Source organism: Undibacterium sp. Ji83W (genome assembly GCF_049340385.1).
GTDB lineage: Bacteria > Pseudomonadota > Gammaproteobacteria > Burkholderiales > Burkholderiaceae_D > Undibacterium.
In genome coordinates this window covers 57,672-115,342 of record NZ_JBMPOZ010000015.1, presented here as the reverse complement: position 1 = coordinate 115,342, position 57,671 = coordinate 57,672, and the positions used below count along the sequence as shown (strand labels likewise).

The following is a 57,671-nucleotide window of genomic DNA, read 5'->3' as shown; positions in this document are numbered from 1 at the left end:
TCGGCAACTGCAAATTGAGAAACTGACACCGACAACAAAGCAAGCACACAGAATTTTCGTATCGTAAGCATTTTTAATGAGTCAGGAAAAATAATGTCAGGATTTTAGCACTTGAAACTTAGCTAAATCGCAAACAAGAAAAGAGCTACAAAGAATTTGATCAGGACTGATTTATGAAAAAATCATACGGGAACTTACCCAGCATCGCAGACATGAATTGCAGATGTCCATTGCAGACATACTACACGCCTGCAATTATTTGATGAATCCGCTGACAGCGCATGAATAAAGCACCAAAGCACCAACTTATTTAGTTGAGGAAGTTTTGACTTTCTTTGCTTTGGAAGGCAGCAGCAATTCCAGCACAAACTCTTTGCTGACTTTACCGTCGTCCGATTGCCAGACGCCGCGTATGACATTGTCCTTGAGTTCGCCATCCCATTGGCCGGACACATCTACACCGTCTTCGGATTCTTCCATGCTGAGCTTGTTTTTGCTGACTTCACCAGCCAGTAAAATTTTCTTGCCCTGATTGCGCTTGCCACCCGCCACGATATAAGAACCTTCGACACTGTCGCGGTCTTCAGTTTTGGGCTGTATGTGCATGCGGATTTTGTCACTCCCCATCGTGCCACGCAATTCAATTGCACCGGCAAAAAAGGGATTAGACATGGGCGCAAAACCTGGTTTCACTGCAGGAGCTGGCTCAGTTATATCCTGAGCCTGAGCTAGAACTGCAAACCCTGAAAGCAGAGTCAATGGCAATAAAATTAAACGTAAAAATCTCATCAGACTGCTTCGCCCCACAGATCATGGGCATCAGCTGCAGTGATTTTTACGTCGACGAACTCACCAACCTGGAGTTTGCGATGTGGCTCAAAGGGTGGCTTGACGTAGACGACGCCATCAATCTCCGGCGCGTCGGCAGAACTACGGCCTACGCCACCGCTACGATCGAGAGAGTCGATCAGTACGCGCATGGTTTTACCTATCTTGGCTTGCAGGCGTTTTTTGGATATACCTTCCTGCAATTCCATGACGCGACGGCGGCGGTCTTCACGCACCTCATCTGGCAATTGGTTGGCGATTTCATTGGCGGTTGCGCCTTCAACCGGCGAATAGGCAAAGCAACCCAGGCGGTCAATTTCCGCTTCCTTCAGGAAGTCGAGCAGGTATTCAAACTCTTCTTCTGTCTCACCGGGAAAGCCAGCGATGAAGGTAGAGCGTATCGTGATCTCCGGACACATTTCACGCCATGCCTTGATGCGCTCTATATTTTTCTCGCCGCTGGCTGGACGCTTCATGCGTTTCAACACATCAGGGTGAGCATGTTGCAAAGGCACATCCAGGTAAGGCAGGACATGACCATTGTTCATGAAAGGAATGATCTGGTCGACATGCGGATATGGGTAGACATAATGCAGGCGTACCCAGGCATCATGCTGCTTGGCCAGCTCGCCCAAGGCCTCTACCAGTTGCGTCATGTGGGTTTTGACTGGTTTGCCATTCCAGAAGCCCATACGGAATTTAATATCCACACCATAGGCACTGGTGTCCTGCGAAATCACCAGCAATTCCTTGACGCCAGCCTTGAACAGGTTTTCTGCTTCCATCATGACATCGGCAATCGGGCGCGATACCAGGTCGCCACGCATGGATGGGATAATGCAGAAGCTGCATCGATGGTTGCAGCCTTCAGATATTTTGAGGTAGGCAAAATGCTTGGGCGTCAGTTTCACGCCTTGTGGCGGCACCAGATCCATGAAGGGTTCATGTGGCTTGGGCAAATGCTTGTGCACAGCAGCCATGACTTCACTCACTGCATGCGGGCCGGTCACTTCAAGTACCTTGGGATGGATGGACTGTATCATGTCCTTGCCATCAGCACCTTTTTTAGCGCCCAGGCAACCAGTCACGATGACCCTGCCGTTTTCAGCCAGCGCCTCGCCTATTGCATCCAAAGATTCCTGCACGGCGGCGTCAATGAAGCCGCAGGTGTTGACGATGACCAGGTCTGCACCATCATAGGATTTGGCGGTGTCGTAACCTTCGGCACGCAATTGAGTCAGGATTTGTTCGGAATCGACAAGCGCCTTTGGACAACCCAGGGACACAAATCCCACCTTGTGGGTAGCAGGCATTTCTTGACGACGAATTTCTGAGATAGACATAGAGGGCAATTAATAGCAAATAAGAGCAAAAAGGGTACAAAAGCGAATCCGCTATTGTACCCTTTTTGCCAGCCCAACTTGCCGCATCTGCGATTAATTTCCTGAAGAATCAGAGGCTTAAGTCAGAATGAGAACCTGTTCAAGCTGTATTTTATATATTTTTTATTTACTTTTTATTCACATCTTCAGGATTGAACGGGAAGACATTGAACATATTTTTTGCCTGACTTTGCATTTGTTCTTGCATTTGAACAAACAAATTCTTGCTCTGTTCTATGTAGTTGCCCATCATGCCCTGCATCATCGGGCCCTGCACATTCATGAACTGTGTCCACATTTCAGGGCTGAAGGGCTTGCCTTCATAGATGCCCTTGGAATTCTCGGCCAGCTTGTTCTGGATATCGATAAAGGCCTGGACGTTTTTCTCCAGATAATTACCCATCATGCCTTGCATGGCATGGCCATAGTAACGAATGATTTGCGACAAAACGACGCTGGAGAACATGGGTGAACCACCCGCCTCTTCCTCCAGAATGATTTGCAACAGTATGCTGCGTGTCAAATCTTCGCCAGTTTTTGCATCGACTACCGCGAAATCATCGTTTTCCAGTACAAACTGTTTGACGTCTACCAGCGTGATATAGCTGCTGGTTTGCGTGTCATACAGACGACGGTTAGGATATTTCTTGATCAGATGCTGTGTTGATTTTTTTGCGCTATTCATTGAGATCTCAGTTAACACTTCGATATCCTGCCACTTTATGAGGATCACTCTTCAAAGTAGCACAGACTATTCACGCAAACATGATTTCTTGTTCCGGCCTGGCCAAAACAGCTTTCATGTTTGTCCCCTTTTTTATGCATCTTGTATTTTGCAGCCTGCAAAAGATATGCCCATCGAAATCTTGCGACTCTGATGGGCATATTTTACCGCACTGCAGAAGAAAGACAGCAATCAGGGAGGCTAAAAAGCCAATTTAAAAAATTTATTCTAATTTCTGGCCATTCCTGAGTTCTCGCGGCGATTAACCCATGTGCAAACCACCATTGATGGAAAAGTCTGAACCAGTAGCATAGCCGCCTTCATCAGATGCAATCCAGGCAACAATAGAAGCAATCTCTTCAGGCTCGGCCAGACGTTTGACGGGGATGCCGGCAACAATCTTTTCCAACACGTCAGGGCGTATGGCCTTGACCATGTCTGTACCGACATAGCCTGGGGAAACCGTATTCACGGTCACGCCCTTGGTTGCCACTTCCTGTGCCAAAGCCATGGAGAAACCATGAATACCCGCTTTTGCAGTCGAATAGTTAGTCTGACCAAACTGGCCTTTTTGACCATTCACAGAAGAAATATTGATGATACGACCCCAACCGCGGTCAACCATGCTGTCAATAACTTGCTTGGTGACGTTGAACAGGGAATTCAAATTGGTGTCCATGACGGCATCCCAATCTGCCTTGCTCATCTTGCGGAACTGGCCATCACGGGTGATACCGGCATTATTCACCAGCACATCCACTTCACCAATTTCTGCCCTGACCTTCTCAAAGGCTGTCTTGGTTGATTCCCAATCAGACACATTACCTTCAGAAGCATGGATATCCAGGCCTTCTGCGCGCATATCGGCCAGCCATTTATCCTTGCGGGCTGAATTTGGACCACAGCCAGCGACAACAATATAACCATCTCTGCACAAGCGACGGCAAATTGGAGTTCCAATACCACCCATACCACCAGTAACATAAGCAACACGTTTTGACATATTTGTTCTCCTCATTGAATTTTAATTACTTAACAACAAACCCTCAATCTGCCCTTACCTTCACGTAACGTCCCGGTGCGGCTTCAATTGCAGGAAATTCTGTATTTCCAGGTGTGGCCGGCACTTTCACCATCTTGCCGCCATGCTCACCTAAAAAGGCTGACCATTCTGGCCACCAGCTACCAGGATGCTCAGTTGCACCAGCGAGCCAGCTTTCTGTATCCAGGCCAACCTGTTCATTCGTCCAATAACTTCTTTTCTTCTTGGCGGGGGGATTAACCACGCCCGCAATATGACCGGAAGCACCCAGCACAAAACGGTTACGGTTTTTATGACGTGGATTGAGCAAAGCCGTAGAGGCGAAAGCCGCCTGCCAGGGAACAATATGATCTTCGCGCGAACCATAGATAAAGCATGGTGCATCAATTTTACCCAGATCAACCTTGCTGCCTGCAACCGTCAGCGCACCTGGCTGCTTGAGTTTGTTTTCCAGGTAGGTGTTACGCAGATACCAGCAAAACATCGGGCCAGGCAAGTTGGTGCTATCGGCATTCCAGTACAAGAGATCAAATGGCGGCGGCGCTTCACCTTTAAGGTAATTTGACTGTACATAATTCCAGACCAGGTCATTCGCCCTCAGGCTGGAGAAGGTACTGGCAAGGTCTTTGCCAGGCAAGATACCTCGCTGGCCTATCGTTTGCTCGCGCATCTTGACTTGCATTTCGTCGACAAATACGTCCAGCACACCGGTCTGCGTAAAGTCGAGCAAGGTAGTCAGCAAAGTCAGGCTGCTGGCCGGATGCTCGCCACGTGCCGCCAAAACTGACAAGGCAGTAGAGACGATGGTGCCACCTACGCAAAAGCCAAATGCATTGATCTTGTCTTGCTTGCTGATCTTTTGTGCGACTTTGATGGCTTGTATGGCACCGTCTTCGATATAGTCATTCCAACTGATTTCGGCCATGCTTTCATCGGGATTTGCCCAGGACACCAGGAACACTGTGTGCCCCTGGTCGACGGCATAACGCACGACCGAGTTCTCTGGCTGCAAATCCAGGATATAGAACTTGTTGATACAAGGCGGTACCATCAACAAGGGACGCTGATGCACGGTCTTCGTGGTTGGCTGATATTGAATCAGCTGGAACAAATGGTTTTCATAGACCACAGTACCGGCTGAAGTGGCGACGTTTTTGCCAACTTCGAAGGCGGATTCATCTGTTTGAGAGATGCGGCCTTTTTGCATGTCGGCCAGCATTTGGGTAATGCCCTTGGCCAGGCTCTCACCTTTCGTCTCTATCAGCTTGCTTTGCGCTTCAGGATTGGTGACCAGGAAATTGGCCGGAGACATGGCGTCAATCATTTGCTGCACTGCAAAACCGATTTTCTGTTTTGTCTTGATTGGGGCCTGCACAGACTCTGCCATGGCCATCAAAAATCGTGCATTCAGCAGATAAGATGCCGCACTATAAGAGTGCATGGCATGGTTATGCCAGTCCGGAGCAGAAAAACGCCTGTCATTCAAATCAGGAATTTTGGATACGGCAAAGTCTTGCCATAACTTGCCAAACTCTTGCATATACTCCGTTTGCAAGCGCGTCATTGTGGCGGGGTCTATCTGTGCCCCCAAATCCTTCAGCATGTCCGCTGCTGGCATGGGGTTCATTGTTGCGGCAGGTTTCATCCACTCCTGCCATTTGTCTTGATTCACTAGCTGTGACATCCACTCGGAGTACATAGCTTGAGGATCGAAAGTCTTCATGCGTGCCTCCTGATTTTCGCGTATCGTTTCGAAATAATTTTAAGCTTTCTTTCCCTGATTAAATAAGCCGCAATACTAAGCTGCAATACAGTTCTCACTATTGCATGCCCGTAAATACCCACATCAAGCATTCACAATAATAAGTAACAAGGTTTCTATGCATATCGTTGCAATCGCCTGGATTTATGTCGTACTGATGATGTCGATCACAGAGCACTCCGTCATCGCAGGCATCATGACTTTCCTCATGTATTGCGTTTTTCCTTTAACAATAGTTTTATACCTGATGCGCACACCACAGCGCAAGCGCGAACGACTGGAAAAACAAGCTGCACTGCAAAAACAATCTGAAACTCCAACAGTTTCAGAAGATCATCAACCAGCCGAAAAGAAAGCGGATTAAGCTGAAAACCTTCAATCTGGTGCTATCCAGATAAGGCTGGCCATTCTTCCGCTGACTCCGTCACGTCGATAAGAATAAAACTGTCCCACTTCGGTTACCGTACAGCGCTCACCACCAGCAACCTGACTAACGCCGATGTCATTTAGCAATTTTCTTGCCAGCCCGTACAAATCAGCCAGATATTTTTCCGAACCATCCTGGCTGGCTTTCGCCTTGAAATAAGTCTGCATACCAGGAACCTGCGCAGCAAAAGCATCCAGTACATCGCGCCCTACTTCAAATTCTTGCGGCCCTATTGCCGGGCCAAGCCAGGCAATAATTTCTTGCACCCCCTTGTTACGCATAGCTGATACGGTATTTTGCAATACCCCGCCAGCCAGTCCACGCCAGCCCGCATGCGCTGCAGCGACAACCGTACCGGCCACATCAGTAAATAAAACCGGCAGACAATCCGCAGTCAGCACGGCGCAGACTTGCCCTGCTTGCGTACTGAGGACAGCATCACCAATATTGGTATTGCCAACAACGAGGTCAGCCGCATTCAGTATTATATTGCCATGCACTTGTGATAAGAATATGACATCCGAAGGCAATTGGCGATTTAATTTATCCCGATTCTGTTTTACTGCGGCCAGATTGTCGTTGACATGGTCGCCAAGATTGAGACCAGCGCTGCCAGTCGCATCTCCATAAGGGCCAAGGCTGACCCCGCCGTGACGGGTAGTGGTGAACGCCCGCACGGTGGCAGGCGCGTGCTGCCAACTGGGCAGCACTACCGGGAAAGGAGCAAGAGCAGTTAAGTCCTTGCTGTCTGGTTTCATACTGCCTGTATGCCGGCCTGCAGCAGCAATGCTGCAAAATCATCAGCCAGCGGGATTTCCCACTCCACATGCTCGCCTGTGGTCGGATGCGTGAGACCCAGCTTACGCGCTTGCAGCGCCTGGCGATTAAAGAAGCGTGCCAGATGCTGTTTGCCATATAAAGGATCACCAACCAGAGGAAAACCCAGTGACAGCATGTGCACGCGTATCTGATGGGTGCGGCCAGTTTCCAGTTGGCAGGCAACCAGGCTGACAGGGAATTTTTCCAGCATACCAGCACCCACGCGCTGGAAATGCGTGACTGCAGGTTTGGCGAGCATGCTTTGCGAAACTGCCATCTTGATGCGGTCACGCGGATGTCTGGCCATAGGCGCGTCGACCGTGCCTGACAAATTAGGCGTACCCCACACCAGCGCATTATATTCACGCTTGACTGTCCGGTCCTGCAACTGGCGCACCAGTTCAGTATGGGCAATCAGGGTTTTGGCGACCACCATCAGGCCGGAAGTATCCTTATCCAGCCTGTGTACGATGCCAGCGCGCGGCACACCCAGCAAAGCAGGCCAGCGATACAGCAAGCCATTCAGCAAAGTACCTGACCAGTTACCCGCTGCCGGGTGTACTACCATATCAGCCGGTTTGTTGATGACCAGGATGTCGTCATCTTCAAATACTACGTTCAAAGGGATGTCTTCGGGCGCATAAGCACCTTCGTCAGGCGCTGCCTGCGGCTCTATGATGATCTTTTCATCACCCAGCATGGTCATCTTGCCACGACCTGGCTTGCCGTCAACGCTGACAAACCCGCCTTCTATCCATTGCTGGATGCGGCTTCTTGAATATTGTGGAACCAGTTTGGACAAAGTCTTGTCCAAACGCTCACCACAGGCTTCTGAAGTGAGCTTTAATTCTATATTTTCTACTACAAGGGCAAAATCTTCGTCCACTTCGGTGGTATCGTTCAGCCCTTCTAATTCAGTGTCCAGGTCGGAATCTGACAAAATCACTGTAGTAGTTTGTTTCACATTTTTTGCCATCGGCTATAATCCGTAAATTGTTTTCATGCTCACGCACAAATTTATGCACATTAAATCTTTGAAATTGCTGGTTCTGGCTGTTGCCGCGTCCTTAAGTTTAAGCGGCTGCGGGGTGTTTGGTGAAAAAGGCGATGAGACCAAAACCTGGTCAGCATCAAAATTATACGCTGAAGCAAAAGACGAAATGTCCAGTGGGGGTTATGAAAAGGCAATTCAGTACTTTGAAAAACTGGAATCACGCTTCCCTTTCGGTACTTACGCTCAACAAGCGCAGATGGAAACTGCCTACGCTTATTTCAAACAAGGTGATCAGGCCCAGGCACTGGCCGCTGTTGAACGCTTTATCAAGCTGCATCCAAATCATAGCCATGTAGACTACATGTATTATTTGCGTGGCGTGATCAACTTCAATGATCAGGTAGGTTTGTTCAACTTCCTGGCAAATCAGGACATTACTGAACGCGACCCTAAAGCTTCCCGCGATTCTTTTGACGCTTTCAAACAACTGGCAATCCAGTTCCCAGACAGTAAGTATACGCCAGACGCGATCTTGCGCATGAAATATCTGGTAAATGCCCTTGCACAGTATGACGTACACGTGGCACGCTACTATCTGCGTCGTGGTGCTTACCTGGCTGCGGCCAACCGTTCACAGTCAGCCATCAAGGAATATCCAGATGCGCCAGCCATTGAAGAAGCGATGTTTATTTTGATACGCTCTTACGATGCCATGGGTATGACAGAGCTGCGTGATGATGCGAACCGCGTCTTCTTGCAAAACTTTCCAAAAAGCGACTACCTGAGCGGCAAAGCCGGTTCGCGTAATGCATGGTGGAAATTCTGGTAAAATCTGATGTCACGTCAGGACATGCTTATGTCCTGACGAATTAGCATTAAATTAGAAAATCAGATGGGATTGAATAATCACATCTACTCTTCGATCTTTCGTCGAAATACCCAGTTAGTCTTGGTAGACTCCTCTTCGCAATAGGTATACCCCTCTTCAGCAAAGGCTTTCAAGTCATTTGCCTTGCGTATGCCATGCTGTGCGTTGTATCTGGCCATCAAGCCCCTGGCGCGTTTGGCATAAAAAGAAATAATCTTGTATTTACCATTCTTCCAGTCCTGAAAGACAGGAGAAATCACAGGCACTCCCACAACCGTGGTCCGGACCGCCTTAAAGTACTCATCTGATGCCAAATTCACCAGTATCTGCGATTTGTGTTGCTGAATAGCATCACTTAACTGTAAACTTATTTTATCGCCCCAGTAGGCATACAGATTTTTACCACGAGGATTGGCGAGTGTCGTCCCCATTTCCAGTCGATATGCCTGCAAGGCGTCAAGAGGACGCAGCAAACCATACAAGCCAGACAAGATGCGTACGTGACTTTGCAGGTATTTCAGTTGCGGAGAAGTCAGGCTACTGACATTGAGTCCCTCGTAGACATCGCCATTAAATGCGAATACTGCCTGTTTCCTGTTGCGTGGCCTGGCCTCCAGCTCCCAGTCCGCAAAGCGCTGCACATTCAATTGCGCCAGTGCAGGAGAGATATCCATGAGCTCGGCCAGTTGCTCAGAAGTATATGTTCTGGCGATTTCTACCAATTCCTCAGCCTCTGCGAGAAAATGTGGAGCAGTCATTGTTTTAATCTTTACGGGTGTTTCAAAGTCCAGACTCTTGGCTGGAGATAATACAATGAGCATAAAATGAATTTAAAAGACCAAAATGACCGACATCATACCTAAGCGCGTGATTCTTGACACCAATGTGTGCCTGGATTTATTTGTATTCAAAGACCCCAGGTGGTCAGTTTTGCTTGATGAACTCGGCAATGGACAACTACAGGCTCTGACCCGCGCAGATTGCCGCGATGAATGGCTGGCAGTACTGAGCTACCCTCACCTGGCAGCAAGGCATGAAAGCGCCGAAGCGGTAACCGCCCTGTTTGACGCACACATCAATTGCCTGACTCCCGTTGTTAATGGATACAAACTCCCGGTCTGCAGTGACAAGGACGATCAAAAATTTTTAGAAATTGCACGTGATACTCAGGCCGAGGTTCTTATCACCAAAGACAAAGCCTTACTCAAGCTCGCCAGGAAAATGAAGCAGGCTGGCATGTTCAGGATAGAGACGCCTGAACAATTTTTGCGAACTTACGTAAAAGAATGTGACAAAACTGCATCGGGAGTAACAAAAGAATGACAAATTTTATTACTCTGAGTTATTCTTCGGTAATGTCCTGCTACTATGAACAAGAGCAAAAAGCAGTCTTGTTCATGGATAAAAATTACACCTTGATTTAAGTAAAATAAATCAGGAAAAAAAACCGGAGTCCATGCGGAAACGTGGTATCTGAATGGCAGCAACACTCAGAACATTTCTGCATACTCTCGCTGACACACCGTGACATTTGTGAAGTTTTACACAATGATCAATGCGATTATGGAGAACCAAGGACTATGACCGATTCAGCAGATGATCTGGACGCATTGTTTGAAGAAATGGCCAATCAGCGCCTGGAAACCAATGTAGAGTCCCCCTCTTCCCCACCTGTGAGTAGCGAACCCGTGCTGCCAGAGCCTGTTCCTGCCAAATTCAATTTTCACAGTGATGATGCGGATGCCACCAAGCCAATTTTTGACCGCTTGGGTGGCATCGTCAGAATGCTGCACGACTCCATGCGCGAGTTGGGCTATGACCGTTCATTATCAGATGTTGCAGTGCAGATTGCAGATGCCCAGGGCAGGCTTGAATATGTCGCCACCCTGACCGAGCAGGCCGCCAACAAGGTATTGAACGCCACGGATCTGGGCATGCCAGAACAAGATGAACTGGCCAAGAAAGCCAAGGCCATGGATGCGCGCTGGACAGACCTGTTTGATGGCAAACTCAGCGTTGATGAATTCAAGTCCCTGGCGACTGACTCCAAGACTTTTGCCAATAATGTGCTGACTGCCACGGATGCTGAAAAAGCGCGTTTGCTGGACATCATGATGGCGCAAGACTTCCAGGATCTGACTGGTCAGTTGATCAAAAAAGTGGTTGCCATCAACAAACGTGTGGAACATGAACTGACGCAAATTCTCCTGGACAATGCACCTGTAGAATTGAAAGAAAAAGCAGTAGAATTGATGGAAGGCCCTTCCGTCCCGAACGCAGCGTTGGAACAGGATGATGTAGATAACCTACTTGATAGTCTGGGTTTCTAATGGATGACATGCTCAAAGAATTTGTCGTCGAAGCGCTCGATCTGGCGACCAATGTAGAAGAACACTTACTCTCACTCGAGCGCAATCCGGGCGACATGAATACGCTAAATGCCGTATTCCGGTCCTTCCATACGATCAAGGGTGGCGCAGGCTTCATGAATTTGAGCGCCATGGTGTCGGCCTGCCATTTAACAGAGAATCTTTTCGATGCCTTGCGTACAGGACAGGTCCCTGTCACGCCTGAAGCCATAGAAGCAGCGCTTGAAGCCAGTGGTTTTGTCGCCGATCAGCTTACTGCCCTGAATAATGGCACTGAGCCAGACAAGCTTTCGACTATGCCCAAGTCACTGGAAAAAATGCTGACTGATGCCATAGAAATGAAAGGCGTCAGCAAAAAACCGGCGGCGACTAAAGCGAAGGCAGTTGAAGCGCCCAAGCCTGCAGAAAAAACGCCAGAGCCTGCAGCGAAAAAAGAGAATACCGGTGAACTTGACTGGGAAGCCTATTTCCGTGCAGTGACGCCAGCAGGCACATTACCAGAAGCAGTAGCAGAAACTGCAGAGCTTGCTGAAGAAGAAACCGAAGCTCCGGCACAAAGAGAAGAGACTGAAGCTGTCAAATCCTCATTGTCTGGTGGCGAAGTCAAACAGAGTGCCCCGGCAAAAGAAGAAAGCATACGTATAGATGCAGTCAAGCTGAATGTCTTGCTGGAAGTTGCCGGTGAATCAGTGCAGGCAGCCAATCAGGCAGCCGTACTGCTGGAAAAATTGTCACAATTCAAGTTTGATGGTCAGGCTGCACCACTGATGTCTGCCCTGACTGAAACCCTGACACGTGCATCCCGCTATTCGACCGAGCTGCAACGCGCCACACTGGCAACCCGCATGCAGCCTGTAGGACGCTTGTTCCAGAAATTCCCAAGGCTGATCAGGGAATTGGCACGTGACCTTGGCAAAGAAGTTGACTTGAACATTGCCGGCGCAGAGACAGAAGTGGATCGCGTCGTCGTTGACAGCCTGTATGATCCATTGGTGCACATGTTGCGCAATGCGCTTGATCACGGCATAGAAACCGCCGAAGAACGCATTAATGCCAACAAGTCACCACGTGCCACGATTTCATTGAAAGCCTGGCAGGAAGCCAGCAGCGTCATGATAGAAGTGACGGATGACGGCAAAGGCATGGATGCACAAAGACTGCGCGATAAAGCTGTCTCCAAGGGCTTGATCAACATTCATGATGCCCGTACCGATGACGAAGCTTTCCAGCTGGTGTTTTTGCCAGGTTTTTCTACCAAAGAAGTCGCTTCAAGCGTGTCTGGCCGCGGCGTAGGCATGGACGTGGTAAAAACCGCTGTGGAACGCCATCGCGGTGCGATACGCATAGCCTCTCAATTGGGAACAGGTACTACCTTCCTGATTCGTTTGCCAATCGAGCTGTCTATCGTACCAACCATGCTGGTCCGTACTGATGGTGCGTCGCTGGCATTGCCAATGGCAACCGTACAGCGGGTGGTTGAATTACCAGAAACCTTTGAAAGCGTTGGTGGACAACCTGTTTTGCGCGATCTTGGCCGGCCTTTGCCAGTCAAATCATTGGGCAAGATACTGGGTTATACGCCAGCGTCTGAAAGAGTTGGTATCGTCATTGCCGCCCCTAGCCCTTACATCTTGTCTGTCGATGCGGTTGATGGCACAGCCGATCTGGTCATCAAACCGCTGACCTGTATCAGCACACCAGGCATTACCGGCACTGCCCGCTCTGCTGAAGGTGAGCTGGTCCTGGTAATCAGTCTGTCCTTCCTGATTGATGGCTGCAAGACACGGGAACGCATTACGGCCTGAGTTCCACTGCCAATATTTTAGCAAATCACCTGATAAACGCATTTTGACCAAATCTGTCAAAATGCGTTTATTCTTTTTACAGCTCCATGGCGCGTCATGACCACTTCCCCACTCTCTCTGCAGGAATTCATGCTGGAGAATAAGTTTGCAGATCTTCCCCCGCATTTTTTTACCCATCTTTCTGCCAGCCCCATAGATAAACCTTATCTGGTAGCGGCCAGCAATGAAGTTGCGGCGCAATTGAACCTGGATCAGGCTAGTTTGGATACTCCTGAATTCCTCAATTATTTTTCAGGTAACCAGCTCATCCCCGGCAGCAAACCTTTGGCTGCTGTTTATTCAGGACATCAGTTTGGTGTCTGGGCCGGTCAATTGGGTGATGGTCGCGCATTACTGCTAGGCGGCAGGTCTCACAATGGACAACATCTGGAAATACAGTTGAAAGGCGCAGGTATGACGCCCTATTCGCGCATGGGCGATGGCCGGGCAGTATTGCGCTCATCCATACGCGAATTTTTATGTTCGGAAGCGATGGCGGCGTTGAACATACCGACATCACGCGCACTCTGCGTTATCGGTTCAGACCAGATGGTTTTTCGCGAAACGCCGGAGACCAGCGCAGTCGTCGCCCGCATAGCACCCAGTTTTGTACGCTTTGGCTCTTTTGAGCACTGGTATTACAACGACCGCATGGATGATCTGCGTCAGCTTGCCGATTATGTCATCGCGCATTCTTACCCAGAACTGCAGACAGGAAATAATCCATACCAGGCATTGCTCGCCGCCGTCACCACGCGCACTGCCGAACTGATGGCGCATTGGCAGGCTGTCGGCTTTATGCATGGCGTCATGAATACCGACAATATGTCTATCATCGGCCAGACTCTGGACTATGGCCCTTTTGGCTTCATGGAGGCTTATGACGAAAAACATATTTGCAACCATACCGACCAGCAAGGACGCTATTCCTACCGCATGCAGCCAGCCATAGGCAACTGGAATTGCCAGGCTCTGGCGCAAGCTTTGTCGCCGCTCATAGGCAGTGTCGATGAAACCAATGCCGCATTAAGCCATTATCCAGCCATTTATCGCCAGAAATGGGCAGCACTTATGCATCAAAAGTTTGGCTTGACGACAGATCACGAAGCTGATCTGGACTTATTTGCTGGCTTTTTCACTTTGTTACAAAGTAATCATGCTGACTTCACCCTGAGTTTTCGCCATTTGAGTAAGCTTTCGAATCAGAAATCGACCAAGGATGAGCTACTGCGTGATTTATTCCTGGACAGGGATAGTCTGGATGCATGGTTGGTCAATTACCGGGCGCGCCTGAGCATGGAACAAAGTGATGAACAGGCACGTCAAACCAGCATGTTGTCAGTCAATCCCAAGTATATTTTAAGAAATTATCTTGCGCAGGTCGCTATAGAAAAAGCGCAAAAGAAGGACTTTTCAGAAGTCAGGAAATTATTGCACATTCTGGAAAATCCCTATGACGAACAAGAAGAACACGAAGACTATGCAGAATTGCCGCCAGACTGGGCCAGGCATCTGGAAGTCAGCTGTTCATCCTGAGATGAATAAGAAATGAAGAGGAAATCATGAGTAAAATCGTAAAATCAGACGCAGAATGGAAAGCACAGCTCAGCTCCATGGAATATGAAGTTACCAGGCATGCAGCTACCGAGCGCGCCTTCACCGGCAAGTTCTGGGATCACCATGAGGCAGGCATCTATACTTGCGTCTGCTGTAACACGCCTTTGTTTACGTCTGATGCCAAGTTTGACTCCGGCTGCGGTTGGCCCAGTTACTTCAAGGCAATCAATCCGGCCAATGTCCGTGAAATAGTTGATACATCTCATGGCATGACGCGCACCGAGATATTGTGTAATATCTGCGACGCCCATCTGGGACATGTATTTCCAGACGGGCCACCACCCACAAGGTTGCGTTATTGCATTAATTCCGCCTCCTTGAAATTTGACCCTGCAACCTGAGTTGTCTGTAAATGAAATTTCTTTTTGACATGTTTCCGGTAGTTTTGTTTTTTATCACCTTCAAATGGGGTGAGAAAAATCCAACTGTCGCGCAATCGCTGGTGTCCGATTATTTTTCCGGCATCGTCTCTGGTGGCGTAACAACTGCTGAACTGGCCCCCATATTATTTGCTACAGCACTTACTCTGGTTGCGTCTGTATGCCAAATCGGTTACTTGCTTATACGCCGTAAAAAAGTCGATGCCATGCTGTGGATTTCCTTCATCATTATCATGGTGTTTGGTGGTGCCACTCTGTATTTCCAGAGCGAATCCTTTATCAAATGGAAACCCACTGTGTTGTACTGGTGCTACTTTGGCGCTTTTGCTTTGGCTCAACTTGTTTTCAGGAAAAATCTGATTCAAATGGCAATGGGGGAGCAAATCAAACTGCCTGAGCAAATCTGGACCCGTCTTAGTTATGCCTGGATGCTTTATTTCTTGCTCATGGGCTTCGTTAATCTGTATGTGGCATTTAATTTCTCCACAGACACATGGGCAAACTTCAAATTGATAGCTGTGGTTGCCATCATGCCGGCGTTTATCATTATCCAAAGCCTGTTTTTGGCTAAATATATGGAAGAACCGGCCCAATGACACGCCAGGAAAAAATATTAGCGCGCTGGATGGAAACCTTACAGCCAGTTGAATGTCAATTAACAGATGACTCCGAAGCACATCGCGGCCATGCGGGCGCTGCTGGCGGCGCTGGTCATTACAGTGTAAGAATAGTTTGTCAGCAATTTGAGGGATTAAACCGTATTTCCCGCCATCGACTAGTGTATGATGCCGTTGGCGATATGATGCAAACGGAAATTCATGCCTTGAATATTGTGGCATTAAGTCCGTCAGAGATAGCGACCTAAGCAGTTTATTTATAATCCGTTTTTTTTATTTTGTTATTTAGGAACAGACAATGACTTTTAAACCTGCTCATTTGCTGGTAGTACTTCTTGCAGCTGCCCTGCCCGCAATGGCTCAAAATCTGGCTACGGTTAACGGCAAGGCTATTCCAGCCAGCCAACTCGAATTATTAGTAAAACAAGCAGTAGCGCAAGGCCAGCAGCAGGATACGCCTCAGTTACGTGCACAGATCAAGCAAAGCCTGATCGCCAATGAAGTATTGATACAAGAGGCAGAAAAATCTGGCTTGGCAAAAAATTCTGAAGTAAAACAAGCCATAGAACAGGCTCGCCAAACCATTCTGGTTCGCGCGATGATGATCGACTACCTGAAAAAGAACCCTGTGACGGATGCAGAAGTTCAAGCTGAATACGATAAATTGAAGGCTCAGGCAGGTGACAAAGAATATCACCTGTATCACATCATGCTCGATACCGAGGATGAAGCAAAAGCCATGATTTCCAAATTGAAGGGTGGCGCTAAGTTTGAAGAGCTGGCCAAGCAATCCAAAGATCCTGGCACTGCATCCAAAGGCGGCGATCTGGAATGGTCCACACCAAATAACTGGCCACCAGCATTTACTCAGGCATTTACCAAACTGCAAAAAGGTCAATTTACAGAAACTCCTGTAAAACTGACTGATGGCCAAGGCAAAGACAAGTTCCACATCATCAAACTGGATGACACGCGTACAGCGAAATTCCCTACAGTTGAAGAAGTAAGGCGTGAATTTGTTGATGGTATTTCTCAGCAACGTATCCAGGCTTATCAACAGTCCTTGATCAAAAAAGCTAAAGTTCAACCGTAATCAAGTCATACGGTACAAAAACAAATGAGGCGCATTGCGCCTCATTTGCATTTCTGAAAGCTACTTAGAGAGTTCTACTGATATTTATTGATAATGCTGCTTAATTTGCCACTACGCTGCAATTCTGCCAAACCCTTATCCACTTGCTCTATGATTTGCGCAGCTTGAGGATGGTCCTTGCTGATTCCAAAATGCAGTGGATATTTTTCAGTCTGTGGCAGGTTCAATATTTTGTAAGTACTCATGTCCAGCGGCAAAAGACTCAAGCGGGCAAAGCCCCATAGTACTTCCTGCATATCCACCACGATATCACAGTGACCTCGCTCTATTTTACGCATGAGGCTGGTATAACTCGTTGCGCCACTTTCAATGGCAGATGCAGGCAAACGGGTATAAAAAGTCGATGAACCATGCAAGGAGCAAACCTTGTATTTCTCCAGGTCACTGAGGACTTGCAGTGGTGGCTGCGAGAAACGTTTAGCCGAATACAGATAGGAAGGTGTAAGGCTATGATAATTGCGGGAAAACAGGTAAATCTTTTCGCGCTCAGGGTTCTTGAATACCGACATCACGATATCGAAGCCCTCACGCGCCTGCACTTCAGCCAGGCAACGCGCCCAGGGCCTGAGTTCTATTTTGGGATCAGCAAAGATATTTCGCAAAATATCTGCTGACAAACCCTCAACTGGCGTTCCTGCAGCCTTGATATACGACATGGGCGGCCAATTGCTATCTCCGCCGCAGGCACGCAAACGCTCCGCTGCACCAGCATTGTGCAAAACAAATAACACGGCAAAGAATAGCAAATATCGCATTTATCTAGAGAAAGTTTCCCTGGCGATTCATTATAAGGAAAGCTGCATACCTCAAACGCTTTATTCTGGATTCAAAATGTAAATCATCTTCATAAAGAGCAGGTCAAATAAAACGGGCGAAATCATTTCCATGATTTCGCCCGTCAGAACAATTCTGCAAATGCTAACCAGCTACCGTTTAGCCAAGCAAAAGATCAGCCAACAAAAACGCGCGCATTGCGGAACATGCGCATCCATGGAGAATCTTCGCCCCAACCATCTGGATGCCATGAATGCAGGACTGAGCGGAATACACGCTCCGCATGTGGCATCAATACCGTAAAGCGACCATCTTCATTGGTGACCGAGGTAATACCTTGCGGCGAACCATTCGGATTGTAAGGATAAGCTTCCGTCGCCAGGCCAGCGTTGTTGATGAAACGCATGGCAACCTGCGCCCTGGCTATATCACCAGTTGTTGAGAAGTCAGCAAAGCCTTCGCCATGCGCAATAGCGATAGGTGTTTGTGTGCCAGCCATGCCCTGGAAGAAGATGGACGCAGACTCAGCCACTTCCACCATGGCAAAACGGCCCTCGAATTGCTCAGATTTGTTCTTCGTAAATTTAGGCCATGCCTGCGCACCAGGGATGATGGATTTCAAATTACTCATCATCTGGCAACCATTACAGATACCCAGGCCAAAGGTGTCATCGCGATGGAAGAATTGCGAGAATTGATCAGACATCATGGCATTGAACAAAATAGTTTTTGCCCAGCCCTCACCTGCCCCCAGCACGTCACCATAAGAGAAGCCACCAACGGCGATCAAGCCCTTGAAGTCAGACAGCTTTGCGCGACCGGCAATCAAGTCGCTCATGTGGACGTCTACCGCTTCAAAGCCTGACTTGTGCATGACATAAGCAGTTTCTACATGCGAGTTCACGCCCTGCTCACGCAGTATGGCGACCTTGGGACGCACGCCAGTTGCAATGAATGGCGCTGCCACGTCTTGCTGCGGATCAAAACTCAGTTTAGGCTGCATGCCTGGATCATTGGCATCCACGATGCGTGCATATTCTGCATCAGCACCTGCAGGGTTGTCGCGCAGGCGAGCGATTTGCCAGCTGGTTTTGCTCCACAACTGGTGCAATACAGTTCTAGGCTGCGTATAAATTTGCTTGGCATCGCGGGTAAATTCGATGATGCCGCTATTGTTTGGCTTGCCGATGATATGGCTGCAGGCGCCCAGATTAAAGCTGCGCAAGACATCCATGACTTCCGAGCGCTGTTCAGTACGCACCTGTATCACCGCACCCAGTTCTTCATTGAACAAGGCGCGCAAGGTCATGTCATTACGACGTTCAGATACCTGACTGGCCCAGTTCTTGGCATCACCCTGGTCTGCTGCATGCTCGCTATCCATGGTCAGGATATCGAGATTGACGGACAAACCAGCGCGACCAGCAAAAGCCATTTCACACAGGCTGGCGTACAGGCCACCATCAGAGCGGTCATGGTAAGCCAGCAATTTGTCTTCACTATTCAACTGCTGGATAGCAGCGAAGAAAGCTTTCAGGTCTTCTGCACTATCGACGTCAGGCGCATCATTGCCGAGTTGCTGCATGACTTGCGCGAAACAGGACGCACCCAGGCGATTCTTGCCACGACCCAGGTCGATCAGGATCAGGCTGGTATCGCCCTGGTCCAGACGTATTTGCGGTGTCAATGACTTGCGCACATCATAAACAGGCGAGAAGGCAGAGATGATCAGCGATACTGGTGAAGTCACCGCCTTGCTTTGACCTTCATCCTTCCAGGTTGTACGCATGGACAGAGAATCTTTACCCACCGGGATACTGATACCCAGCGCCGGGCACAATTCCATGCCAACCGCTTTGACCGTATCAAACAGAGCCGCATCCTGGCCAGGCTGGCCACAGGCGGCCATCCAGTTGGCAGACAGTTTGATATCCGAAATATCCCTGATCGGTGCAGCAGCGATATTGGTGATGGCTTCACCGACAGCCATACGACCCGATGCAGCAGCATCAATCACGGCCAGCGGTGTACGCTCACCCATGGACATTGCCTCGCCGAGATAGCCTTCCAGGCTCATGGTGGTCACGGCACAATCAGCCACTGGCACTTGCCATGGACCGACCATCTGGTCACGTACAGAAGTAGCGCCAACTGTGCGGTCACCAATGGTGATCAGGAATGATTTATCAGCAACCGTAGGCAAGCTCAGAACGCGCTCGGCAGCAACTTGCAGGTCGATGCCCGTCAAATCAATTTTTGGGAAATCATTGCTGACGTGGGCAACATCCCTGTGCATTTTTGGCGGCTTGCCTAGCAAGACATTCATGGGCATATCCACTGGCGAAGTGTCGTTCAGCGGATCGATGACGCGCAATTGACGTTCTTCCGTCGCGGTACCTACCACGGCAAACGGACAACGCTCACGTTCGCAGAAATGGCGGAACAGCTCCAGGCTTTCTGGTGCGATACCCAGGACGTAACGCTCCTGCGACTCATTACTCCAAATTTCTTTCGGTGCCATGCCGCTTTCTTCCAGCGGCACTTTACGCAAATCAAACAGCGCACCCCGTTTGGCATCATTGGTGATTTCCGGGAAGGCGTTCGACAAACCACCGGCACCTACGTCATGGATGGACAGGACAGGATTATCATCACCCAACTGCCAGCAGGAATTGATGACCTCTTGTGCACGACGTTCCATTTCAGGGTTGCCACGCTGCACAGAATCAAAATCCAGATCTGCCGTATTGGTGCCAGTCGCCATGGAAGAAGCGGCACTGCCGCCCATACCTATGCGCATGCCTGGGCCACCCAGTTGTATCAACAGCGTGCCTACCGGCAGATCATTTTTCTTGGTGTGCTTGTCCGAGATATTACCTATACCACCAGCAATCATGATTGGCTTGTGATAGCCGTAGACCGTGCCACCGACGTTTTGTTCGAAGGTACGGAAATAACCACCCAGAACCGGACGACCAAATTCATTATTGAAAGCGGCACCGCCCAAAGGCCCCTCTATCATGATCTGCAGTGGTGAAGCAATGCGGTCTGGTTTGCCATAGGCATCGTCACTGACTTTTGCAGTCAGGCTGTCGCCAGCATTTTCCCAGGCCTGACGTGCGCCTGGCAACATCAGATTGGACACGGTAAAGCCCGTCAGGCCCGCTTTTGGACGGGCACCGCGGCCTGTCGCGCCCTCATCACGGATTTCACCACCAGCACCAGTAGAAGCACCAGGGAATGGGGAAATGGCGGTTGGGTGGTTATGTGTTTCCACCTTCATCAGGGTATGGGTCAGCTCTTCTGTTACCTGATATACCCGGTCTTTACCGGAGGGGAAGAAACGATTGACGACCGCACCTTCCATGATGGAAGAATTATCGCTATAGGCAACGATGGTGCCTTTGGGTTGCAACTCATGGGTATTCTTGATCATCTGGAACAGGGATTTATCCTGTTTCTGACCATCGATAGTCCAGTCTGCATTGAAAATCTTGTGGCGGCAATGTTCGCTGTTCGCTTGCGCAAACATCATCAGTTCAACGTCAGTCGGATTACGCTTGGCAGCGGTAAAGGCATCGACCAGGTAATCGATCTCGTCATCGGACAAAGCCAGACCGAGTTCGGTATTTGCGTGCAACAGGGCGGCCTTGCCACCTTGCAGTACATCGACATGTTCCAGTTCTTTAGCAAGCAGTTCAGAGAACAGTGCTTGCGCTTGCTGCGCATCGGCCAGCACCATTTCTGTCATGCGGTCGTGTAAAAGAGCTGCGACTTGCTCACGGCTGCCATCAGCAAGCTTTTTGGCGCCGCCCAGCAAACCAGTCTTGACCTGCACGTAGTAAATAATGCCGCGTTCCAGGCGATGGATATGCGTCATGCCGCAATTGTGAACGATATCCGTGGCCTTGCTGGCCCAAGGAGAAATCGTGCCAAAGCGCGGGATCACGACAAATACATCGCCATCGCTACTGGCAGCAAATGCATCGCCATACACCAGCAAGGCATTCAGGCGATCAGCATCTTCCTTGAGCAGTTCAGATGTCGTATCGACAAAATGAACATAGCGCCCGCTGACGCCGACAATATTGGCATCAACAGCTTGCAAACGGGAGAGAAGACCGGAAGTACGAAAAGCAGACAGGGCGTTGGAGCCTGGCAATATCAACATGGTGAGCGAGGTAGTTGAGGCAATGTACACAAAACCTGCCGTGCACATATGCTGGTTGGATCAGAAAGCGTGATTATACCTTGATGCCCAACCCGACTCCAGACGCAGGCAGGAAGAAATTGACTTGGCTGCCAAACTCAGTTCATAAACAGGGTGCTACGGCCAATTTTTTTACTGTTTTTGAATTTATGTGCATATCTTTTATCATTAAAGCCTGCCAGATCCTCATCCAGCACAACCAAACTGACCAGTTGCTCATTAGTAATTTTATCAAAAGCAGTATCTGAAACGACAATATCGTTCTTATGCAGTTTAATTCCCCAAAACAAATCACTGCTACGGCTCTCGACTACCCGTACTGGCCGCTTTAAATAAAATGGCAATGAAGATTGATGTTCAAACACCTTGAATAAAAATACTTCCCGCTTGTTGAGCGCGGCATTTAATTCAGTCACCAATGGTTGAGTAGAAGTCCACTGGGCTGAAGCTTGCAAAACACCGATAAATGCCAGCAACATCAGTGCCGGCAAAGCGACGAATGGAAATATCCCGGCATCAGGTTTGCGCCAGACAATAACAGCGACGCATACACTCAGTATGCAGGCTGATGCCATAAAGGCTTGCAAAAATTGTTTCCCATCTAAACCATAAATCATCAGGGAAGATATCTGATGATTCACCTGCTTACCCACCCACCAGGCGGCAACGCCAAACAAAACTGCCAAAGCCACACCCACCAGCGCCCTGCCCCAGGCTGCGCCAAAGCTTCTGTCCTCTAAAGCGATGGCTAATTGCAGCGCAGCCAATGGCATGACAACCACCAGATAGTAATTTGCCTTGGCGCTGGATAAAGAAAAGAACAAGACTGGCATGATCCAGGCGCAAGCCAGGAAGAAATGCAGCGTTCGCTGCGTTTGCTGGCGTGACTTGACAAACAAAAGCACAGGCAAAAAGAAAGACCAGGGGAAGAGATAGATCACCATCCTTGGCAAGTAATACCACCAGGCACCGGCATAGTAGTCATGTGGCTCGCGCTTGCCCAAAAAACGCAGCACATGCTCATTGATAAAATAAAACCAGGCAAATATAGGCTCAGCCAGGATGGCGGCAATATGCCATGGCAAGGCAATCAACAAAAAAATACCAATTGCCCTGGCATTAAACCAGGCCAGTATTCTCTTGAAAAAATCACCTGTCGAGCTGGAAAACAGGATGGTGAAAACGAATGTCACGGCCACAAACAAAATGATCGCTACAAAGCCCTTGGCCAGCAAGGCAAATGCAAGAAATCCCAAGGACCAGTTAAGCTTCTTCTTTTCACCAGAAATGCTGTACAGGTAGCCGAACATCAGGGCCCCTGTCAGAAATACCGTGAGCAGCATATCAAACATCAGGGTGCGCGACATTGCCATGACACCCAAGCCACTGATAAACATCAAGGCAGCCAGCCGCGAGGCAGCAACACGCGCTATCTGGCGTCCGAACCACAAAATCAAAGCTACGCATGAGAGTGCAGACATGGCCGGCACCAACCGGGCTGCCCATTCATTCTCACCAAAGATAGCAAAAGAAATCGCCGTCAGCCAATACAGCAAGGGCGGTTTTTCCATATAGGCCAGACCATTCAGATGTGGAATGATCCAGTGATGCCAGTCGCCGGAGGCCAGCATCTCCCTGGGAATTTCTGCATACAGGCCTTCATTATTGTCCAATATCGGATAGCAACCGAGGCCATAAGCCAAAAAGAAGATGGTAAGTAACCATACCAACCAGGCAGGTATGGTGGGTTGACGCACTTCAGTATTGACTTGCACAACATTCATAGATGGAACGATTTATTTCCCACAAAAAATGGGACTTGTCTCAATTTAATTTTCAAGTAGCGAACTTTATCTACTCTTGGTAAATAAAGCAAAAAAAAGACAAGCAGAACTGCTTGTCTTTTTGATTAAAGTACAACTTGATCAGGCTACAGAAGCAACATTTTTTGCCCAAACCAGAGCGGCCATATGTGCGGCATTCAAATCTGGAGGGGTAATCTTCAAAGATTCTGCCAGGGAACCGACCAGCATACTATTCAATTCGCATGCTTCAGCCAGCGCCAGGAATGGCCCATAAGTGCCGCCACGGGAGATCAATGCCTCCGTGACTACTTCAGGCAATTGTATTGATGACAGTACTTCTTCCATGGGAATACCCAAGAGTCTGTCCAGCAAAGAGAACATGCCTGCCACGAACAGATTTTCAGCTTCACTCTTGGACATTTTGCCTTGTCCCAAAATTTCAGCGAGGCGACCGCGGATGATGGCAGTTTCCAGCAATACCGGAGAATAACCACTGGTGCTGGCCGTTGCCAATAACAGTGTGAGCCATCGATATAAAGGGCTGTAACCCAGCATCTGTACTGCATGCTTCAAAGATTGCACTTCAGAGCGCAAACCGAACCCGGCAGAGTTAATGTAGCGTAAAAGCTTATAAGCCAGAGTCGCATCGCGCTTGACCACGGCTTCCAGCTGCTGGATATCGGCATTTTTCCTGACCATTTCCATCAACTGCAAAATAGTCGTTTGTGAGGTATTTAAAGTCTTGGGAGCAGTGCTTGGCCTTGGTGTCAAATGCAATTTTCCGACAAAACTGTCCAGACCCAATGCTGAACATGCATCGAAATCCTGCCAGGCAGTGACATTGCGTGCCACCATGCGCACAGTCGATTGCTTCAATGTCGCATACACCTTGGCTTGCGATGCAAAATTGGCTGCATTCAATTTCACTTCAAGATGGGTGATTTGCGCAAAATAAGCGCGCTCCAGCGTTGTTACTTCGGCGCCACGCAGGCATATGCCATAACCTAGTTGACGCAATTCTGTCACCGCAGCAAGCGTATCTGGATCAGCAAAGTATTTTTTATGGAGTATCAGTACGGTATTCTTGGCAGGTAGAAGCTTCAAACCTTCTGCATGCAATAACTCGGGTACTGCTTCGAGGAACAGCAGGCTATCGCCAAGCAAGAAACCCTTGTCGTCGTCATGCAATTGCACGGCAACGAATTCAAGCAAGGCACTCAGGCTTTCCGTGCTTGCCTCTGCATTCTGATCCGGCTGTTGCCATGAAAATTGAAAACCAATGACTCGTTGCTTAGGATCGAGTAAGGGTTCCCTTACGATGAAGCTTTCTTCTATCATCTTAGTATTATTTATGTTGGATTAATATGATTGAAAAATTCAGAACTCAAGGCTGCTAGCAAATCATCAAACTGATTCTGATTTGAACAAACCCGGCATTGCCTTGTATATAGATTTGAGCACTCGTCAAAATAGCACTCTCAATCTACCGTCGACTACCATCAGCCGACTAATCAATCGTTCATTAAATTGCGCGAACCACCTAGCCACAAGAGTGGATATCTGCTCTGCATCTTCTGAAATTGTGGCAGCAACGCCAAGGCAATAAGGCTGATTTTGCGCATCCTCGCCCCCATACTTTGAGTGCTTGCATAAAACCAGACTGTGCACGTTATTCTGCAACAGCCTGTCCATGTGCCGAGCGCTACCCAGGAGATTTTCTGCTTGAGTATCTGGATTGACGCATAGACTCATTTTCCTCTCCCGGGAAAGCCGATTGCCCTGCTATTTTCCTAATTTTTCGAAAATCTTTGTCAGTTTTTCATCCAGCGTGGCCGCAGTAAATGGTTTTACTACATAGCCATTTGCCCCCGCTTGCGCTGCGGCAATGATGTTTTCTTTTTTTGCTTCGGCAGTCACCATGAGTACCGGCATTTTTGACAAAGCTGGGTCAGCACGGATGTGCTGCAACATCGTCAATCCGTCCATGTTAGGCATGTTCCAGTCTGAGATGACGAAATCGAAATCACCATTCTTCAGTTTTGCCAGTCCCATTGCACCGTCTTCTGCTTCATCGACATTGGAATATCCCAATTCTTTCAGCAAATTCCGCACTATGCGACGCATAGTAGAAAAGTCGTCGACTACTAAAAATTTGAGATTTTGATCGGCCATGAATTACTCCACTATTTCTTTAAGGACAGTTATTAGCATTATCGGACAAATTGAGATAAAACGGTGGTGAAATTGCTGTAACACATTAAATTCTATCAAAACGTCACACCCTGAGGGCTCTGCTGCCATGCGTAGCAAGGTAATGCAGAACCTTGGTGGGCAATTCATTCAAAGGGCCAACCTCATGTGTCGCGCCAATTGCAATTGCTTCACGCGGCATACCAAATACTACACAACTTGCTTCATCTTGGGCAAAATTGTATGCACCGGCATTTTTCATCTCCAGCATACCAGCCGCACCATCCTTGCCCATACCCGTCAAAATCACGCCGACGGCATTTTTGCCCGCATAGATAGCTGCAGACCTGAACAGGACATCTACTGAAGGCCTGTGGCGATTCACTGGCTCACCCTGGTCCAATTGAGTCACATAGTTTGCACCACTGCGTCCCAGCAACAGATGTGAATGACCAGGAGCAATGTAGGCATGGCCAGGCAAGACACGCTCGCCACCGGCAGCCTCAGATACCGAAATTTTGCACAAGCCATCCAGACGCTTGGCAAAAGAACGGGTAAATCCTTCTGGCATATGCTGGGTAATTAATATCCCCGGACAATCCGAGGGCATTTGCACTAAAAAATTCTTGATCGCTTCAGTACCACCCGTAGAGGCGCCGATAATAATCAGTTTTTCACTACTGGTCAGGGGATTGCGCACTTGTGGCAATACACCAACATTCGCTTGTCCGGCAGCTGCTACTGGCGCACTTCTGGGTCTGATTCTGGCTTTGGAAGCGATCCTGATCTTGTCCGTGATCAGTTCCATGTACTCAAGCATGCCACTTTGTATCGATAACTTGGGTTTGGTGACAAAATCAACCGCGCCCAACTCCAGAGCACGCATGGTAATTTCAGACCCGCGCTCAGTCAGCGAAGACACCATAATGACGGGCATGGGGCGCAAGCGCATCAAGCGCTCAAGAAAATCCAGGCCATCCATCTTTGGCATTTCCACATCCAGTGTCAGCACATCTGGATTGGTCTGCTTGATCAATTCGCGCGCAACCAGAGGATCAGGAGCCACGCCGACCACTTCCATATCGGGTTGGCTGCTGATGATCTCGCTCATGACGCTCCGGATCAGCGCAGAATCGTCAACAATTAATACTTTTATCTTCATTCGCAAATACTCCGCGCTCAGTCTCGACTACCGACGTCACACAATCAAAATAACTAGAACAAATCGACTTCGCCACCAACTGAAGTCGTCTTGAGCCTGCTGGCATAATCCTGTTCACGCCTTCTCAGGGTATCGTTATGTTCCACTTTGAGTTTCTTGACCAGTACCTTGCCCGTTCTTGGAAAGAAATACACTTTGCGCGGGTAAATATCATTCAGATCTTCAGCGATTACGCGCATTCTTTCAGCCCGCAAATAGTCCAGTACAAATCTGGCGTTGCGCTCACCGACATTGATGGCGGTAAAGCCGCGCAAGACATTGCCACCACCAAATACCTTGGCTTCCATGTTTTCGCGTTTGGCACCGGCTTTTAACAATTCATTGATCAGCACTTCCATCGCATACGTGCCATAACGCATCGAAGCAGATACCGGGTTGTCTGCATCACCACCACTATCTGGCAGCATAAAATGATTCATCCCGCCGACACCAGAAACGCGGTCACGTATGCACGCAGAAACGCAAGAACCCAGCACCGTAACGATCAACATGTCCTTGTTGGTGAAATAAAATTCACCAGGTAATATTTTGGCGGCATCACAATCGAAAGTTCTGTCGTAATAGACATTCGTTGCAAAATGCTCTTCACTTAGCTGGCTCATGGATTACCCTTTTTGCAAATTGCGCAATGTCGCTCTGCTGCCTGACGCATGGGATTTACCCAGTTCATAAACAGTTTTCCCTCTCAGCTTGAAGTCATCTGAGACATACAAGAAATTTTCTGAGTGACCGGCAAACAACAGACCATCTGACTTCATCAAGGGAACAAACTTCTTCAAGATTTTGCCCTGCGTAGGCTTGTCAAAATAAATCATGACATTCCGGCAAAAAATTGCATCGAATTCGCCACTCAAAGGCCAGCTATCTTCCAATAAATTCAACTGTTTAAATGTGATCAAGTCGCGCAATTCTGGCCTGACACGCACCAGTCCCTCCTGAGCGCCCTTGCCTTTCAAGAAAAATTTTCGTGTTCTTTCTGCCGATAATTTTTCGATGCGGTCAAGATTGTAGACGCCACGGGATGCCGTTTCCAGGACATTGGTATCGATGTCTGTGGCAATAATGTGTGCAGGGGGGCGCAGGGTTCCAAATGCTTCGCACAATGTGATGGCAATGGAATAAGGTTCTTCACCAGTTGAACTGGCAGAGCACCAGATATTGACTGTCTCTTTTTTCTGGGCGATGTGCTCAGCAAGAATGGGGAAATGATGTTCTTCCCTGAAAAATGAAGTCAGGTTGGTGGTGAGCGCATTGGTGAAGGCTTCCCACTCAGACTCAATCTGATGACTTTCCAGACCATCCAGATATTCAGAAAACGAGTTGATACCAGTCGCCCGTAAACGACGCGCAAGCCGGCTATAAACCATTTCCTGCTTACTATCTGCCAGTGAAATGCCAGCTCGTTTGTAAATCAGATCCCTGACACGATCAAAATCCTTGGAGTTAAATGTAAACTCCTTTGAAGTGTCTGATCTGGCTTTATCGATGGATTTCGTCATTCAATGCTTTCCTAAACTTTCCCCATCTTGTTTTAGAGACGAAAGCTGATTTCAAATAAAAATCCAGATAATCAAGATTACAAAGACATTTTGCCAGACTGAAAAATATTTACTGTTAATTAAGTTAAATTACAAGCGTCTTTCATAAGAGGCCAGGACGCTTGTTACATGTCAATCGCTTTGATATCCAGGTATCCAAGCTTTAAGCCAGAAATCATCGCTTCCTGGCTATACCTTACAGGCCTAGCCTTAAAATTCTTCCCAGTCGTCGTCTGCACGCTTGCCTGGTTCAGCAACTGGCTTGCTGGCACGTGCACCAGCTCCAGTAGATGAAGGACTTGCACGGGTCGCTCTGGGCAATGCCTTCACTTCTGACCTGGCACTTGCAGCAGGCTTATTATTACTCACTGCTTTGTTGACAACTGGTTTAGTTTGCTGACTTACTTGCGCCGCATTTCCATTCAGTTTGAATACACTGACTGCCTGTGCCAATGCAACGGCTTGCTCTTCCATGCTTTCTGCCGCTGCTGCTGCCTGCTCAACGAGCGCCGCATTCTGTTGCGTCATTTCATCCATTTGCGTAATCGCCAGGTTCACTTGTTCTATGCCTGAACTTTGTTCCTGGCTGGCTGCGGTGATCTCGCTCATGATGTCGGCCACATGCTGTACGCTGGTGACAATCTCGTCCATGGTCTTGCCTGCCTCATCCACCAGCTTACTACCCTGATCGACTTTGTCCACCGAATCGCTGATGAGGGACTTGATTTCTTTGGCGGCACTGGCACTGCGCTGTGCCAGGTTGCGTACTTCTGCAGCGACCACGGCAAAGCCACGGCCCTGCTCACCTGCACGGGCAGCCTCTACCGCTGCATTCAAAGCCAGAATATTGGTCTGGAAGGCGATGCCGTCAATGACGCCGATGATGTCAACAATCTTGCGTGAGCTTTCCTTGATCGAGCCCATGGTACTGACTACTTGGCCAACCACAGCACCACCTTTGACGGCGACACCGGATGCAGACACCACCAGTTGATTGGCCTGGCGTGCATTGTCGGCATTTTGCCTGACGGTACTAGTCAGTTCTTCCATGGAACTGGCTGTTTCTTCCAGGGAGCTGGCTTGCGATTCTGTACGACTGGACAAATCGGCGTTGCCAGAGGCTATTTCCCGGGATGCGACAGTGATGGTTTCTGTACCTGTCCTGACCTGTCCAACAGTCGAGGCCAGATTATCGTTCATGTTCTTTAAGGCTTGAAACAGAGAGGTTACTTCGTCATGACCAGATACTGTCACCTGACTACGCAAATCACCTTCTGCCACAGTTTCTGCAAGACTCAGTGCCTCTTGCAAGGGTTGTGTAATACTGCGAGTGATGGTCCAGGCGAACAGAGCACCGACAATAACGGCTGACAAGAGAATGACATACAGCCAGATTGTCAGTTTTGCGCCTGCGGCTGCAAAATTTTCAAAAACCAGTTTGGATGCAACATCCTGCAAATCAACCAGTTTATTCATTTCCAGTATGGACTTTGAACTTAATGGGTCAATGACTGTGGCAATAATTTTTGCGGCACCTTCTGCATTAAATGCCAAAGCCTGACCTACTGCATCCTTTAATGGCTTTTCTATTTCCTTGTCAACCTTGGCAATGTCGCCAAGGATTTTCTTTTCTTCCTCACTCAAGCCAAGGGAAGCAATTTTTTCTTTTGCCTCTTCATATTTTTTTCTTTGAGTCTTGACCTTGGTTTCTTCCTTTTGCATTTCACCGACATCAGACTGTATGCCGATATTGCGCATGGCTATACCGCCTTCAAACAGTGCACTTTTCATGGCATTGGCCAGAACCTGTTTTTGAGCAGCCATATTCAAGCCATCTATCATGGCCTTGCGGTTGTTGCCGCTCAAGGCGTTGACAAACAAAATTACGGAGATCAGGCCTACCAGAATCAGTGCGAAGCCGACCCCTAAACGGGTACCAATTTTAAAATTTCTCAGATTCATAGTGTCTCCTAATTATTTTTTTGTTAGCGTCTATGTCTACATTTTTTATCAGTAGCCACTTAGAGAAACCAGAACATCATGCAGCTGTATCGACCAGACCCATTTCTGGGCTGGACATCAATTTATCGATGTCCACCAGTATCAACATGCGGTCATCAAGTGTACCCAATCCAATCAGGAAATCAGTGCTGAAGGTAGTTCCCATTTCAGGAGCAGGCCTGACTTGCTCAGGCAACAAAGTCGTCACGTCAGAGACGCTATCAACTACCATGCCAACAATACGCCCTTCAATATTTAAAATAATGACGACCGTGAACTGATCATAAGTAGGTGTTCCCAAGTTGAACTTGATACGCATATCAACCACGGGAACAATGATGCCGCGCAAATTGATAACACCCTTCAAAAAATCCGGTGCGTTGGCGATTCGCGTAACGGCTTCATAGCCGCGTATTTCCTGGACCTTGAGTATGTCGATACCATATTCTTCATTACCCAAAGTAAAAGCAAGGAATTCATGCCCGGCAATATCAGATTTAGCCCCGTCATTCGAAGCATGATCACTACCCTGTGAAATTTGCGCCATTTCTTTTTCCTCGTCTTAAATTTCTGATTCAATCTTCATCGCGCAGTACGCAAAACGGCAGCGACATCTAAAATAAGTGCAACGCCACCATCACCCAGGATAGTTGCGCCAGAGATCCCGGGGACCTTCTTGTAATTTGATTCTATATTTTTCACGACAACTTGCTGCTGCCCAACCAGATCATCAACAAACAAAGCAGCTTTCTTACCATCTACTTCAACGATCACAACGATGCCATCAGATGGGTTCGTATACTTAGGTTCAATATCAAAGTACTCGTACAAAGGTACCAGTGGCAGATACTCGCCACGCACTTTAACCACTTTACCCTTGCCACTGATTTCTTTAATATCTGCCTGGGCTGGCTGCAGCGATTCCATCACAAAGCCCAGAGGCAAAATATAAATTTCGTTGCCAAATTTAATCGACATACCGTCAAGAATGGCCAGCGTCAATGGCAGGGAAATGGTAATCGTCGTGCCATATCCCATTGCTGAGCGTATGTCGACCACACCACCCATGGCCGCGATATTACGCTTGACCACATCCATACCGACTCCGCGACCAGAAACATCGGTTACTGTCTCTGCTGTAGAAAAGCCTGGCGCGAAAATCAACAACCAGACTTCACTGTCGCTCATGGAATCGGAAACCGTCAACCCATTTTGTCTGGCTTTGGCAAGAATTTTCTCTCTATGCAATCCACCGCCATCATCACTGACCTCGATCACAATATTGCCACCCTGGTGTACTGCCGACAGGGATAATTTACCAGTCTCACTTTTACCGGCCTGCGCTCTGGCCGCCGGCATTTCTATACCATGATCAATACTGTTTCTGACCAGATGCGTAAGGGGATCAACAATACGTTCTATCAAGCCCTTATCAAGTTCGGTTGAAGCACCATAGGTAATGAATTCGACTTTCTTTCCCAGCTTGCTGGCCAGATCCCTGACCATGCGCGGAAAACGCGAAAAGACATAATCCATGGGCATCATGCGTATGGACATAACGGCTTCTTGCAGGTCGCGGGTATTCCTCGTCAAATGAGCGACGCTGCTTAACAGACGTTCATTGGCAATCGGATCAAGGTCCTGCGTACGCTGCTCCAGCATGGCCTGGGTAATGACCAGTTCACCGATCAGGTTAATCAGTTGATCAACTTTTTCTATACCAACCCTGATGGTTGAAGACTCTTGGGAAGTGGCAGCCTTTTCCACTTTTTTCTCAGCTTGTTGCACCTGCTTTTCAGCGACAACAACATCCACAACTTTTTCAGCGACAGGCTCGGCCTTATTTTCTTCTGGTGGAAACATGGAGTCCAGAGGTTCAAAGAACCCATACCCAAGCTCATCCTCTGTCGGTTCAGCTTTACTTGCAGGTAAACTGGTGATCTGTTCTTCTGTAATTTTCAGCGTATCAGGATTCAGAATGAAAGAGCAAATCGATATGATATCGTCCTTGCTTTCATTGGTGCGCAAGGCCAGGACCACATTCTTGCCATTATTATCCAACCGTGAAATCGCACCTAAAAGCCCAAGTTCAGACATGATGGCAGCAGCATCAGTTTCTGATACGTCTGGCATTTCAATTTTGTATGCCGTTTTAAATACGACATCAGCGTGATCCATGCTGGATTGATGACTGATAAAACTTGCAGCAGGCGCAGCAACAGGAACCGCATCCTGTGACAAGGATTGCAGCAACATTCTTACATCGGCGACAGCGTCCTGGTCAACCGGCGTGCCCAATCTATGGCCATCCAGCTGCATCTTTAAAATATCTTTGGCGATAAGAAAAGCGTCTACGTGCTCGCCAGTCAGCGCCATTTCTCCCTTGCGTATTTTATCAAGCAGTGACTCGAGTATATGGGTCACTTCTGTCATATCTGTCAGGCCAAAGGTCGAAGCACCGCCCTTAATGGAATGAGCTGCCCTGAATATGGCATTCAAATCCTCTGGATCTGGCGAAGAGATATCGACGGCAAGTAACAGTTTTTCCTTCTCGGCAAGAAGCTCTTCCGCCTCGTCGAAAAACACTTGGAAAAACTGACTCATGTCAATCGTCATTATTAAGCTCCGTGATTTACATTTGTTTGCCCAGACACCAGGCCATTAATTCAGCCAATCACTTTTTTAACTACTTCAGTCAACTTCTGTGGATCAAAAGGTTTTACCAGCCAGCCATTTGCACCGGCTGCACGGCCTTTTGCCTTCATATCGTCACTTGATTCTGTTGTCAGCATCAGGATGGGTACACGTGCGTACGAAGGCAGACCACGCAAAGACTTGATCAGGGTAAGACCATCCATACGTGGCATGTTTTGATCTGTCAGCACCAGGTCCACAACCTGATTACGTGCCTTTTCCAGACCGTCCTGGCCATCCACTGCTTCTATTACCTGATATCCAGCTGCTTTTAAACTGAACGCTACCATCTGCCTCAGAGAGCCAGAATCATCCACAGCTAAAATTGTCTTGGCCATATTTACTCCGTTATACGAATTGTAGGCAGCTTCTGCTCGCTACCACTTGATTTAAAATAACTCAATGTCACCGCTATCCATATGCTTTTGATGCACTGCTTTACGTAACAAATTCTTCAGATCCGCGCTTTGCTTTTCCAGGCGCACGGTAGTCTCGCGCAACAACGCCGTCAATTCGTCTGATTCGCCATCATGTTCAATATCATTACCTAATACACCCAAAGTCCCCAACACTTCGCGCAAACCTTCACATCTTTGCAGAGTTCGTGAAATTAATTGACTGGTCAAATCCTGAAATTGCAAGCTGGTCACAGCCGAACTGATATGTTTGGCGATATCTTCCTGTATAGCCTTGAGTCGCAACACACTGTCATCTGAAACATTGCCAGAACTGACAATCAAATTAATTTCTTCCTGCTCACTCGATATTGCTGCATGCAGCGCCATGAAGCTGACGCCCAACTTCTCTATCGCCTCACCCAAGAGTATGGTTGTTTGCGCAAGGTCAGTCTCAACCTCCAGCAAATGTGCATTTCCGTGATCAGACACACCTGATAAAAGTTGCTTAACCTGAGAACCCAACAGTTTCTTTTTGGACATCTTAAGCATCCTATCTATGCATATTGACTTAATGATGCTGCGTCTTGCTTGTATTTTTGCTTGTATTTTTTCTTGTCTTTTGCTGATATCTTGCTTCTATCAAGGTTTGACTGAAATTTCGGCACTTGAGTCAGACTGATTTGCGACCTCGATGGAGCCGCCGTCCTGTGAAGCAGACTCTTCTGCTTTTTTGTTCATGACGATGATGCTGATTCTGCGATTAATCGGATTCAAAGGATCCTGCTTATCAAACAGCACTGAAGAGGAAAGCCCAACCACTCTTAACATCTTGGACTCATCCATACCGCCATAAATCAGCTCTCGCCTGGATGCATTGGCGCGGTCAGCCGATAATTCCCAATTGCTGTAACCGCGCTCACCACTACCATAAGGCGCAGCATCGGTATGACCAGACAAACTGATGCGGTTAGGCACATCATTGAGCGCTTTACCGATCTCGTGCAAAATTTCTCGGGTGTAGGGCTGCAAATCTGCCTTGGCCGAAGCAAACATAGGGCGGTTTTGCTCGTCCACCATCTGGATGCGCAAGCCGTCAGTCGTGATATCAAGCAAAAGCTGTTTCTTGTATTGCTTCAGTGTAGGGTTGGATTCGATGGCGGCTTCAATTTTAGACTTCAGGCCTTTCAGCCTTTCTGCTTCTACTTTTGCCAGAGCAGCCTCTGCAGCCTGCAAGTTGTAGGTTTTCTTTTGCGTTTCTATCTCGCCCTTACGGCTTTGACCTTCACGCGCACTCAGATCCTTACCACCACCCTTGATCACGCTGGAACTATCACCGCTGCCATCACCACCAGCCATCGCCACCTTTAAAGGCGTCTGAAAATACTCGGCGATGCCGTTCAAATTACCTTTGGCAGTAGAGCCTAGCAACCACATCAACAGAAAAAATGCCATCATCGCCGTCACAAAATCAGCGTAGGCAATTTTCCAGGCACCTCCATGGTGGCCACCGGCCACCTTCTTGATGCGCTTGACTATAATTGGTCGTAATTCTTCGCTTGCCATCATCAATCCAGTTTTTATTATTTAGATTTCGATTGCTTAATGTGATCTTCCAATTCAGTGAAAGTTGGCCTTTCAGTTGAATACAATACCTTCCTGCCAAACTCCACCGCCAAAGCTGGTGCATAACCGTTCAAGCTGGCCAGCAAAGTCACTTTGATGCACTGAAAAGTCTTGGATGACTCATCCAGTTGCTGCTCCATCAAACCAGCCAGTGGCCCGACAAAACCATAGGCCAGCAAAATACCCAGGAAAGTACCGACCAGGGCATGAGCAATCAAGATACCGAGCTCAGATGGAGGAATACCGACAGACTCCATCGTGTGCACCACCCCCATCACCGCAGCCACAATACCAAAAGCGGGCAAACCATCACCTAACTTGGCAATGAAATGCGCAGGAACCGCACCTTCGTGATGATGCGTTTCCAACTCATTGTCCATCAGATTTTCAATTTGAAAGGCATCCATATTCCCTGAAACCATCAGGCGCAAATAATCCCCTATAAACTCCATCATATGATGATCGTGGACAATTGCAGGATATTTACTGAAAAGCGGGCTTTCTTCCGGGCGTTCAATATCACCCTCGATAGACATCAGGCCTTCTTTGCGCACCTTGGTCAGGACATCGAACAGCATCGTCATCAGCTCCATATACAAAGCTTTTGTATATTTTGAGCCTTTCAGGACACCTGGAAGTGCCTTCATGGTGGCCTTCAGGGTTTTCGCATTATTACCAACCAGAGAAGCGCCAACTGCAGCGCCGCCTATCATCAGCAACTCCAGTGGCTGAAACAATACCGCGATATGCCCACCGGACAAAACAAAGCCACCAAAGACTGAGCCCAATACGATGATATAGCCGACGATAACTAACACGAGCTTTTACTCCTTAGAGAGGATTTTTTTATAATATCGACTACACTACCTCAGACCTGAAGCATTCACCAGAAATGGAAGGTTAAATATTGCTTCAGGAATACATTTCACTATATGCATTATATGCGCCAGACATAAAGAACGGGGTCATTCGCATTGCTTTTTATAGTTAAATCCGCCTCAATGCCAGGCACTTTGAACTCATAACTCATGAATTGCGTACCTGGTCGCATCTCATTACTGATTTTTTCCCACAAGTCAGGCATAGCCGCTGGTGAAAGATAAGCAAAGACCACATCAAACTCAGCAAAATCCAGTTGCAGATAATCTTTTAAATAGAAGCGAACCCTGGGGCCCACCCATTTAGCTCTGAACCAACTGACCAGCCACGGAAAAGGTGCCACCTCGACCCCAAAAAAAGATTGTTGAGGCCGTAGCCTGGCAAGGCTGACAGACACACCGCCAAAGCCACTACCAATATCAATAAAGGACAAATCATCATGCGCAGGTAGTTGCTCAAGAATACACGGCAACAAACTGGATTTGGAAGGAAAATATGGAACTTGTGTGCGGTAAGTTGACCAAAACAACAATACCATCAACACAAAGATCGCCAGACTCACGCCCGGATGCAATTGAAAAACCAGAGATGCTACAACTGCAAAGGGAAAAATGAATTGTATGAGCCACCACCACCAACTCATGCGCAGCAAGAAACTGAGAACGGCAGCCAGGCTGGCGTGAACGATGAGTAGTAAATAAGGGGAAAGTATGCCGCCAAACTGCCACCGGTCGGTCGCATACAGCACATAAGACAGGCCAAATGCAAGCAGTTGTATGAGCAAGGCCAAAAAGACAGGCGAAGAGAAGACTCCGTCATCCGGTAGGAGTTTGCCTTTGCGGGTTTTTGATGATGCTACCTCCAAGGCTCCTCCTGAATTTTATGCCACCAATTCCAGCGCGGCCTCCGCATCTTTTGCTTTTTTTGTTTTACCTGCCCGTGACGGGACGTGGCATAAACCACAAGCATAATCATCATGCAAATCCAGACTATGCGCAACAAAATGCCCTCCGCATTTGCAACATTTTGCAAAACTCAGCATTTTTCCTTCAAAGAAGCGCACCAGGGTCCAGGCACGGGTCAGTGACAAGACCGGCTCCTCACCCGCAGGAACAGGCATTTGCTCCAGATACAGGCGGTACGCCTTGATGACAGCTTCAATACCATCAACGCCTGCATGTTCACGCAGATATTTATGGATATTCATGAACAGCGAAGAATGAATATTTGGCTGCCATGTAATAAACCAGTCAGCAGAAAAAGGCAGCATGCCTTTGGGTGGAGATACACCCTTCAATTCCTTGTATATCTTCAGCAGACGCTCACGCGACAAGGAAGTCTCTGATTCCAGCAATTGCAATCTGGCGCCCAGATTGACCAACTCAATTGCCAATTGAATTTCGTGAGCTTCATTTACTACACTTTTGCTTGCCATGATTTTTCTCCATCCGCCTTGATTTTAATGCCCGACAAATTAATGGATTTCTTCTACTGGTTGACCAGCCATCAAAATCGCAGCATGGGAATGTGCAAGCGCACGTTCCTTGTTGTAATTTGTCAACATACACAAAATGGAGCTATCTTCGAAGCGGAAGCGCGCCAACATCATATTGGAGCCAGCCAATTTCAAAATCTGGGCATTATTCAAACCTTCGATCAGGTCTGCAATTTCTTTGCCTATGCCTAAACGGAAAATAGCGGTCGCCTTATCAGCGCGAATCATTTGTTGTGCCAACATCAAATAACTCAAATTGGCATCCCGAATCTCGGCCATCATATCGTTCTGCGTCATTTTCCCACCCTCCAGTTTTGTTATCAGCGGCATGTTTGCGTTGCCAGTGAGATACATTGTGCAGGCTGCTGAAAAGCGGCTGTATAAGCAGGATTCCGTATTTAAACCAAGAAAAAAACGAGGACATGCCGTAGGAAAATATCCTACAGGCAAATTTAGGCATCTACAAAATGAAATTTCGTAGAAAACAGATTTTTATTTTTCTCAATCAGCAAAATTAGCCAATTCAAAAAACATTAATGAAAACAAGGGCTTATGGAAAAATCGATCTTTTACCACATCGTCTTACAATCATTAACGGCAGTACTTTAGAAAACTTTAGGGAAAAATTAAAAATATTTTCGATTTATTTTCTTATCCCTGTAACGGCAACAAATTGTGAAATCTTTAGGGTTAAGCGCAAAAAAAACCAAAAAAAAATCACCTGTTTGCAACAGGTGATCCTTTTAGTACCGTTTAAATGGCTATTTAAGCTATTACTCCATGCATTTGTTGCACTTAATGCACTTCAAATTAAAGGGGCTTCAGCTTATTTCTTACAAAGTCGTATGCCAGATGCATTTATCTTTGATTTGCTTATCCAACCCTGCCAGCAATGTTTCATGCTCGCTCATTTCTTCTTTTGTTGCCATTAATACCGCAATCTCACCAACGGGCATATCAAAGGCCACGACTTCCTGCACTTTTGGTGCGTCGTCTTCTTCAATGTCGATTTCAAAACTGTTCTGCCCGCGTGACATTGCCAGAAAAACATCTGCCAACAATTCAGCATCCAGCAAAGCGCCATGCAATTTGCGGTGCGAGTTTGAAATCTCATAGCGGGTACAGAGCGCATCAAGAGAATTACGTTTCCCAGGATGCAATTCTTTTGCCTGAACCAGGGTATCTATGACGCTGGGACAGTACTCAGTCAATGCGGGTAAATTCAGACGCGCAAACTCGGCATTCAGGAAGCCCACGTCAAAAGGTGCATTATGAATAATGATTTCTGCATCTTTGATATATTCGCAAAATTCTTCGGCTATCTGGGCAAACTTGGGCTTATCACTTAAAAATTCGGTGGTTAAGCCATGAACTGCCAAAGCGCCTTCTTCAGAATCACGCTCTGGATTGATATAGCGATGGAAGTTATTACCGGTCAGCTTGCGGTTAATTAATTCTACACAACCAATTTCTATGACGCGGTCGCCATTACGCGCGTTCAAACCTGTGGTTTCGGTATCGAGGACTAGCTGCCTACGCATATTCAATATTCCTATAAGACGACAACAAATACTTATTCAAAATTAATCACTGTTGATCACTGTTGATCAAACACCCAGCGCAAAGAAATGCACGTTCCCGGCTCAGCCTGGCAAAACCGGCTCTGCATACCGACGCCTGCAGCAAACAATAAATCCTTGCCAATAGAGACATATGGTAAGCGCTCCCGTTGCCAGAAAGGTATCTGCAAAGACTGATAATGGCTCTTCATATCGCGGGTAGAGCGGTTTTCTGCCAGCTTCAGTCTCTCCCCTCCTCTGCGCAGATGCAAGGAAAGCGTTTGCGACTTTAGCCAGGATGCACCCAGTCCACGCTCAGCCTGGTCAAAATACAGGCTACCAGCAAATTCAGGAAAGTGGATATGCGCCTGTCCTTGCCAGACAAATTCACGTTCGTTGTCTTCCTCAGCCATCTCAGCTTTTTGTGCAGACAAATAGACGATGTCTTTATAGCGATGTATCGCAATGGTATCGTGACGGATAGTAATACGCGCATCTTCACGCCCGTCAAATAGCTGGTATTGCATTTCCTTCAGCCGCGAGGTCGTGGGCATACGTACACCCGCCTTTGAAAACCAGTAACGGAACAAGTTATCTCTACGTGCAGGACTCAGTGCACGCATGGCAGCAATACCCAACCCCGTTTCAAAGGAACAATTGGCTAAATCCTGCTCTGCAACTTCCAGCAGTAAATCTTGCGCCGCTTGAAAATGGGTGGCGGAACGGGCTATACGTTCTGAGTAGCCGGGCGATAAGCCTTCAAGCACCGGCATTACACTGTAGCGTATGGCATTGCGCAGATAACGCTGGTCAGTATTTGACTCATCTTCGATATAGCTTAAACCCCGTTGGCTCGCATAAGCTTCCAGCGTAGTTCGCTTTTCGGTCAGCAGTGGCCGCCCCAGCATGACTTCATCATGGCCAAACAAATTAGGTGCACGGTGACAGACATCCATGCCTGACATGCCAGCCACACCACTACCTCGCAATAACTGCAACAACAAGGTTTCCGCCTGATCGTCCTGATGATGAGCTGTCAGAATCAAGGAGGTGCCGGTATTTTTCGACATCATTCCCAAAGCCTGGTAACGCCCCTTGCGAGCAGAAGCTTCTACCCCGTCGCCGCTGTCTCGGGCAACCTGGATACGCTCAGCATGAAAGGCAATATCATCAGCAATGCACGCAGCCTGGCAATGAGCTAGCCAAGCATCAGCATTCGGACTTAAACCGTGATGTACGTGAAAAGCATGCAATGAAATTTTGGCGCGGCGGCAATAATTGATTGCCAGGTCGAGTAAAACCGTGGAATCCAGACCGCCGCTATAGCCTACTGCGAGGCCATTTTGCAGATTTCCTTCACAGAAATCAGCAATAATGGCATCGAGTTTTTTTGAGAATGCTTGCTCAAGACTGGAGCAATGTTGATCTGGCCTCATTCAGCGAGTTTCGTTTCCTTAAACTTGCCGTAGCTCATTAATTTTTCATGGCGGGCAGCCAGCAAGTCCTTGGTTTTGACACCCTGGAATTGACGCAAGGTATCTGCCAGTGCACGTTTTACCAAAGCGCACATCTGTTTCGGATCCCTATGTGCACCACCCAAAGGCTCATTGATGATCTTGTCGATGAGACCCATGGCTTTCAGTCTGTGCGCAGTCAAACCCAGTGCTTCCGCAGCATCAGATGCGCGGTCAGATGTCTTCCACAGGATAGAGGCACAACCTTCCGGCGAAATCACGGAATAAGTCGCATATTGCAACATCAGCACAGCATCGCCAACCGCCAGCGCCAATGCACCGCCAGAACCACCTTCACCAATAATGGTAGTGATCAGGGGGACTTTCAATTCTGCCATGACATACAGATTGTGGCCAATGGCTTCAGACTGACCGCGCTCTTCAGCATCTATACCAGGCCAGGCACCGGTGGTGTCGACAAAGGTAAATACGGGAATATCGAATTTTTCAGCCAGTTTCATCAGGCGCATGGCCTTGCGATAACCTTCTGGCTTGGGCATACCAAAATTACGCAGAGCGCGTTCTTTGGTGTCGCGGCCTTTTTGGTGGCCCATGACCATGCATGCCTGACCATTGAACCTGGCCAGACCACCAACGATGGATTGATCGTCAGAAAAACTGCGGTCACCATGCAACTCGTGGAAATCAGTAAACATCTGATTCACGTAGTCCATGGTATATGGACGCTGGGGATGACGGGAAATTTGCGACACTTGCCATGGGGTCAACTTGGCGTAAATATCCTTCGTCAACATCTGGCTTTTCTTCGACAGCCTATCTATTTCTTCAGAAATATCGACTGCTGAATCATCCTGAACAAAACGCAGTTCTTCTATTTTTGTTTCCAGCTCTGCAATTGATTGTTCAAAATTTAAAAATGTCGTTTTAGTCATCGTGCCTCCTTAACATCACACGAGTTGATAAAAAAATCCAATTTCATTCTGGCGCGGACGCAATGTTTAATTGAATAATGTGTCGCTCTGCCTAGCGTACAAAAGAACCATTTAGATGATTTTTTTGCAAAATTCGTATGCATACATAATGGACTTATTGTCCTGACGGAGCAGATTAGATATCAAAACTGGTCTCGCTGTCCAGTGTTCAGCACTTTTTGCTTGAGTCCAGACAATAGAAATCAGCAAGCAAATACTTGTTGCCGTTGCCAAAACCACTGGCAAAATGCTGCTTACTTGTCAAAGTCATTGTCAAACACCCATAGTCAGCAACTTATTTGATAAGATGGCGCTTTGCTCATCAGCCAGTATACCATTGCAGCTTACATGTTCTGCCAAACTCCTATAAATCCAAGACCGAACACCATGCGCCACATTTTAAAGAATGTTCTTACCTTATCCAGTCTGTCATTGCTGTTGATGTCTGCTTATGTCCGGGCAGATGATGCGGCTGACGTTGGCAAATTGCTCAGATCTGGTCAGATAAGTGAAGCCTTACAAAAAGTGGATGCCGCCCTGGCGCAACGCCCTAAGGATGCGCAGATGCGTTTTCTCAAGGGATTGATACTGACAGAGCAAAACAAATCAGCAGAAGCCATTACTGTTTTCTCGAAGTTGACTGACGATTACCCTGAATTGCCTGAGCCCTACAATAATCTGGCGGTCTTGTATGCATCATCCGGCCAGTACGACAAAGCCCGTGCAGCCCTGGAAATGGCAATCAGGACCAATCCAACTTATGGCACGGCACATGAAAATCTGGGTGATGTATATGCAAAACTGGCCAGCCAGGCCTATGACAAGGCTTTGCAACTCGATTCCAGCAACAATACTGCCAAATTAAAATTGACCCTGGTCAAGAACCTGGTCGGCAATACCACGGGTGGCACCAATCCCAAGACAGCAATGGCGTCTCCTGCACCTGCGGCCAATACCGCTGCTCCAGCCAAAGCCAGCGCTGCAGTAGTTGCGGCAACGAAGCCTGAGGCTGAAACTGCCAAGCCTGAACCCAAATCCAAACCTGCTCCTGCGGCCGTAGCTACTGCAGCTAGTGACAAGACTGAAGAAGACGTGCTGAAGGCGGTAGAAAACTGGGCCAAAGCCTGGAGCAGCAAAGATACCAATGCCTATCTGGGGCATTATGCAAAAGATTTCCAGACGCCCAAAGGTGAGTCCTACAAGGCCTGGGCCGAAGAACGTCGCAACAGGATAGAAGGCAAAGGCCGCATCAACGTCAAAATTGAATCTGCCAAAATCGATGTCGATGGCAACACAGCCACGGTCAAGTTCCGTCAGATCTATACCTCTGACCAGTTGACTGCCAATAGCCGTAAAACCTTGCATATGGTGAAGCAGGATGGCAAATGGCAGATCAAACAGGAGCGTGCGGGTAGCTAATGTTTTTCGCTGTCAATTCTGATACTCCGGCCGCAGTCAAAGTCGGAAAATCACGCATTTTTGCTATTCTTGCTCTGACATGTCTGGCGCATATTGCTTCGCCAGCACTCGTCATGGCCAAATCACGCCCGAATAAAGTCGCACCGGCTGAAATTAACCCCAATGCCCCCGACCCGGATGCATTATTAATTGAAGTCTACAAAAACCTGGCCGCAAATAATCTGCAACAAGCGCAGACCAAGATAGATGCGCTGGTAGAAGCCTATCCGCACTTCCAGCTGGCACATTTGATACAGGGTGATTTGCTGCTGATGCACACCCGTCCGGTGCGCAGTTTCGGTGTCGGTGCCTTGACGCAACCCGATAAACTGAAAGACCTGAGGGATGAGGCAGCGGCGCGCATACGCTCTTATCGTGAACGCCCCGCCGCTGACCTGATCCCCAGAGCCATTTTGCAATTACGTGATGACCAGAAGCAGGCCATCGTCGTCGATGCAAAAAAATCGCGCCTCTATGTATATGAGAATGTTGCAGGCCAACCGCATCTGATCAATGACTTCTATATAAGTCAGGGCAAATTTGGTATCAACAAGATCAAAGAAGGCGACCAAAAGACGCCGATAGGCGTGTATTACATTACCAGCCGTCTGGCTGGCACCAAGCTGCCGAGTTTTTATGGCCCTGGTGCCCTGCCATTGAATTACCCGAATGAATGGGACAAATTCAATGGCCGCAACGGCTCTGGCATCTGGCTGCATGGCATGCCGCCTGAAAGCTTCAGCCGCCCGCCCCTGGCATCAGATGGTTGCGTGGTATTGACGAATCCGGATTTTTTAAAAATCTCGTCCATGGTGGACATAGGCAAGACACCTGTCATCATCAGCGAGCAAGTGGAATTCGTCAGCCGCAATAAATGGATACTGGACAGAAACTTTGCCGAAAAACTCGTGGACGACTGGCGCCTGGACATGCAAAGCCAGAATGCCAACCGCATTCTGACAAATTATTCGCGCAATTTTAAGACGACGCAGGGCGACAATCTCAACACCTGGTTTCCCAAACAGCAGCAAAGCTGGGATAACTGGCATAATCCTGCTATTAAATTAAAAGACGTAACCCATTTCCGTTACCCAGGCAAAGACGAGCTGATAGTCAGCACCTTTACCCAGGAAACCAGCAATGGGAAAACCAAAGCGGCGATTCGTAAACGTCAATACTGGCTGAAAGAAGCCGCCAGATGGCGCATAATTTACGAAACCACCGTTTGAACCTTTGTTTACTCTTAATTCATCAACCAATAACGTATGCTGAATATGAAAATTTCAAAATCCGGACTAAACAGTATATTGCTGGGTACCTGCCTGATGATGGCAAGCGCCTTTAGTTTTGCCGAAGGGCAACCCAAGGTTTCCCTGAAAACCAATATGGGTGAAATCGTCATTGAGCTTTACCCGGAAGCAGCCCCAAAAACCGTAGATAATTTCCTTAAATATGTCAAAAGTGGGCATTACAAAGGAACGATTTTCCACCGTGTCATTGATAATTTCATGATACAGGGCGGCGGTTATGACAAGGATATGAAAGAAAAACCGACGAATAAATCCGTCCCCCTGGAAGCGCGTGAAGCACTGGAACATGGCTTGAAAAACGACCTGGGCGTGGTTGCCATGGCCCGCACGCAAGACCCCAATTCAGCTGGCGCGCAGTTCTACATCAATGTCAAAGACAATGAATTCCTGAACCATCAAGTCTTGCCTGAGGGCGATCCGGTTGAGTTTCAATACCGTGGCAACACTGTGACTGAAAGACGCGCCAGGGCACTGGCAATGACCGCTGGCTATACGCCTTTTGGCAAGGTCATCAAAGGCATGGAAGTCGTCGAAAAAATTAAAGTGGTAGAAACTGGCGAAGCTAAAATGATGCAAAATGTACCAAGCAAACCAGTTATCATTCAATCCGCTACCTTATTAAAATAAACACATCACTAACCTTTTAGAAATGAAGGACTATCATGGCCGTTATTCTGACCACCAACTTCGGTGACATCAAGATTGAACTGAACGAAGAAAAAGCCCCAAAAACTGTTGCCAATTTCCTGGCCTATGTTGAATCTGGTCACTACAACGGCACTATTTTCCATCGCGTGATTGATGGCTTCATGATACAAGGTGGTGGTTTTGAGCCAGGCATGAACCAAAAACCTACCAATGCACCTATCGAAAATGAAGCCAAAAATGGCTTGAAAAACGAACGTTATGCATTGGCCATGGCCCGTACTGGTGATCCGCATTCTGCTTCAGCACAGTTCTTCATCAATACCGCAAGCAATAGCTTCCTCGACTATCCAGGTCAGGACGGCTGGGGCTACTGCGTATTTGGCAAAGTCGTAGAAGGCATGGACATTGTCGACAAAATCAAAGGCGTGAAAACTACCCGTACTGGCATGTTCCAGGACGTACCGGTAGAAAACGTGCTGATAGAAAAAACGCAAATCGTTTAATACCATTTAGTCTATCTCATGATCGCAGACCACCACGCGAATCAGACAAAAGCGCAACCTGAACTGGTTGCGCTTTTTGTTTCTGACACACATTTAAATCCTGCCCTGCCTCTTACTACTGCAGCTTTTTTAAGTTTTCTCGACAAGCAGGCCACGCGGGCCAAGGCCCTGTATTTACTAGGGGACTTGTTTGAATATTGGGTGGGTGATGACAATATCGAGGATGTCTATAACTTATCGATCGTTCAGGCATTGCGCAAAGTCCGTGATCATGGCGTGCAACTTTACTGGATCGCTGGTAATCGGGATTTTTTGATAGGCAGTGATTTTTCTGTAGCGACCGGTGCAATATTGCTGGATGATCCCAGCGTCATTGATCTGGCAGGCAAAAAAGTAGTGATAAGCCATGGCGATGCGCAGTGCACCGATGACCATGCCTACATGAAGTTCCGCGCGCAAGTCAGGCAAACAGAATGGCAAAAGACTTTCCTGGCCATGCCGCTTGATCAACGCAAAAAAATCATTGAAGGCTTGCGTACCGAAAGCAAGATGGAACAAAAACAAAAATCTGTCGCCATCATGGATGTCAATGCAGATGCCATCGCCGCATTGTTTTTACAAACCAGTACCAGCATCATGATACACGGCCACACCCACAGGCCTGCGATACACGTTGATAATGGACAGACCAGATATGTATTGCCGGATTGGGATTGCGACAGCCAGGACAAACGTGGTGGCTGGCTGGCAAGCTACAGTGATGGCAGCATTCAGGCTTACAACTGGGACGCAAGCCTGAAGTAAATTATTTTGCCATCAGGCGTTGACTGTGTCTGAGCGCAGATGACCGGCACTGATGGTCAGTACCCTGCCACATCTGGCCGCGATTGACAGATCATGTGTCACGAGAACCAGGGTCGAGCCACGCTCGCGGTTTAAAGTGAACATCAAATTGATGATTGCCTCACCCGTAGTAGCATCCAGGCTGCCGGTAGGTTCATCAGCAAAAAGCAAAGGTGGTTCAGTCACAAAGGCTCTGGCCAGCGCCACCCTTTGCTGCTCACCACCTGACAAAAACTTGGGATAATGCCTGAGCCTGGAAGCCAGCCCGACATGCTCCAGCATTTTTTCTGCCTTGGCACGCGCCTGCTTATCGCCACGTAATTCCAGTGGCAGCATGACATTTTCCAGCGCATTCAGGTGCATCAGCAATTGAAAGGACTGAAATACAAAGCCCAGATTCTCTTTGCGAAATTGCGCCCTGCCATCCTCAGTTAAATCAAAAATATCCACGCCATCGAGCAAGACCTTGCCTTCTGTTGGCGTATCCAGCCCAGCCAGTATGCCCAGCAGGGTGGACTTGCCTGAACCAGAGGCACCAACAATTGCAAGCGTCTGCCCGGCTTGCGCGGTAAAATCTATGCCATTCAGTATGCTCAGCTCGCCAGTCGCATCCGCTACGCGCTTGGTCAGATGCTTTACTTCTATTGCCGCTTTGTTTGATTCCATAAGGTCTTTGCGTATGCTCTTTACTCAATTGTCAGGTCACGTCAGCAGACTATTAAAACAAGCCCTGGTGCTCGTGATGTTTGCGATTACTGCTTCACCTGCTTATTCTGCATCAAAAACCATCCTTGTGCTCGGCGACAGTTTATCAGCCGAATATGGACTGGCGCGCGGTAAGGGCTGGGTAGCTTTGCTGGAACAGCGATTACAGCAAAAAAAAATACCCGCTAATGTGATAAATGCCAGCATCAGTGGCGATACTACCAGCGGCGGCAAAGCCAGATTAACCAGCCTGCTCGAGCGTCACCATCCGGATGTGGTGATCATAGAGCTTGGTGGCAATGATGCCTTGCGTGGCTTGCCGCTCAAAGCGTCAGAAGGCAATTTCAAAGCGATGATAGACATGGCTCAGGCGCAGCATAGTAAAGTTTTACTGGCAGGTATGAGGATTCCACCCAATTATGGCCCTGATTATTCTGAGCGTTTCTTTTCACTTTACGAAAAACTGGCCAAAACCAACAAGACTGCGTTGGTGCCGTTTCTACTGGAAGGCATAGCAGAGAAAGAAAACCTGTTTCAGGCTGACCGCATCCATCCCATCGCAGAAGCTCATCCAACTATCCTCGATAATGTCTGGCCACATTTACTTCCCTTACTAAATAAGAGCAAGTGAAAACACGTAGAAACAAGCAAATGCCATCATGAAATATCCTCAACTGCTGGATTTTCCAGAAGTCTTCAAGCGACGCGCAGAATTTGACGCCATCATCGACGTGCGTAGCCCAGCCGAGTTTGCCGAAGACCATATTGCCCACGCCATCAATTGCCCTGTATTGGACAATGAAGAACGCATTATCGTAGGCACCATGTACAAGCAAGTCGGTTCATTTGAAGCCAAGCGCCTGGGTGCAGCCCTGGTCGCAAAGAATATAGGACGACACATAGAAAACCTGTTTCAGGACAAGCCACGCGACTGGAAGCCTTTGATTTATTGCTGGCGCGGCGGCAATCGCAGTGGTGCCATGGCACATATCTTTGCCAAAATAGGTTGGCCAGTCGTGCAATTGAATGGTGGCTACAAGGCATACAGGCAATTTGTTAATCTGAGCCTGGGCACGGAATTGCAGCATTTTAAATGGCAGGTTTTATGTGGGCCAACCGGCAGTGGCAAGAGTCGTTGTCTGCAAACTCTGGCAGAAATGGGCGCGCAAGTACTCGATCTTGAGGAATTAGCGGCCCATCGCGGTTCGGTATTGGGAGACATTCCAGAACATGCACAGCCATCACAAAAACAATTTGAGAGCCATATTTTTGAACGACTACAAGGGTTTGATGAACAGAAAATAGTTTACGTAGAAGCAGAGAGTAAAAAAATCGGCAACCTCAGAGTACCCGAAACCTTGATGCAAGCCATGCGTGCCTCAGGCTGCATACAAGTTAATCTGCCCTTGGAAAAAAGAGTGGAATTTTTGGTCAAAGAATATGCTCATTTCATGCGCAACACAGAAAGCCTGAATCAGCAATTGCATTTCCTGACCGCACTGCACGGCAAAGAAAAAATTTCTGACTGGAAGCAAATGGCTGAAGCTGGCAAACTCACACAGTTGGTCAAAGAACTGCTGGAACATCATTATGACCCAGCCTATGGCAAGTCAATCGCGAGAAATTTTGTGGGATACAGCAAGGCCAGACAAATAGAACAAAACGATATTGGAGAATCGGACTTCCACGAATCTGCCCTTCACATCTTGAGTTTTGCGCGTCAAAATCCCATTGATGCCTGAGCATATTTTAAAAACTCAGCCATCCACATCATCGACGATTCTTTGCCCTTCGTCTTCCAGACCATCAAACTGCTTGTGATTGACTGCCCACCAGAATACCGCACCAATGGCAAACACCAGAACCAGGCTCAGCGGTATCAGCAAATAAAGTATGTCCATAATTTCTTGCGCTACTCTTTATATCAGTCCTGCATCAGATAGACGGGCTGTGGCAATAAATACAGGCGCAGGGCATTCAACACCACAATCAGCGAACTCAACGACATACCCAGTGCCGCATGCCAGGGCTCAAGCCATCCGCACATGGCAGCGGGTATCGCCAATAAATTATAAAACACAGCCCATGCGAGATTTTCGCGTATCAGTTTATAAGCCTTATTGGCTACCGTCATGCCAAAATCCAGGTCCAGCAAGCGATTCGACATCAATAATACATCACTGCGCGATTGTGAAATTGGTGCGCCCTGTCCCATCGCTACTGACACATCAGCCAGTGCCAATACAGGCCCGTCATTCATGCCGTCACCCACCATGACCACTACGGCACCGTTAGCCTGCAGCTTTTGCACCATTTCATATTTACCTGCTGGGCTCAGCCCAGCATAGGCTTCGTGAATATCACATTGCGCAGCAATTTTATTGACCACGTCCAAGCGGTCACCGGATAAAAGCAAGATTTTCTTGCCCTTGCTTTTTAAGTTCCTGATCGCTTCAATTGCATCTTCACGCAGTATGTCATCAAGTGCGAACCATAAGAGATTGCCATATTCATTCGCCAACACAGTCAATGTTTGTCCTGCAAAACCGACGGGGATAGATATTTCCTGAGCATGCAATTCACGGGCAAATTCCACACTGCCCAGGCGATAAATTTGCCCTTCACATTCAGCTTCGATGCCACCTCCTGGCACCTCTCTTACTTTATTTAAGCCAGGCATATCTTGATTCGATTTTTTTTGCGCCAGATAATCGCCAATTGCTTTGGATACAGGATGCGTAGACTGACAGGCCAGTGTCATGGCAATTACTGCATTGGCGGGCGCATCATCAGCAGACAGCATTTCCCTGACCTGCAACTTCCCCACTGTTAGCGTGCCGGTTTTATCAAAGACAATATGCGTAGCTGATGCCATGGCTTGTATGGCTTTTGATTTCGCCAGCAAAACACCATTTTTGGCCAGGATACCTATGGCAGCCGACATCACTCCTGGCGTTGCCAAAGACAAGGCACATGGGCAAGTCACCACGATGATGCTGATGGCGATCCACAGAGCACGGCCAGGATCTATTTGCCACCAGACGATGCCGCTGACAAAGGCAAGCAGCAGTATGATGATTAAAAAACGACTGGCATGTTTGTCTGCCAGTAAAACCAGTGATGGCTTTTCCAGCGAAGCTGATTCCATCATGCCTATCAGGGCCGACAATTGAGTCGCGCCACCTACCTGTTTTGCCTGCATCACGAGGGCACCGTAAATATTTACCGATCCCGCCAATACGTTACTGTCTGTGGTTTTGCAGACAGGTAGAGATTCGCCCGTCATCAGGGCTTCATCACAACTGCTATCACCTGCAATGACCAAGCCATCCGCAGGAATATGTTCACCGGCAGCGACCAACAGATAATCACCTGTCTGCAAGGCAGCTACATCAACAGTCTCTAACGCCTGTTGCGGATACGCGAGATAACGTTGCGCCTTCGCCGGAGATAATTGCGTCAGTATTCTTAATGCTGCCGTCGTGCGTTTTTGCACTTTGGATTCAATCAATCGCGCGCCCAGCAAGAGGAAGATGAACATGATGGCAGAATCAAAATACACCGCACCGCCATGAAACGTCGCCCAGACGCTGGCAAAAAAGGTCAGCAATATCCCTAGAGAAACCGGTACGTCCATGCCTATATGGCGATTTTTCAAATCACGCCAGGCAGAAGAAAAGAAAGGTGAAGCTGAAAAACCGATGACAGGTACCGCGATGATCATGCTGGCCAGCTTCAGCAACTTGTCGACATCAGGCGTCAAGTCACCATCAATCTGTGGCACAGGAACCAGGTAGGCTGGAAAGGCATACATCATTACCTGCATCATGGCGAAGCCGGCAACGAACAAGCGCCAGAGGGCACGCTTGCTTTCTTTTTGCTCAAATTCATCTGGGGACTGGTTGGCAGGTAAAGCGCCATAACCCAGGTCGGTGACGGCAGCCAAAATACGTTTGAGCGTCAGGACTTCAGCATCCCAGGAAATATCGGCACGATGACTCGCAGTATTGATCTTGAAGGCAGTGACGCCCGGCAATTGCCTGATACGAAATTCTATCAATTGCACACAGGCAGCACAGCGCATGCCTGAGAGATTCAGTTTCTCGCTGACAAGCCTTTGCTGTTGGGCTATTCCATTGACGTCTGGCACTACCTCGTTCGCATTTATCATGGCTTTACCCAGACAGCGTCTGGCTGACTTTATTCTTCATATACTCAGCCACCAGCTTATTTTGCTCCACCGTACGCAAAATCGCCATGCAGCCATGGCAGCACACTGGCTGCATGCGGCCATCAAATGAGGTAGTCAGCGCATTGCTTTTGCGCATTTTTTCACCGCAATGAAAACAGTCTGTCTTTTCACTTGATTTAAAAGCGAAAAACTTGGTCTCAAAAAGCGCTGAAAATACAAATGCCATGGTTGAAGATAGAGGATAAAGAATAGAAGATAAAGAGTAGGTGCGGCGATCAAATCGCTTTGATGTTACAGGAGAGAAAATAACGACACTTGATTCAAATCAAGTATGTGAGAAGAAAAACAGGCATAAAAAAACGGTAGCGTTGCACTACCGTTTCTTTTACTTCATGGATGCTAATGGCTACTTTATGGCTACTAATATTACTACTGCTGCTAACTTAGCGAGGGTTCTTAGAAACCTCAGGTCCGTGAACTAAACGGATGGGTACTTCACAAATTGTAGACTATCCACTTCATTAATAACCGGCACACAAGACACCGGAGCTCAAATTCAATCCGCCTTGGATACAAAAAATATCTTGTATATCGACCTCCTTCTTTTGAACCAGTTACGCCCCTAATATATGCCAACTCGATAACGAGTGGAAGAAAAAAATAACTATGCAAGCAGCCAACAGGATTAAGAAAATCAACCAAACAAAATGGCTAATTAGCGCATGCTAGGAGTATTTCCCTTCAACATCGTAGTTGCGGCACTAGCCCCTATGGAAGCCCCAAATTTCTTCAAGACACGCTCAGGCAAACCTTCTTTTTGAGTGTAGTCGACGATGTTTTCTACCTTGATGACATCGCGTGCGACAGAATCCACAGAACCAAAGTCATCTGCCAAGCCCATTTGCACAGCCTTGCTGCCTATCCAGAACAGGCCAGAAAACATTTCCGGTGTTTCTTTCAAACGCTGACCACGCCCAGCACGTACAGCATCAATGAATTGCTGGTGAATTTCATTGAGCATGGTTTGCGAAAATGCTTTTTGTTTTTCTGTTTGTGGCGAGAATGGGTCCATGAAACCCTTGTTTTCACCCGCTGTCATGAGGCGACGCTCTACACCCAGCTTATCCATGAGACCGGTAAAACCAAAACCATCCATCAGTACCCCGATAGAACCAACGACGCTGGCTTTATTGACGAAAATTTTATCTGCAGCAACGGCAATGTAATAACCGCCGGATGCACAAATCTCATCCACCACGACATACAGTTTTTTGTCTGGGTATTCTTTGCGCAGCCTGCCAATTTCATCATTGATCATGCCAGCTTGGACAGGACTGCCCCCAGGGCTATTGATACGCACCACGACAGCGACTGAACCCGGATCAGCAAACGCCCGGTTCAATGCCGGGATCACCGTGTGCGCACTGCCTGCGCCTTCTGACTCTATGGTGCCGTCAATTTCTATTAGTGCTGTGTGATGCCCCAGATTTTCCATTTCAGTACTTGCATAATCGCTGAAATAGTAAAACGCGAAAATAATCACCGACAAAAATGCGAACCTGAAAAAGATACTCCAGCGCCTGCGCAAGCGTTGCTCACGCAAGGAGTCTGTCGCCAGTTTTTCCAAAAGCTGACGTTCCCAGCCAGTTTCTTTTTTGTCGCTTTCGCTCGCTGGCGAACTCGGAAATTGCTCATTCATAATTTTTCCAGAAATCAGGCAATGACAGCTTGTATATAATCATCGGGATGCCAGTAAATCTGCCCTTCTTCTTCACTGACATTAATTTTTCGCAGGCGGCCGCCGCGGCAAGGTCCGCCCGTGCAATAGCCAGTGTCTGGCTGATAAATGGCACCATGGGTGGCGCACATGATGTAAAGACCACTGGATTCCAGGAATTCACCTGGATTCCAGTCCAGCTCCACCGGCACATGGGCACAGCGATTCAAATAACCATGCACTGCGCCGTCATAGCGAATCACGAAGCCAACAGCGTCGTCACTGCCAGCGGTGACAGGAAAGCGCACGCCTTTGCCACCTTCTATCAACTCATCTGACTTACATACAGAAATTGACTTCATCTTTATCTCTTATCTGTCACTTATTTACAGCTGGTGTTCAGGCGTTTTCACGCAGCCATTCATGCAATTGCGCAACATCTTTTGCAGAAAATATAGGCTGCATGTTTTGCAGTGCAAGCACGTCATGCGCACCATATTCAACCGCAATCGCTGCAGCCCCGGCATTATTGGCCATCTGCAAGTCATGAGTGGTGTCGCCTATCATGACAGTGCGGCGCATATCCTGACCCAGTTCACGCGTCAATTCTTGCAACATGGCGGGATGTGGCTTGGAAAATGTCTCGTCGGAACAACGAGTTGCATCAAATAACGAGGTCAGCTTGGCTGTATGCAAAGCGCGGCTCAAGCCAACCCTGCTGGCACCGGTTGCCACTGCCAAAAAGTAACCCTCTTGCGCTAATTCGGCCAACATTTCCCTGACCCCTTTAAACAGGGGCAACTCATGGTCCTTGGTCAGGAAGTGATGGCGAAAACGCTCAACTACCCTGGGATAGAGTTTGGGGTCTATGCCCGGCATGGCCACCTGTATTGCTTCAGGCAAGGCGAGGCCAATGACATAAGAAGCGATATCTTCTTTGGGAACCGGCAAACCAAGGTCTTTCGCTGCGGACTGCATGCATTTGACGATGGCAGCTGTGCTGTCCATCAAGGTTCCGTCCCAGTCAAATACAATTAAATCAAATTGCTTTTTTGCCATATATTCAATAAACGCGCACACATCAGCATGCGCGACATGTTTCTCATCAATAACGGCATCATACCATTACTAAACCATTAAGACTTTTCCGGGTCAAGGCACTAAGCCAGGCTTTTCAGAAAATCTTCACATTCTTTAGGCAAGCCCGCATTCACCGTCACGGTCTTACCCGTCTCAGGATGAACGAAGCTGATCTGGTGCGCATGCAGGAACATGCGTTTCAGTGCGCCACGCCCATCACCTGGCTTCAACAAAGCACGATTCAGGGAAAAATCTCCATACTTGTCATCGCCTGCGATAGCAAAACCACTGGCCGACAGATGTACACGAATTTGGTGGGTGCGCCCGGTTTTGAGTTCGGCCTCAAGCAAGGCGAAATCTCGATATTTTTTCTGCAAAGTAAATACCGTATGCGATGCCATGCCATCCGCCTGCACCCGTACACGGCGCTCACCTTCCGCAGTTGTATATTTATGCAATGCCAGTTTGACATGCTGGCGAGCATTCTTCCAGTCACCATGCACCAGGGTCAGATAGCGCTTGTCAGTAACACCATCGCGCATCTGCTCATGCAGATTTGTTAATGCACTGCGTTTTTTGGCCAGCAAGAGTATCCCTGAAGTCTCCCGGTCCAGCCTGTGCACCAGTTCCAGGAACTTGGCATCTGGCCTGGAAGCACGCAATTGTTCAATCACGCCATAACTGATGCCTGAGCCACCATGCACTGCTACGCCAGCCGGTTTGTTGATAATTAACAAATGATTATCTTCAAATAGTATGGGAAATTCATGCTTGGGCACGACCTGCTCGATGACTTCCGCCATGCGTATTGGCGGGATACGAACAACATCGCCCTCTACCAGACGGTACAACTGGTCTATGCGCCCTTTGTTAACACGCACTTCGCCAGAACGTAAAACCCGGTAGACATGGCTTTTTGGCACACCTTTACAGATGCGTAGCAAAAAATTATCAATGCGCTGTCCCGCCTCTTCTTCCGAGATCGTGAGCATCTGAACTTTGGGTTGGGAGGCCGAAGGCTGCTGAGGGGAAGGCTTTTCCATCTGAATTTGATGTGCTCCCCTATTAATTGTCGCTAAGTCCTTCATTTTGAATATATAATCATTTTCGCTTCAGCATTTTATGCTTTAGCAGTGTAAGAGGAATAAACGCCTATTTTACACAGGGGCATGTCCATCGGCCTCGCCTGTTTGCAAATTTGATGGAAAAGATGTGTATGCAGCGTCATTTGCAGGTCAAGGTAGCAGCCAATTGTTGTTATCGGGCGTAGACAAATGAAGTTGGATCAGAGAGTTTGAATTGTAAGGATATTAGTCTGGCAAGAGGCGCGGGTTTAAATATGAACCAGCGAGCTTGCCGGTTGATGGTTGAGGTAATAGGGTCGATTCCGCCAGACACAACACAATAAGATGGTCTGGCACCAAAGTTGCGCATCGCCTGGCGTTGTACTTGCTTGTTCAATCAATAAGCAAGTCAGTCAACGCGGGGGACATGTGCACTCGAACTTGATTTATCTCGATTGTCCGCGCCCAACGCAAAACAGATGGCCGTATTGCCATATCATCAGTTCTACTTGGCTTTTCATGGCCATATAGGCTCCGCCCTGTTTTGCTTCAGGCATTTCCCTCCCCCTCAAACACTCCGCTCCCGCATACATCCCGTATCAGCACAGTTGCCCCTTCAATGGATGGCAACACAAGATGACCACCAGGTCACGGAGTAAAACATGAAACGTATGCTGTTCAACGCGACGCAGCAAGAAGAGTTGCGCGTTGCCATTGTCAATGGGCAAAAACTCATTGACATTGATATCGAGACTGCCGGTCGCGAACTACGCAAGTCCAATATCTATAAAGGCGTGATCACTCGTATCGAGCCTTCCCTTGAAGCCTGTTTCGTCAACTACGGCGAAGAACGTCATGGCTTCCTCCCCTTCAAAGAAGTTGCCCGCACCTACTTTAAAGAAGGTGTGGACGTACGCAATGCTTCCATTAAAGAAGCGTTGCGCGAAGGCCAGGAAATCATGGTCCAGGTCGAAAAAGAAGAACGTGGCAACAAGGGCGCTGCCCTGACCTCGTTCATTTCCCTGGCTGGCCGCTATCTGGTTTTGATGCCTAACAACCCGCGTGGTGGTGGTGTTTCCCGCCGCGTCGAAGGTGAAGATCGCCAGGAATTGCGCGAAACCATGGACAAACTGGACTTGCCTGGCGGCATGTCTGTGATTGCCCGCACTGCAGGCATAGGCCGCAATGTTGACGAATTGCAATGGGATTTGAATTACCTGATGCAACTCTGGCGCGCAATTGAAGGCGCTGGCAAGTCCTCTCCAGGTGCCTTCCTGATTTACCAAGAGTCGTCCCTGGTTATCCGCGCCATCCGCGATTATTTCCAGCCTGACATTGGTGAAATCCTCATCGATACCGATGAAATCTACGAACAGGCTCAGCAGTTCATGAGCCACGTGATGCCTGACATGGTGCATCGCGTTAAACGTTATAGCGATGATGTACCCCTGTTCTCGCGTTTCCAGATCGAACATCAGATTGAAACAGCTTATTCCCGTACCGTACCACTGCCATCCGGCGGCGCGATCGTTATCGATCATACTGAAGCCCTGGTATCTGTGGACGTCAACTCGGCCCGCTCTACCCGTGGTGGCGATATCGAGACAACCGCTTTCAATACCAATCTGGAAGCCGCTGAAGAAGTAGCCCGTCAATTGCGCTTGCGTGACCTGGGTGGCTTGATCGTGATCGATTTTATCGACATGGAAAACGCCAAAAACCAGCGCGAAGTTGAAACCCGCCTCAAAGATGCCCTGCGCTATGACCGCGCACGTGTACAAATGGGCAAGATTTCCCGCTTTGGCCTGATGGAATTGTCACGCCAGCGCCTGCGCCCTTCGCTGTCCGAAGGCAGCCATGTGACTTGCCCACGTTGCAACGGCACTGGCCATATCCGTGATACCGAATCTTCTGCCCTGCAAGTCCTGCGTATCATCCAGGAAGAGGCAATGAAGGAAAATTCAGCAGCTATCCACGTCCAGGTCCCTGTCGACGTTGCCGCTTTCCTGCTGAATGAAAAACGTGGTGAAATCCTGAAGATAGAAACGCGTCACCGCGTGACTGTCATCCTGATCCCCAACAAGCATCTGGAAACCCCGCATTACAAGCTGGATCGCCTGAAAACAGATGACCCACGCCTTGAAGACCACCATGCCAGCTATGCCATGGCTGAGCAGGCCGACACCGACATTGGCTACAGCAAGCGCCAGAAAGAAGACGTCAAGCCACGCCAGGAAGCCATGGTCAAGAGCATCACGCCTGAGACCGCCCCTATCGTGGAACGCAAGGAAGTCGCCCCAGTGGTCGTTGCACCAGTTGCAGCCCCGGCAGAACCTGGCTTCTTTGGCAAACTGTTTGGCTTCCTGTTTGGCAAGTCCGAACCAGCAGCCCAGGTAGAAGTACCAAAACCGGCTGAAGAAAAAACTGGCGAGCGTGACCGTACTGCACGCGGTCCACGCAATGGCAACGGCCAGCGCAACCGCAATCGCCG

56 protein-coding genes (2 of these 56 cut by a window edge) are annotated in these 57,671 nt (G+C 48.2%); 18 read left to right on the top strand and 38 right to left on the bottom strand.

Annotated features, from left to right (window positions below):
- The 6 genes from ACO0LD_RS22150 to phaC all read right to left on the bottom strand — a co-directional run.
- Positions 1-71: the beginning of an alpha/beta hydrolase family protein gene (locus tag ACO0LD_RS22150; RefSeq protein WP_423010337.1), read on the bottom strand. Its footprint begins 874 nt before the window's first position; 71 of the gene's 945 nt are visible here — the first part of the coding sequence; its start codon is at positions 69-71; the stop codon falls past the left edge of the window.
- 235 nt (positions 72-306) lie between these two features.
- Positions 307-672, bottom strand: coding sequence for a hypothetical protein (locus ACO0LD_RS22145; protein ID WP_423010336.1), 366 nt, complete (start codon positions 670-672; stop codon positions 307-309).
- 116 nt (positions 673-788) lie between these two features.
- A complete protein-coding gene (gene rimO, locus ACO0LD_RS22140) occupies positions 789-2,171 on the bottom strand; it encodes a 30S ribosomal protein S12 methylthiotransferase RimO (RefSeq protein ID WP_423010335.1) in 1,383 nt (460 codons plus the stop codon).
- A gap of 166 nt (positions 2,172-2,337) precedes the next feature.
- Complete coding sequence (gene phaR, locus ACO0LD_RS22135) at positions 2,338-2,895, bottom strand: polyhydroxyalkanoate synthesis repressor PhaR (RefSeq protein ID WP_422941495.1); 558 nt, start codon at positions 2,893-2,895, stop codon at positions 2,338-2,340.
- 301 nt (positions 2,896-3,196) lie between these two features.
- Complete coding sequence (locus tag ACO0LD_RS22130; protein ID WP_423010334.1) at positions 3,197-3,937, bottom strand: 3-ketoacyl-ACP reductase; 741 nt, start codon at positions 3,935-3,937, stop codon at positions 3,197-3,199.
- A 43-nt stretch (positions 3,938-3,980) separates the two neighbouring features.
- The gene (phaC, locus tag ACO0LD_RS22125) at positions 3,981-5,699 is read right to left on the bottom strand and encodes a class I poly(R)-hydroxyalkanoic acid synthase (protein WP_423010333.1); all 1,719 of its coding nucleotides are present in this window, start codon (positions 5,697-5,699) and stop codon (positions 3,981-3,983) included.
- A gap of 157 nt (positions 5,700-5,856) precedes the next feature.
- Between phaC and ACO0LD_RS22120 the strand changes: the two genes are divergently transcribed.
- The gene (locus ACO0LD_RS22120; RefSeq protein WP_423010332.1) at positions 5,857-6,102 is read left to right on the top strand and encodes a hypothetical protein; all 246 of its coding nucleotides are present in this window, start codon (positions 5,857-5,859) and stop codon (positions 6,100-6,102) included.
- 11 nt (positions 6,103-6,113) lie between these two features.
- Here the strand turns inward: ACO0LD_RS22120 and pgeF are convergent, their stop codons facing one another.
- Together pgeF and ACO0LD_RS22110 are read right to left on the bottom strand one after the other, a co-directional pair.
- A complete protein-coding gene (gene pgeF / locus ACO0LD_RS22115) occupies positions 6,114-6,923 on the bottom strand; it encodes a peptidoglycan editing factor PgeF (RefSeq protein WP_423010331.1) in 810 nt (269 codons plus the stop codon).
- Positions 6,920-7,960 carry an RluA family pseudouridine synthase gene (locus tag ACO0LD_RS22110; protein ID WP_423010330.1) on the bottom strand — a complete coding sequence of 347 codons (1,041 nt, stop codon included), beginning with the start codon at positions 7,958-7,960 and terminating at the stop codon, positions 6,920-6,922. The genes pgeF and ACO0LD_RS22110 overlap by 4 nt, the downstream gene beginning before the upstream one ends.
- A 43-nt stretch (positions 7,961-8,003) precedes the next feature.
- Between ACO0LD_RS22110 and ACO0LD_RS22105 the strand changes: the two genes are divergently transcribed.
- A complete protein-coding gene (locus ACO0LD_RS22105) occupies positions 8,004-8,807 on the top strand; it encodes an outer membrane protein assembly factor BamD (protein ID WP_423010329.1) in 804 nt (267 codons plus the stop codon).
- A gap of 83 nt (positions 8,808-8,890) precedes the next feature.
- Here the strand turns inward: ACO0LD_RS22105 and yaaA are convergent, their stop codons facing one another.
- Positions 8,891-9,667, bottom strand: a complete 777-nt coding sequence (yaaA, locus tag ACO0LD_RS22100) for a peroxide stress protein YaaA (protein ID WP_423010328.1) — start codon at positions 9,665-9,667, stop codon at positions 8,891-8,893.
- Positions 9,668-9,689: 22 nt separating this feature from the next.
- Between yaaA and ACO0LD_RS22095 the strand changes: the two genes are divergently transcribed.
- From ACO0LD_RS22095 to ACO0LD_RS22060, 8 genes are all read left to right on the top strand, one after another.
- A complete protein-coding gene (locus ACO0LD_RS22095) occupies positions 9,690-10,169 on the top strand; it encodes a putative toxin-antitoxin system toxin component, PIN family (protein WP_423010327.1) in 480 nt (159 codons plus the stop codon).
- 257 nt (positions 10,170-10,426) lie between these two features.
- A complete protein-coding gene (locus tag ACO0LD_RS22090; RefSeq protein WP_423010326.1) occupies positions 10,427-11,176 on the top strand; it encodes a protein phosphatase CheZ in 750 nt (249 codons plus the stop codon).
- Positions 11,176-13,020 carry a chemotaxis protein CheA gene (locus ACO0LD_RS22085; protein WP_423010325.1) on the top strand — a complete coding sequence of 615 codons (1,845 nt, stop codon included), beginning with the start codon at positions 11,176-11,178 and terminating at the stop codon, positions 13,018-13,020. Before ACO0LD_RS22090 ends, ACO0LD_RS22085 begins: the two co-directional genes overlap by 1 nt.
- Positions 13,021-13,116: 96 nt before the next feature.
- The gene (locus tag ACO0LD_RS22080) at positions 13,117-14,595 is read left to right on the top strand and encodes a protein adenylyltransferase SelO (protein ID WP_423010324.1); all 1,479 of its coding nucleotides are present in this window, start codon (positions 13,117-13,119) and stop codon (positions 14,593-14,595) included.
- 26 nt (positions 14,596-14,621) lie between these two features.
- Entirely contained in the window at positions 14,622-15,017 is a 396-nt protein-coding gene (gene msrB / locus ACO0LD_RS22075) for a peptide-methionine (R)-S-oxide reductase MsrB (RefSeq protein WP_423010323.1), read from the top strand.
- Positions 15,018-15,028: 11 nt separating this feature from the next.
- Positions 15,029-15,652: a septation protein A gene (locus tag ACO0LD_RS22070; protein ID WP_423010322.1), complete on the top strand. Its 624-nt coding sequence runs from the start codon at positions 15,029-15,031 to the stop codon at positions 15,650-15,652.
- A complete protein-coding gene (locus ACO0LD_RS22065; protein ID WP_423010321.1) occupies positions 15,649-15,921 on the top strand; it encodes a BolA family protein in 273 nt (90 codons plus the stop codon). Before ACO0LD_RS22070 ends, ACO0LD_RS22065 begins: the two co-directional genes overlap by 4 nt.
- Positions 15,922-15,971: 50 nt before the next feature.
- Positions 15,972-16,766: a peptidylprolyl isomerase gene (locus ACO0LD_RS22060; protein WP_423010320.1), complete on the top strand. Its 795-nt coding sequence runs from the start codon at positions 15,972-15,974 to the stop codon at positions 16,764-16,766.
- Positions 16,767-16,840: 74 nt separating this feature from the next.
- Here ACO0LD_RS22060 and ACO0LD_RS22055 read toward each other — a convergent pair whose 3' ends face one another.
- The 21 genes from ACO0LD_RS22055 to ACO0LD_RS21955 all read right to left on the bottom strand — a co-directional run bounded on the left by ACO0LD_RS22055 (position 16,841) and on the right by ACO0LD_RS21955 (position 41,621).
- Complete coding sequence (locus tag ACO0LD_RS22055; protein ID WP_423010319.1) at positions 16,841-17,581, bottom strand: substrate-binding periplasmic protein; 741 nt, start codon at positions 17,579-17,581, stop codon at positions 16,841-16,843.
- 194 nt (positions 17,582-17,775) lie between these two features.
- Positions 17,776-21,771, bottom strand: coding sequence for a phosphoribosylformylglycinamidine synthase (gene purL / locus ACO0LD_RS22050; protein WP_423010363.1), 3,996 nt, complete (start codon positions 21,769-21,771; stop codon positions 17,776-17,778).
- Between the two features lie 137 nt (positions 21,772-21,908).
- A complete protein-coding gene (locus ACO0LD_RS22045) occupies positions 21,909-23,585 on the bottom strand; it encodes a glycosyltransferase family 39 protein (protein WP_423010318.1) in 1,677 nt (558 codons plus the stop codon).
- 150 nt (positions 23,586-23,735) lie between these two features.
- The gene (locus ACO0LD_RS22040; protein WP_423010317.1) at positions 23,736-24,953 is read right to left on the bottom strand and encodes an EAL and HDOD domain-containing protein; all 1,218 of its coding nucleotides are present in this window, start codon (positions 24,951-24,953) and stop codon (positions 23,736-23,738) included.
- 444 nt (positions 24,954-25,397) lie between these two features.
- Complete coding sequence (gene cheY, locus ACO0LD_RS22035) at positions 25,398-25,787, bottom strand: chemotaxis response regulator CheY (RefSeq protein ID WP_110253727.1); 390 nt, start codon at positions 25,785-25,787, stop codon at positions 25,398-25,400.
- Between the two features lie 103 nt (positions 25,788-25,890).
- Positions 25,891-26,967, bottom strand: a complete 1,077-nt coding sequence (locus ACO0LD_RS22030) for a protein-glutamate methylesterase/protein-glutamine glutaminase (protein WP_423010316.1) — start codon at positions 26,965-26,967, stop codon at positions 25,891-25,893.
- 53 nt (positions 26,968-27,020) lie between these two features.
- Complete coding sequence (cheD, locus tag ACO0LD_RS22025) at positions 27,021-27,629, bottom strand: chemoreceptor glutamine deamidase CheD (protein ID WP_422951078.1); 609 nt, start codon at positions 27,627-27,629, stop codon at positions 27,021-27,023.
- 3 nt (positions 27,630-27,632) lie between these two features.
- Entirely contained in the window at positions 27,633-28,526 is an 894-nt protein-coding gene (locus ACO0LD_RS22020) for a CheR family methyltransferase (protein ID WP_423010315.1), read from the bottom strand.
- Between the two features lie 249 nt (positions 28,527-28,775).
- Positions 28,776-30,527: a methyl-accepting chemotaxis protein gene (locus ACO0LD_RS22015; protein WP_423010314.1), complete on the bottom strand. Its 1,752-nt coding sequence runs from the start codon at positions 30,525-30,527 to the stop codon at positions 28,776-28,778.
- A 76-nt stretch (positions 30,528-30,603) separates the two neighbouring features.
- Positions 30,604-31,113: a chemotaxis protein CheW gene (locus tag ACO0LD_RS22010; RefSeq protein ID WP_423010313.1), complete on the bottom strand. Its 510-nt coding sequence runs from the start codon at positions 31,111-31,113 to the stop codon at positions 30,604-30,606.
- Between the two features lie 35 nt (positions 31,114-31,148).
- Complete coding sequence (gene cheA / locus ACO0LD_RS22005) at positions 31,149-33,182, bottom strand: chemotaxis protein CheA (RefSeq protein WP_423010312.1); 2,034 nt, start codon at positions 33,180-33,182, stop codon at positions 31,149-31,151.
- A 50-nt stretch (positions 33,183-33,232) separates the two neighbouring features.
- Complete coding sequence (locus ACO0LD_RS22000) at positions 33,233-33,598, bottom strand: response regulator (RefSeq protein ID WP_110253733.1); 366 nt, start codon at positions 33,596-33,598, stop codon at positions 33,233-33,235.
- Between the two features lie 51 nt (positions 33,599-33,649).
- The gene (locus tag ACO0LD_RS21995) at positions 33,650-34,198 is read right to left on the bottom strand and encodes a chemotaxis protein (RefSeq protein WP_423010311.1); all 549 of its coding nucleotides are present in this window, start codon (positions 34,196-34,198) and stop codon (positions 33,650-33,652) included.
- A gap of 99 nt (positions 34,199-34,297) precedes the next feature.
- Positions 34,298-35,221 carry a flagellar motor protein MotB gene (gene motB / locus ACO0LD_RS21990; protein WP_423010362.1) on the bottom strand — a complete coding sequence of 308 codons (924 nt, stop codon included), beginning with the start codon at positions 35,219-35,221 and terminating at the stop codon, positions 34,298-34,300.
- Positions 35,222-35,238: 17 nt separating this feature from the next.
- Complete coding sequence (gene motA, locus ACO0LD_RS21985) at positions 35,239-36,099, bottom strand: flagellar motor stator protein MotA (RefSeq protein ID WP_423010310.1); 861 nt, start codon at positions 36,097-36,099, stop codon at positions 35,239-35,241.
- Between the two features lie 119 nt (positions 36,100-36,218).
- The gene (locus tag ACO0LD_RS21980; RefSeq protein ID WP_423010309.1) at positions 36,219-37,025 is read right to left on the bottom strand and encodes a class I SAM-dependent methyltransferase; all 807 of its coding nucleotides are present in this window, start codon (positions 37,023-37,025) and stop codon (positions 36,219-36,221) included.
- Positions 37,026-37,040: 15 nt separating this feature from the next.
- Positions 37,041-37,595 carry a flagellar transcriptional regulator FlhC gene (flhC, locus tag ACO0LD_RS21975; RefSeq protein ID WP_423010308.1) on the bottom strand — a complete coding sequence of 185 codons (555 nt, stop codon included), beginning with the start codon at positions 37,593-37,595 and terminating at the stop codon, positions 37,041-37,043.
- 39 nt (positions 37,596-37,634) lie between these two features.
- Positions 37,635-37,952 carry a flagellar transcriptional regulator FlhD gene (gene flhD / locus ACO0LD_RS21970; RefSeq protein WP_110254236.1) on the bottom strand — a complete coding sequence of 106 codons (318 nt, stop codon included), beginning with the start codon at positions 37,950-37,952 and terminating at the stop codon, positions 37,635-37,637.
- A 536-nt stretch (positions 37,953-38,488) separates the two neighbouring features.
- Entirely contained in the window at positions 38,489-39,196 is a 708-nt protein-coding gene (gene dnaQ, locus ACO0LD_RS21965) for a DNA polymerase III subunit epsilon (protein WP_423010307.1), read from the bottom strand.
- 56 nt (positions 39,197-39,252) lie between these two features.
- The gene (tilS, locus tag ACO0LD_RS21960; protein WP_423010306.1) at positions 39,253-40,650 is read right to left on the bottom strand and encodes a tRNA lysidine(34) synthetase TilS; all 1,398 of its coding nucleotides are present in this window, start codon (positions 40,648-40,650) and stop codon (positions 39,253-39,255) included.
- Positions 40,647-41,621, bottom strand: a complete 975-nt coding sequence (locus tag ACO0LD_RS21955) for an acetyl-CoA carboxylase carboxyltransferase subunit alpha (RefSeq protein WP_422951067.1) — start codon at positions 41,619-41,621, stop codon at positions 40,647-40,649. The genes tilS and ACO0LD_RS21955 overlap by 4 nt, the downstream gene beginning before the upstream one ends.
- Before the next feature lie 426 nt (positions 41,622-42,047).
- Here ACO0LD_RS21955 and ACO0LD_RS21950 point away from each other — a divergent pair, with 426 nt between their 5' ends.
- Genes ACO0LD_RS21950 through ACO0LD_RS21930 form a run of 5 tightly spaced genes read left to right on the top strand, consistent with a single transcriptional unit; the run spans position 42,048 to position 46,383 of the window.
- Complete coding sequence (locus ACO0LD_RS21950; RefSeq protein WP_423010305.1) at positions 42,048-43,079, top strand: L,D-transpeptidase Cds6 family protein; 1,032 nt, start codon at positions 42,048-42,050, stop codon at positions 43,077-43,079.
- Entirely contained in the window at positions 43,079-44,347 is a 1,269-nt protein-coding gene (locus ACO0LD_RS21945) for a L,D-transpeptidase family protein (protein ID WP_423010304.1), read from the top strand. The genes ACO0LD_RS21950 and ACO0LD_RS21945 overlap by 1 nt, the downstream gene beginning before the upstream one ends.
- A gap of 45 nt (positions 44,348-44,392) precedes the next feature.
- The gene (locus tag ACO0LD_RS21940; protein WP_423010303.1) at positions 44,393-45,055 is read left to right on the top strand and encodes a peptidylprolyl isomerase; all 663 of its coding nucleotides are present in this window, start codon (positions 44,393-44,395) and stop codon (positions 45,053-45,055) included.
- 35 nt (positions 45,056-45,090) lie between these two features.
- A complete protein-coding gene (locus tag ACO0LD_RS21935) occupies positions 45,091-45,579 on the top strand; it encodes a peptidylprolyl isomerase (protein ID WP_423010302.1) in 489 nt (162 codons plus the stop codon).
- A gap of 18 nt (positions 45,580-45,597) precedes the next feature.
- Positions 45,598-46,383, top strand: coding sequence for a UDP-2,3-diacylglucosamine diphosphatase (locus tag ACO0LD_RS21930; RefSeq protein ID WP_423010301.1), 786 nt, complete (start codon positions 45,598-45,600; stop codon positions 46,381-46,383).
- Between the two features lie 12 nt (positions 46,384-46,395).
- Here ACO0LD_RS21930 and ACO0LD_RS21925 read toward each other — a convergent pair whose 3' ends face one another.
- On the bottom strand, positions 46,396-47,088 hold the full coding sequence (locus tag ACO0LD_RS21925; RefSeq protein ID WP_423010300.1) for an ABC transporter ATP-binding protein: 693 nt from the start codon (positions 47,086-47,088) through the stop codon (positions 46,396-46,398).
- A 13-nt stretch (positions 47,089-47,101) separates the two neighbouring features.
- On the opposite strand from ACO0LD_RS21925, the gene ACO0LD_RS21920 reads away from it, so the two are divergent.
- Together ACO0LD_RS21920 and mnmH are read left to right on the top strand one after the other, a co-directional pair.
- On the top strand, positions 47,102-47,758 hold the full coding sequence (locus ACO0LD_RS21920; RefSeq protein ID WP_423010299.1) for an arylesterase: 657 nt from the start codon (positions 47,102-47,104) through the stop codon (positions 47,756-47,758).
- Between the two features lie 28 nt (positions 47,759-47,786).
- Positions 47,787-48,869: a tRNA 2-selenouridine(34) synthase MnmH gene (gene mnmH / locus ACO0LD_RS21915; protein ID WP_423010298.1), complete on the top strand. Its 1,083-nt coding sequence runs from the start codon at positions 47,787-47,789 to the stop codon at positions 48,867-48,869.
- A 15-nt stretch (positions 48,870-48,884) separates the two neighbouring features.
- On the opposite strand, the gene ccoS is transcribed toward mnmH, so the two are convergent.
- The 7 genes from ccoS to ACO0LD_RS21880 all read right to left on the bottom strand — a co-directional run bounded on the left by ccoS (position 48,885) and on the right by ACO0LD_RS21880 (position 55,204).
- Entirely contained in the window at positions 48,885-49,028 is a 144-nt protein-coding gene (gene ccoS, locus ACO0LD_RS21910) for a cbb3-type cytochrome oxidase assembly protein CcoS (RefSeq protein ID WP_423010297.1), read from the bottom strand.
- A gap of 23 nt (positions 49,029-49,051) precedes the next feature.
- Positions 49,052-51,298: a heavy metal translocating P-type ATPase gene (locus ACO0LD_RS21905; RefSeq protein WP_423010296.1), complete on the bottom strand. Its 2,247-nt coding sequence runs from the start codon at positions 51,296-51,298 to the stop codon at positions 49,052-49,054.
- A gap of 4 nt (positions 51,299-51,302) precedes the next feature.
- Positions 51,303-51,545 carry a heavy metal translocating P-type ATPase metal-binding domain-containing protein gene (locus ACO0LD_RS21900; protein ID WP_423010295.1) on the bottom strand — a complete coding sequence of 81 codons (243 nt, stop codon included), beginning with the start codon at positions 51,543-51,545 and terminating at the stop codon, positions 51,303-51,305.
- Between the two features lie 489 nt (positions 51,546-52,034).
- The gene (locus tag ACO0LD_RS21895; protein ID WP_423010361.1) at positions 52,035-53,033 is read right to left on the bottom strand and encodes a S49 family peptidase; all 999 of its coding nucleotides are present in this window, start codon (positions 53,031-53,033) and stop codon (positions 52,035-52,037) included.
- Positions 53,033-53,398, bottom strand: a complete 366-nt coding sequence (locus tag ACO0LD_RS21890) for a Rieske (2Fe-2S) protein (RefSeq protein WP_423010294.1) — start codon at positions 53,396-53,398, stop codon at positions 53,033-53,035. The genes ACO0LD_RS21895 and ACO0LD_RS21890 overlap by 1 nt, the downstream gene beginning before the upstream one ends.
- A gap of 37 nt (positions 53,399-53,435) precedes the next feature.
- Positions 53,436-54,095 carry an HAD-IIIA family hydrolase gene (locus tag ACO0LD_RS21885; protein ID WP_423010293.1) on the bottom strand — a complete coding sequence of 220 codons (660 nt, stop codon included), beginning with the start codon at positions 54,093-54,095 and terminating at the stop codon, positions 53,436-53,438.
- Between the two features lie 101 nt (positions 54,096-54,196).
- On the bottom strand, positions 54,197-55,204 hold the full coding sequence (locus ACO0LD_RS21880; protein ID WP_423010292.1) for an RluA family pseudouridine synthase: 1,008 nt from the start codon (positions 55,202-55,204) through the stop codon (positions 54,197-54,199).
- 638 nt (positions 55,205-55,842) lie between these two features.
- Between ACO0LD_RS21880 and ACO0LD_RS21875 the strand changes: the two genes are divergently transcribed.
- Positions 55,843-57,671, top strand: partial view of an Rne/Rng family ribonuclease gene (locus ACO0LD_RS21875; RefSeq protein ID WP_423010291.1) — the 5' portion only. 1,153 nt of this gene lie beyond the right edge of the window; only the first 1,829 of its 2,982 coding nucleotides appear in the window; its start codon is at positions 55,843-55,845; its stop codon lies off the right edge, out of view.

Coding starts and splice junctions, on each gene's coding strand:
- ACO0LD_RS22145 (WP_423010336.1), bottom strand. CDS start 672: ATGTCTAATCCCTTTTTTGCCGGTGCAATTGAATTGCGTGGCACGATG.
- rimO (WP_423010335.1), bottom strand. CDS start 2,171: ATGTCTATCTCAGAAATTCGTCGTCAAGAAATGCCTGCTACCCACAAG.
- phaR (WP_422941495.1), bottom strand. CDS start 2,895: ATGAATAGCGCAAAAAAATCAACACAGCATCTGATCAAGAAATATCCT.
- ACO0LD_RS22130 (WP_423010334.1), bottom strand. CDS start 3,937: ATGTCAAAACGTGTTGCTTATGTTACTGGTGGTATGGGTGGTATTGGA.
- phaC (WP_423010333.1), bottom strand. CDS start 5,699: ATGAAGACTTTCGATCCTCAAGCTATGTACTCCGAGTGGATGTCACAG.
- ACO0LD_RS22120 (WP_423010332.1), top strand. CDS start 5,857: ATGCATATCGTTGCAATCGCCTGGATTTATGTCGTACTGATGATGTCG.
- pgeF (WP_423010331.1), bottom strand. CDS start 6,923: ATGAAACCAGACAGCAAGGACTTAACTGCTCTTGCTCCTTTCCCGGTA.
- ACO0LD_RS22110 (WP_423010330.1), bottom strand. CDS start 7,960: ATGGCAAAAAATGTGAAACAAACTACTACAGTGATTTTGTCAGATTCC.
- ACO0LD_RS22105 (WP_423010329.1), top strand. CDS start 8,004: ATGCACATTAAATCTTTGAAATTGCTGGTTCTGGCTGTTGCCGCGTCC.
- yaaA (WP_423010328.1), bottom strand. CDS start 9,667: ATGCTCATTGTATTATCTCCAGCCAAGAGTCTGGACTTTGAAACACCC.
- ACO0LD_RS22095 (WP_423010327.1), top strand. CDS start 9,690: ATGACCGACATCATACCTAAGCGCGTGATTCTTGACACCAATGTGTGC.
- ACO0LD_RS22090 (WP_423010326.1), top strand. CDS start 10,427: ATGACCGATTCAGCAGATGATCTGGACGCATTGTTTGAAGAAATGGCC.
- ACO0LD_RS22085 (WP_423010325.1), top strand. CDS start 11,176: ATGGATGACATGCTCAAAGAATTTGTCGTCGAAGCGCTCGATCTGGCG.
- ACO0LD_RS22080 (WP_423010324.1), top strand. CDS start 13,117: ATGACCACTTCCCCACTCTCTCTGCAGGAATTCATGCTGGAGAATAAG.
- msrB (WP_423010323.1), top strand. CDS start 14,622: ATGAGTAAAATCGTAAAATCAGACGCAGAATGGAAAGCACAGCTCAGC.
- ACO0LD_RS22070 (WP_423010322.1), top strand. CDS start 15,029: ATGAAATTTCTTTTTGACATGTTTCCGGTAGTTTTGTTTTTTATCACC.
- ACO0LD_RS22065 (WP_423010321.1), top strand. CDS start 15,649: ATGACACGCCAGGAAAAAATATTAGCGCGCTGGATGGAAACCTTACAG.
- ACO0LD_RS22060 (WP_423010320.1), top strand. CDS start 15,972: ATGACTTTTAAACCTGCTCATTTGCTGGTAGTACTTCTTGCAGCTGCC.
- ACO0LD_RS22055 (WP_423010319.1), bottom strand. CDS start 17,581: ATGCGATATTTGCTATTCTTTGCCGTGTTATTTGTTTTGCACAATGCT.
- purL (WP_423010363.1), bottom strand. CDS start 21,771: ATGTTGATATTGCCAGGCTCCAACGCCCTGTCTGCTTTTCGTACTTCC.
- ACO0LD_RS22040 (WP_423010317.1), bottom strand. CDS start 24,953: ATGATAGAAGAAAGCTTCATCGTAAGGGAACCCTTACTCGATCCTAAG.
- cheY (WP_110253727.1), bottom strand. CDS start 25,787: ATGGCCGATCAAAATCTCAAATTTTTAGTAGTCGACGACTTTTCTACT.
- ACO0LD_RS22030 (WP_423010316.1), bottom strand. CDS start 26,967: ATGAAGATAAAAGTATTAATTGTTGACGATTCTGCGCTGATCCGGAGC.
- cheD (WP_422951078.1), bottom strand. CDS start 27,629: ATGAGCCAGCTAAGTGAAGAGCATTTTGCAACGAATGTCTATTACGAC.
- ACO0LD_RS22020 (WP_423010315.1), bottom strand. CDS start 28,526: ATGACGAAATCCATCGATAAAGCCAGATCAGACACTTCAAAGGAGTTT.
- ACO0LD_RS22015 (WP_423010314.1), bottom strand. CDS start 30,527: ATGAATCTGAGAAATTTTAAAATTGGTACCCGTTTAGGGGTCGGCTTC.
- ACO0LD_RS22010 (WP_423010313.1), bottom strand. CDS start 31,113: ATGGCGCAAATTTCACAGGGTAGTGATCATGCTTCGAATGACGGGGCT.
- cheA (WP_423010312.1), bottom strand. CDS start 33,182: ATGACGATTGACATGAGTCAGTTTTTCCAAGTGTTTTTCGACGAGGCG.
- ACO0LD_RS22000 (WP_110253733.1), bottom strand. CDS start 33,598: ATGGCCAAGACAATTTTAGCTGTGGATGATTCTGGCTCTCTGAGGCAG.
- ACO0LD_RS21995 (WP_423010311.1), bottom strand. CDS start 34,198: ATGTCCAAAAAGAAACTGTTGGGTTCTCAGGTTAAGCAACTTTTATCA.
- motB (WP_423010362.1), bottom strand. CDS start 35,221: ATGGCAAGCGAAGAATTACGACCAATTATAGTCAAGCGCATCAAGAAG.
- flhC (WP_423010308.1), bottom strand. CDS start 37,595: ATGGCAAGCAAAAGTGTAGTAAATGAAGCTCACGAAATTCAATTGGCA.
- flhD (WP_110254236.1), bottom strand. CDS start 37,952: ATGACGCAGAACGATATGATGGCCGAGATTCGGGATGCCAATTTGAGT.
- dnaQ (WP_423010307.1), bottom strand. CDS start 39,196: ATGCGTAGGCAGCTAGTCCTCGATACCGAAACCACAGGTTTGAACGCG.
- tilS (WP_423010306.1), bottom strand. CDS start 40,650: ATGAGGCCAGATCAACATTGCTCCAGTCTTGAGCAAGCATTCTCAAAA.
- ACO0LD_RS21955 (WP_422951067.1), bottom strand. CDS start 41,621: ATGACTAAAACGACATTTTTAAATTTTGAACAATCAATTGCAGAGCTG.
- ACO0LD_RS21950 (WP_423010305.1), top strand. CDS start 42,048: ATGCGCCACATTTTAAAGAATGTTCTTACCTTATCCAGTCTGTCATTG.
- ACO0LD_RS21945 (WP_423010304.1), top strand. CDS start 43,079: ATGTTTTTCGCTGTCAATTCTGATACTCCGGCCGCAGTCAAAGTCGGA.
- ACO0LD_RS21940 (WP_423010303.1), top strand. CDS start 44,393: ATGAAAATTTCAAAATCCGGACTAAACAGTATATTGCTGGGTACCTGC.
- ACO0LD_RS21935 (WP_423010302.1), top strand. CDS start 45,091: ATGGCCGTTATTCTGACCACCAACTTCGGTGACATCAAGATTGAACTG.
- ACO0LD_RS21930 (WP_423010301.1), top strand. CDS start 45,598: ATGATCGCAGACCACCACGCGAATCAGACAAAAGCGCAACCTGAACTG.
- ACO0LD_RS21925 (WP_423010300.1), bottom strand. CDS start 47,088: ATGGAATCAAACAAAGCGGCAATAGAAGTAAAGCATCTGACCAAGCGC.
- ACO0LD_RS21920 (WP_423010299.1), top strand. CDS start 47,102: ATGCTCTTTACTCAATTGTCAGGTCACGTCAGCAGACTATTAAAACAA.
- mnmH (WP_423010298.1), top strand. CDS start 47,787: ATGAAATATCCTCAACTGCTGGATTTTCCAGAAGTCTTCAAGCGACGC.
- ccoS (WP_423010297.1), bottom strand. CDS start 49,028: ATGGACATACTTTATTTGCTGATACCGCTGAGCCTGGTTCTGGTGTTT.
- ACO0LD_RS21905 (WP_423010296.1), bottom strand. CDS start 51,298: ATGATAAATGCGAACGAGGTAGTGCCAGACGTCAATGGAATAGCCCAA.
- ACO0LD_RS21900 (WP_423010295.1), bottom strand. CDS start 51,545: ATGGCATTTGTATTTTCAGCGCTTTTTGAGACCAAGTTTTTCGCTTTT.
- ACO0LD_RS21890 (WP_423010294.1), bottom strand. CDS start 53,398: ATGAAGTCAATTTCTGTATGTAAGTCAGATGAGTTGATAGAAGGTGGC.
- ACO0LD_RS21885 (WP_423010293.1), bottom strand. CDS start 54,095: ATGGCAAAAAAGCAATTTGATTTAATTGTATTTGACTGGGACGGAACC.
- ACO0LD_RS21880 (WP_423010292.1), bottom strand. CDS start 55,204: ATGAAGGACTTAGCGACAATTAATAGGGGAGCACATCAAATTCAGATG.